56 protein-coding genes, 2 tRNA genes and 1 other annotated feature (1 of these 59 running past the window's edge) are annotated in these 55,904 nt (G+C 56.7%); of the genes, 20 read left to right on the plus strand and 38 right to left on the minus strand.

The genetic code is table 11. From position 1 onward, the window contains the following. Positions 1-191 (plus strand): hypothetical protein (locus CU102_RS30115; RefSeq protein WP_210204790.1); only part of this gene is annotated, 191 nt, incomplete at its 5' end. A 333-nt stretch (positions 192-524) separates the two neighbouring features. Here CU102_RS30115 and CU102_RS17850 read toward each other — a convergent pair. Then, positions 525-1,271: an ABC transporter ATP-binding protein gene (locus CU102_RS17850; protein ID WP_106712582.1), complete on the minus strand. Its 747-nt coding sequence runs from the start codon at positions 1,269-1,271 to the stop codon at positions 525-527. Positions 1,272-1,306: 35 nt separating this feature from the next. Continuing rightward, entirely contained in the window at positions 1,307-2,122 is an 816-nt protein-coding gene (locus CU102_RS17855; protein WP_106712458.1) for an ABC transporter permease, read from the minus strand. Between the two features lie 309 nt (positions 2,123-2,431). Here CU102_RS17855 and CU102_RS17860 point away from each other — a divergent pair, with 309 nt between their 5' ends. After that, complete coding sequence (locus CU102_RS17860) at positions 2,432-2,989, plus strand: NUDIX hydrolase (protein ID WP_166648397.1); 558 nt, start codon at positions 2,432-2,434, stop codon at positions 2,987-2,989. Positions 2,990-3,276: 287 nt separating this feature from the next. On the opposite strand, the gene CU102_RS17865 is transcribed toward CU102_RS17860, so the two are convergent. From CU102_RS17865 to mepA, 8 genes are all read right to left on the minus strand, one after another. Next, positions 3,277-4,470 carry a tyrosine-type recombinase/integrase gene (locus tag CU102_RS17865; RefSeq protein ID WP_106712460.1) on the minus strand — a complete coding sequence of 398 codons (1,194 nt, stop codon included), beginning with the start codon at positions 4,468-4,470 and terminating at the stop codon, positions 3,277-3,279. A 185-nt stretch (positions 4,471-4,655) separates the two neighbouring features. Then, positions 4,656-4,740 (minus strand) — tRNA-Leu (locus CU102_RS17870). A gap of 139 nt (positions 4,741-4,879) precedes the next feature. Further along, positions 4,880-5,500: a 2,3-bisphosphoglycerate-dependent phosphoglycerate mutase gene (locus CU102_RS17875; RefSeq protein WP_106712461.1), complete on the minus strand. Its 621-nt coding sequence runs from the start codon at positions 5,498-5,500 to the stop codon at positions 4,880-4,882. A gap of 22 nt (positions 5,501-5,522) precedes the next feature. Further along, positions 5,523-6,335 carry a 4-hydroxy-tetrahydrodipicolinate reductase gene (gene dapB, locus CU102_RS17880; protein ID WP_106712462.1) on the minus strand — a complete coding sequence of 271 codons (813 nt, stop codon included), beginning with the start codon at positions 6,333-6,335 and terminating at the stop codon, positions 5,523-5,525. A gap of 50 nt (positions 6,336-6,385) precedes the next feature. After that, positions 6,386-8,209: an ABC transporter ATP-binding protein gene (locus CU102_RS17885; protein WP_106712463.1), complete on the minus strand. Its 1,824-nt coding sequence runs from the start codon at positions 8,207-8,209 to the stop codon at positions 6,386-6,388. 155 nt (positions 8,210-8,364) lie between these two features. Continuing rightward, positions 8,365-9,393, minus strand: coding sequence for a glucokinase (locus CU102_RS17890; RefSeq protein WP_106712464.1), 1,029 nt, complete (start codon positions 9,391-9,393; stop codon positions 8,365-8,367). Further along, on the minus strand, positions 9,393-9,812 hold the full coding sequence (locus CU102_RS17895; protein ID WP_106712465.1) for a methylglyoxal synthase: 420 nt from the start codon (positions 9,810-9,812) through the stop codon (positions 9,393-9,395). Before CU102_RS17895 ends, CU102_RS17890 begins: the two co-directional genes overlap by 1 nt. Positions 9,813-9,932: 120 nt before the next feature. Beyond that, entirely contained in the window at positions 9,933-10,952 is a 1,020-nt protein-coding gene (gene mepA / locus CU102_RS17900) for a penicillin-insensitive murein endopeptidase (RefSeq protein ID WP_106712466.1), read from the minus strand. Between the two features lie 127 nt (positions 10,953-11,079). Here mepA and CU102_RS17905 point away from each other — a divergent pair, with 127 nt between their 5' ends. Then, entirely contained in the window at positions 11,080-12,120 is a 1,041-nt protein-coding gene (locus CU102_RS17905) for a zinc-dependent alcohol dehydrogenase family protein (protein WP_106712583.1), read from the plus strand. Between the two features lie 11 nt (positions 12,121-12,131). On the opposite strand, the gene CU102_RS17910 is transcribed toward CU102_RS17905, so the two are convergent. From CU102_RS17910 to CU102_RS17920, 3 genes are read right to left on the minus strand one after another with little or no spacing between them, the layout of a single operon-like run. Beyond that, complete coding sequence (locus tag CU102_RS17910) at positions 12,132-13,001, minus strand: SDR family oxidoreductase (protein WP_106712467.1); 870 nt, start codon at positions 12,999-13,001, stop codon at positions 12,132-12,134. Further along, positions 12,998-14,173, minus strand: coding sequence for a tRNA epoxyqueuosine(34) reductase QueG (gene queG / locus CU102_RS17915; RefSeq protein ID WP_106712468.1), 1,176 nt, complete (start codon positions 14,171-14,173; stop codon positions 12,998-13,000). The genes CU102_RS17910 and queG overlap by 4 nt, the downstream gene beginning before the upstream one ends. Continuing rightward, entirely contained in the window at positions 14,173-14,865 is a 693-nt protein-coding gene (locus CU102_RS17920) for a glutathione S-transferase family protein (RefSeq protein ID WP_106712469.1), read from the minus strand. Before CU102_RS17920 ends, queG begins: the two co-directional genes overlap by 1 nt. A gap of 160 nt (positions 14,866-15,025) precedes the next feature. Here CU102_RS17920 and CU102_RS17925 point away from each other — a divergent pair, with 160 nt between their 5' ends. Beyond that, positions 15,026-15,832 carry an undecaprenyl-diphosphate phosphatase gene (locus CU102_RS17925; protein WP_106712470.1) on the plus strand — a complete coding sequence of 269 codons (807 nt, stop codon included), beginning with the start codon at positions 15,026-15,028 and terminating at the stop codon, positions 15,830-15,832. A 70-nt stretch (positions 15,833-15,902) separates the two neighbouring features. Here CU102_RS17925 and CU102_RS17930 read toward each other — a convergent pair whose 3' ends face one another. Next, positions 15,903-16,871, minus strand: coding sequence for a complex I NDUFA9 subunit family protein (locus tag CU102_RS17930; RefSeq protein ID WP_106712471.1), 969 nt, complete (start codon positions 16,869-16,871; stop codon positions 15,903-15,905). 147 nt (positions 16,872-17,018) lie between these two features. Then, a complete protein-coding gene (locus tag CU102_RS17935; RefSeq protein ID WP_106712584.1) occupies positions 17,019-18,035 on the minus strand; it encodes a LacI family DNA-binding transcriptional regulator in 1,017 nt (338 codons plus the stop codon). A 450-nt stretch (positions 18,036-18,485) separates the two neighbouring features. On the opposite strand from CU102_RS17935, the gene CU102_RS17940 reads away from it, so the two are divergent. Further along, positions 18,486-19,073, plus strand: coding sequence for a hypothetical protein (locus CU102_RS17940; RefSeq protein ID WP_106712472.1), 588 nt, complete (start codon positions 18,486-18,488; stop codon positions 19,071-19,073). A 97-nt stretch (positions 19,074-19,170) separates the two neighbouring features. On the opposite strand, the gene rpsA is transcribed toward CU102_RS17940, so the two are convergent. The 4 genes from rpsA to aroA form a co-directional block, all read right to left on the minus strand. Further along, complete coding sequence (gene rpsA / locus CU102_RS17945; RefSeq protein ID WP_106712473.1) at positions 19,171-20,871, minus strand: 30S ribosomal protein S1; 1,701 nt, start codon at positions 20,869-20,871, stop codon at positions 19,171-19,173. 132 nt (positions 20,872-21,003) lie between these two features. Next, complete coding sequence (gene cmk, locus CU102_RS17950; RefSeq protein WP_425351569.1) at positions 21,004-21,735, minus strand: (d)CMP kinase; 732 nt, start codon at positions 21,733-21,735, stop codon at positions 21,004-21,006. 243 nt (positions 21,736-21,978) lie between these two features. Continuing rightward, positions 21,979-22,323: a hypothetical protein gene (locus CU102_RS17955; RefSeq protein ID WP_106712474.1), complete on the minus strand. Its 345-nt coding sequence runs from the start codon at positions 22,321-22,323 to the stop codon at positions 21,979-21,981. 20 nt (positions 22,324-22,343) lie between these two features. Further along, positions 22,344-23,699 (minus strand): 3-phosphoshikimate 1-carboxyvinyltransferase, encoded by a 1,356-nt coding sequence (aroA, locus tag CU102_RS17960; RefSeq protein ID WP_106712475.1) that lies wholly within the window; start codon positions 23,697-23,699, stop codon positions 22,344-22,346. 229 nt (positions 23,700-23,928) lie between these two features. Between aroA and CU102_RS17965 the strand changes: the two genes are divergently transcribed. The 4 genes from CU102_RS17965 (at position 23,929) to CU102_RS17985 (ending at position 26,573) form a co-directional block, all read left to right on the plus strand. Next, the gene (locus tag CU102_RS17965; protein ID WP_106712476.1) at positions 23,929-24,315 is read left to right on the plus strand and encodes a TIGR02300 family protein; all 387 of its coding nucleotides are present in this window, start codon (positions 23,929-23,931) and stop codon (positions 24,313-24,315) included. Positions 24,316-24,495: 180 nt separating this feature from the next. Beyond that, positions 24,496-24,571, plus strand: a tRNA-Ala gene (locus tag CU102_RS17970). Between the two features lie 337 nt (positions 24,572-24,908). Next, entirely contained in the window at positions 24,909-25,442 is a 534-nt protein-coding gene (locus CU102_RS17975) for a hypothetical protein (RefSeq protein ID WP_146146473.1), read from the plus strand. Between the two features lie 510 nt (positions 25,443-25,952). Beyond that, positions 25,953-26,573 (plus strand): hypothetical protein, encoded by a 621-nt coding sequence (locus CU102_RS17985; RefSeq protein ID WP_133624506.1) that lies wholly within the window; start codon positions 25,953-25,955, stop codon positions 26,571-26,573. Between the two features lie 137 nt (positions 26,574-26,710). On the opposite strand, the gene CU102_RS17990 is transcribed toward CU102_RS17985, so the two are convergent. Beyond that, positions 26,711-27,469 (minus strand): FkbM family methyltransferase, encoded by a 759-nt coding sequence (locus CU102_RS17990; RefSeq protein WP_106712480.1) that lies wholly within the window; start codon positions 27,467-27,469, stop codon positions 26,711-26,713. Positions 27,470-27,563: 94 nt separating this feature from the next. Between CU102_RS17990 and CU102_RS17995 the strand changes: the two genes are divergently transcribed. Further along, positions 27,564-27,872: a DUF982 domain-containing protein gene (locus CU102_RS17995; protein ID WP_106712481.1), complete on the plus strand. Its 309-nt coding sequence runs from the start codon at positions 27,564-27,566 to the stop codon at positions 27,870-27,872. A gap of 56 nt (positions 27,873-27,928) precedes the next feature. Here CU102_RS17995 and CU102_RS18000 read toward each other — a convergent pair whose 3' ends face one another. The 6 genes from CU102_RS18000 to CU102_RS18025 form a co-directional block, all read right to left on the minus strand. Continuing rightward, positions 27,929-29,002, minus strand: a complete 1,074-nt coding sequence (locus tag CU102_RS18000) for a glycosyltransferase family 2 protein (protein ID WP_106712482.1) — start codon at positions 29,000-29,002, stop codon at positions 27,929-27,931. A gap of 321 nt (positions 29,003-29,323) precedes the next feature. Then, positions 29,324-29,379: a sequence feature (sul1 is cis-regulatory element that is thought to sense ions involved in sulfur or methionine metabolism; They are found in Alphaproteobacteria), on the minus strand. A gap of 351 nt (positions 29,380-29,730) precedes the next feature. Further along, entirely contained in the window at positions 29,731-29,907 is a 177-nt protein-coding gene (locus CU102_RS29920) for a hypothetical protein (RefSeq protein ID WP_166648398.1), read from the minus strand. 148 nt (positions 29,908-30,055) lie between these two features. Then, positions 30,056-31,843, minus strand: a complete 1,788-nt coding sequence (locus CU102_RS18005; RefSeq protein ID WP_133624508.1) for a DUF1269 domain-containing protein — start codon at positions 31,841-31,843, stop codon at positions 30,056-30,058. Further along, entirely contained in the window at positions 31,785-32,219 is a 435-nt protein-coding gene (locus CU102_RS18010) for a hypothetical protein (RefSeq protein ID WP_106712484.1), read from the minus strand. The genes CU102_RS18005 and CU102_RS18010 overlap by 59 nt, the downstream gene beginning before the upstream one ends. 2,362 nt (positions 32,220-34,581) lie before the next feature. Further along, complete coding sequence (locus CU102_RS18020; protein WP_106712486.1) at positions 34,582-35,223, minus strand: class I SAM-dependent methyltransferase; 642 nt, start codon at positions 35,221-35,223, stop codon at positions 34,582-34,584. 3 nt (positions 35,224-35,226) lie between these two features. Beyond that, on the minus strand, positions 35,227-35,454 hold the full coding sequence (locus tag CU102_RS18025; RefSeq protein ID WP_133624510.1) for an alpha/beta fold hydrolase: 228 nt from the start codon (positions 35,452-35,454) through the stop codon (positions 35,227-35,229). Positions 35,455-35,560: 106 nt separating this feature from the next. Between CU102_RS18025 and CU102_RS18030 the strand changes: the two genes are divergently transcribed. Both CU102_RS18030 and CU102_RS18035 read left to right on the plus strand, forming a co-directional pair. Continuing rightward, entirely contained in the window at positions 35,561-37,105 is a 1,545-nt protein-coding gene (locus CU102_RS18030; RefSeq protein WP_106712586.1) for a bifunctional AfsR/SARP family transcriptional regulator/alpha/beta hydrolase, read from the plus strand. A 525-nt stretch (positions 37,106-37,630) separates the two neighbouring features. Beyond that, positions 37,631-38,122: a BA14K family protein gene (locus tag CU102_RS18035; RefSeq protein ID WP_106712488.1), complete on the plus strand. Its 492-nt coding sequence runs from the start codon at positions 37,631-37,633 to the stop codon at positions 38,120-38,122. Positions 38,123-38,815: 693 nt separating this feature from the next. On the opposite strand, the gene CU102_RS18040 is transcribed toward CU102_RS18035, so the two are convergent. The 3 genes from CU102_RS18040 to CU102_RS18050 all read right to left on the minus strand — a co-directional run bounded on the left by CU102_RS18040 (position 38,816) and on the right by CU102_RS18050 (position 43,963). Continuing rightward, the gene (locus CU102_RS18040; RefSeq protein ID WP_106712489.1) at positions 38,816-39,550 is read right to left on the minus strand and encodes an NADPH-dependent F420 reductase; all 735 of its coding nucleotides are present in this window, start codon (positions 39,548-39,550) and stop codon (positions 38,816-38,818) included. A 184-nt stretch (positions 39,551-39,734) separates the two neighbouring features. After that, positions 39,735-42,845, minus strand: a complete 3,111-nt coding sequence (locus CU102_RS18045; protein ID WP_106712490.1) for an efflux RND transporter permease subunit — start codon at positions 42,843-42,845, stop codon at positions 39,735-39,737. Beyond that, complete coding sequence (locus tag CU102_RS18050) at positions 42,842-43,963, minus strand: efflux RND transporter periplasmic adaptor subunit (protein ID WP_106712491.1); 1,122 nt, start codon at positions 43,961-43,963, stop codon at positions 42,842-42,844. The genes CU102_RS18045 and CU102_RS18050 overlap by 4 nt, the downstream gene beginning before the upstream one ends. Positions 43,964-44,061: 98 nt before the next feature. On the opposite strand from CU102_RS18050, the gene CU102_RS18055 reads away from it, so the two are divergent. From CU102_RS18055 to CU102_RS18065, 3 genes are all read left to right on the plus strand, one after another. Next, a complete protein-coding gene (locus tag CU102_RS18055; protein ID WP_106712492.1) occupies positions 44,062-44,649 on the plus strand; it encodes a TetR/AcrR family transcriptional regulator in 588 nt (195 codons plus the stop codon). Between the two features lie 597 nt (positions 44,650-45,246). Then, positions 45,247-45,927, plus strand: coding sequence for a hypothetical protein (locus CU102_RS18060; RefSeq protein ID WP_106712493.1), 681 nt, complete (start codon positions 45,247-45,249; stop codon positions 45,925-45,927). A gap of 372 nt (positions 45,928-46,299) precedes the next feature. Beyond that, a complete protein-coding gene (locus tag CU102_RS18065; RefSeq protein WP_106712494.1) occupies positions 46,300-46,485 on the plus strand; it encodes a hypothetical protein in 186 nt (61 codons plus the stop codon). 53 nt (positions 46,486-46,538) lie between these two features. Here CU102_RS18065 and CU102_RS18070 read toward each other — a convergent pair whose 3' ends face one another. After that, on the minus strand, positions 46,539-47,303 hold the full coding sequence (locus tag CU102_RS18070; protein ID WP_106712495.1) for an NIPSNAP family protein: 765 nt from the start codon (positions 47,301-47,303) through the stop codon (positions 46,539-46,541). Between the two features lie 104 nt (positions 47,304-47,407). Here CU102_RS18070 and CU102_RS18075 point away from each other — a divergent pair, with 104 nt between their 5' ends. Then, positions 47,408-48,013, plus strand: coding sequence for a TetR/AcrR family transcriptional regulator (locus CU102_RS18075; RefSeq protein WP_106712496.1), 606 nt, complete (start codon positions 47,408-47,410; stop codon positions 48,011-48,013). Here CU102_RS18075 and CU102_RS18080 read toward each other — a convergent pair. After that, entirely contained in the window at positions 48,010-48,903 is an 894-nt protein-coding gene (locus CU102_RS18080) for a LysR family transcriptional regulator (RefSeq protein WP_106712497.1), read from the minus strand. The two genes, CU102_RS18075 and CU102_RS18080, sit on opposite strands and share 4 nt — an antisense overlap. A 118-nt stretch (positions 48,904-49,021) precedes the next feature. Here CU102_RS18080 and CU102_RS18085 point away from each other — a divergent pair, with 118 nt between their 5' ends. After that, on the plus strand, positions 49,022-49,762 hold the full coding sequence (locus CU102_RS18085) for an SDR family oxidoreductase (RefSeq protein WP_106712587.1): 741 nt from the start codon (positions 49,022-49,024) through the stop codon (positions 49,760-49,762). A gap of 111 nt (positions 49,763-49,873) precedes the next feature. Here CU102_RS18085 and CU102_RS18090 read toward each other — a convergent pair whose 3' ends face one another. After that, on the minus strand, positions 49,874-50,833 hold the full coding sequence (locus CU102_RS18090) for a DUF6454 family protein (protein WP_106712498.1): 960 nt from the start codon (positions 50,831-50,833) through the stop codon (positions 49,874-49,876). Between the two features lie 292 nt (positions 50,834-51,125). Here CU102_RS18090 and CU102_RS18095 point away from each other — a divergent pair, with 292 nt between their 5' ends. Next, positions 51,126-52,076, plus strand: a complete 951-nt coding sequence (locus tag CU102_RS18095) for a DMT family transporter (RefSeq protein ID WP_106712499.1) — start codon at positions 51,126-51,128, stop codon at positions 52,074-52,076. 14 nt (positions 52,077-52,090) lie between these two features. Here CU102_RS18095 and CU102_RS18100 read toward each other — a convergent pair whose 3' ends face one another. The 4 genes from CU102_RS18100 to CU102_RS18115 all read right to left on the minus strand — a co-directional run bounded on the left by CU102_RS18100 (position 52,091) and on the right by CU102_RS18115 (position 53,665). Continuing rightward, positions 52,091-52,567, minus strand: a complete 477-nt coding sequence (locus CU102_RS18100; RefSeq protein WP_106712500.1) for an SRPBCC family protein — start codon at positions 52,565-52,567, stop codon at positions 52,091-52,093. A 4-nt stretch (positions 52,568-52,571) separates the two neighbouring features. Then, entirely contained in the window at positions 52,572-52,904 is a 333-nt protein-coding gene (locus CU102_RS18105; protein ID WP_106712501.1) for an ArsR/SmtB family transcription factor, read from the minus strand. A gap of 86 nt (positions 52,905-52,990) precedes the next feature. Next, positions 52,991-53,185 (minus strand): eL24 family ribosomal protein, encoded by a 195-nt coding sequence (locus tag CU102_RS18110; RefSeq protein ID WP_106712502.1) that lies wholly within the window; start codon positions 53,183-53,185, stop codon positions 52,991-52,993. Between the two features lie 18 nt (positions 53,186-53,203). Continuing rightward, the gene (locus tag CU102_RS18115; RefSeq protein ID WP_106712503.1) at positions 53,204-53,665 is read right to left on the minus strand and encodes an OsmC family protein; all 462 of its coding nucleotides are present in this window, start codon (positions 53,663-53,665) and stop codon (positions 53,204-53,206) included. A 106-nt stretch (positions 53,666-53,771) separates the two neighbouring features. Between CU102_RS18115 and CU102_RS18120 the strand changes: the two genes are divergently transcribed. Both CU102_RS18120 and CU102_RS18125 read left to right on the plus strand, forming a co-directional pair. Continuing rightward, positions 53,772-54,554 (plus strand): SDR family oxidoreductase, encoded by a 783-nt coding sequence (locus tag CU102_RS18120; RefSeq protein WP_106712588.1) that lies wholly within the window; start codon positions 53,772-53,774, stop codon positions 54,552-54,554. A gap of 27 nt (positions 54,555-54,581) precedes the next feature. Beyond that, a complete protein-coding gene (locus CU102_RS18125; protein ID WP_106712504.1) occupies positions 54,582-55,112 on the plus strand; it encodes an anthrone oxygenase family protein in 531 nt (176 codons plus the stop codon). 22 nt (positions 55,113-55,134) lie between these two features. Here CU102_RS18125 and CU102_RS18130 read toward each other — a convergent pair whose 3' ends face one another. Continuing rightward, positions 55,135-55,821, minus strand: coding sequence for a response regulator (locus tag CU102_RS18130; RefSeq protein WP_106712505.1), 687 nt, complete (start codon positions 55,819-55,821; stop codon positions 55,135-55,137). Continuing rightward, a protein-coding gene (locus tag CU102_RS18135) for a sensor histidine kinase (protein ID WP_106712506.1) crosses the window boundary here: on the minus strand, positions 55,818-55,904 show its 3' end. Its footprint extends 2,598 nt past the window's final position; the window shows 87 of its 2,685 coding nt (coding positions 2,599-2,685); the start codon falls outside the window, past its right edge; its stop codon occupies positions 55,818-55,820. The genes CU102_RS18130 and CU102_RS18135 overlap by 4 nt, the downstream gene beginning before the upstream one ends.

Genomic DNA, 55,904 nt, shown 5'->3' on the forward strand with positions numbered 1-55,904 from the left:
CGATCATATGGAAGTTTCTATCACCAGACATAGCAGCAGACATAGAAATTCACACCGAAGCTTATTGCTCCAGCATCAATACCGGCCCCTCAAAGCGCCCGCCAGATGGGGCGACCTTGGCGCTTACCCACCAGACCGAGGTTGAGCGAATCTTTCGGCGAGCTTCGGCTATAAAAGATCGCGATGCATAGCGGCCCTTCGTGGAAAAGGACCTTCCCGGATCAGTGGCTCTTGGTGTTGGCTCAACCGACCATCCAAGGAATATTGTGGACTTGGTTCTCCTCGCCGTTCATAGATGGGAACAATGAGACGAATACTGGGGGTAATCGGGTAATCGCACTACGGAAGAGATCATAATATTTCTCCTGACCTTTTGGCACCGTTCTTATGCCATGTATATGCGATTGCGATATATCGCTAGCGGAAGGCAGGAGATGCTATCTGAGGTTTAGTGCCGGTTGTGCCGTGGCCGGGCCGCAACGGCAATCTCATACGCCTGACCTAAGGCCCACTTCATCCCGGCTTTATTGATGACCAAAATAGGCGTCGGCAACCGTCTGCGCATCAGCATCCATGCGGATTTTTCCGTGCTCAAGCCAAACGATTCGGGTGCAGTTTTTGACAAGCAGGTCTTTGGAGTGGCTGGCTATAATCAAAATTTTGGTCTTGTTGACAAGCTCGTGCAGCCGCTCATTGGCTTTATGTTGAAAACCTTCATCTCCCGTCGCCAGCCATTCATCCATGATAAGAATTTCGGGTTGAATCACGGTCGATATCGAAAAAGCCAGGCGAAGTTGCATACCCGTCGAATAAGTTCGCACCGGCATGTCAAGAAAGCTTCCGAGTTCTGAAAAATCCTCAATTTCGGCCCGGCGCGCAGCCATCTCTTTCTTTGTGAATCCAAGCAGCGCGCCGCGAATGCCGATGTTTTCACGGCCGGTCGCTTCAGGGTCGATTCCTAGTGAGATATTAATCAGGGATGTGCATTTGCCATTGATGGCAATGTTACCGCCCGAAGGATAATAAACGCCACTCATCACCCGCAAAAGCGTGGTTTTTCCCGAGCCGTTGTGGCCTATCAAACCAAGCCGATCGCCATCCTTGAGGCTCAGGCTAATATTTTCCAGACCACGTATGACGACATGACCCTCGGAATTCGAGCCGATCGTACCACCGGTCGCCAGACTAATGACCTGATTCTTCAATGATCTGCTTTTCGTATTGTAGATCGGAAAATCCACGGTAACATTTTCAAGATGCATGGAGGTCATGTCGGCCTGCGCAATAGGGTGTTGAGAAAAGATGTTCATAGCCAATAGGTGATCCGCAGACGATAGCGATTAAGGAACAAGAGAGCGATCAACCATCCAACAATCGCCATCGCGATGCTGACCATCCAGTTGAGCGGCGTTGCCGTACTACCCAGTAGGGGATCGCGCACAATACTGATCAGATGGTAGAAGGGATTGAGATCGAGCATTAACCATAGCCGCGATTGTGTACCGCCGGGTAAGTTGCTGGCCATCCACATGATCGGGGTCACATAGATGCCAACCTGCATGATGTTCTGAATGATCTGCGTAAGATCACGATAACGCGTGCATAACACCGCCAGCACAATCATCACCCAAAGAAGGTTGAGTGTCACTAGCACAAACCCAGGAATGAACAACAGCGCATTGAAGTTGACAAACTTCCCGAAGATCAGGAGAACAATCGGGAAGATGACCATATTGTGTGCGAGAATAATCGTATTACGCCACCAGGTTCTCAAGATGTAGGTGAAGAACGGTATGGGCAGCTGCAGCATCGTGTCGCTATTTGAGATAAAGCTCCCGCAGCCCTCGTTAACGAGGCTGGAAAAATAGCCCCACATGATTAGGCCGACACAAATGAACGGAAGAAACTCGGACATGGGCGAATTGAAGATTGTACCAAAGACCAAACCCAGCGCACCAATGAGCACACCCATGTTGATGGTCAGCCAGAAAGCGCCAACACTTGACCTTCGATAACGTTGTGCAACGTCTTGCCAGCCGAGGAGTGCGGCCAATCGGAAATTTTTGACCGAATTGGAGATGTCTTCCCAGGCAGTAATCTTTTGCGTTGTCACGCTGGCCATATTAACACTTCTCTGTTGGCGATAGTTTCTTGTCGGCCAGCGGGGGTTAGCACATTCGAATTGGACTTAACAGTGACTGGCTGTCGCAATCATACCTAGCAATGGAAGCTGGCATCATCAATGATTCGAATAACGTGTGCCGGGACCTTTACGAGGTCCGCAGGCGGCGAGCTTTGTCCGTAAGACCGGCGCACTTATAGCCATCAGGTGGGCGCGGCCATGCTGCTCATGTTGGTTTACATCTCTCTGGGTTGGGGAAGGTCTGTGCTACGTAGCATGAAACCGCAGGTTACATATAGGCCGAGATTGATGATTGAACCTTGGGAAGTGCTTTCGAGCAGAATTGAGCTTGAAGATCGTTGGATAAAGGTGCGTGCCGATAATTGTCGGCGCAGCGATGGAGTAATTATAGAGCCCTATTACGTTCTGGAATATCCAGATTGGGTCTGTGTTTTGCCGATCACCTCCCAAGGTGATGTAGTCCTGGCGAAGGAGTATCGGCACGGGATTGGTTCGGTGGTCATCGGTCTACCTAGCGGCGTCGTGGATAAAGAAGACGCTGTGCCGGAGGCAACGGCCCGGCGAGAATTACTGGAAGAAACTGGCTACACCAGTCAGCGAATCGTGCCCCTCGGTTCGCTCTATGCCAACTGCACCAATCAGCCAAACATGGTACATTACTTTCTTGCGCTCGACGCCGAACTCACCGGCGCCCCGGCACTCGACGCGACTGAGCAGATTGAAGTCGAACTTGTGCCGTGGGAGCATGTTCGTTCGACATCCCTCCTGCGCCAGAGCCACCATATCGCCTGCGTTCATTTAGCGGAAAAGTATTTTACGTCGTCTATGACGACTTTCGGTGTTTGATGAAAAGGCTATAAAGCTTGCAAATGAGGTTTTGAGTGGCAGGTCATGTGTTCACTGGAAACAGTGATCAACAAGCAATCGTTGAGGTTCGCAGTTAGTTCAGATCTTAGCTGCTCAGTCGGCGCCTGTGACGGAGCTGCAGCCTCCAGTTCTTCAAATGATGCTGAGAATTCTTGGGCGACGGTTCTGCTTCTCGGGCGTGCCAGACTTGGATTGCGCCGCCATATAGTTTCAAAGCATAAATTTATCGCAGTCGTAGGGGCGATTTTGGAAACAAAGGGCCACGATTAATTTGTGGAAGACCGCATGCTCTCGACTTCTTCCGCCCACCAATCCGCCATTTTCACCCGTTCATCCCAATAAAGAGCGCGGTGGTAGGCGCGGCGAACCATATCCGCGCCGACGTGCGCGAGTTCTGCCTCAATCGCGTCGGGCGACCAATTCCCGCTTTCATTGAGCAGGCTGGATGCTGTCGCGCGGAAACCGTGTGAAGTCATCTCCTTTTGGGTGAAGCCGAGTCTACGAAGCGCGCCGTTCAAGGTGTTTTCACTGATTGGCTGCACGCGGGATTTGATCGAAGGGAATACGAGCCTGCCATCACCGGTTAGCTCTTTTTGGATGTGGAGTATTTCGACTGCTTGTGAGGGTAGGGGTTTTTTATGCTCCCGGCGCATCTTTGCCCGAGCCGCTGGGATGGTCCATGCCGACTGTTCAAGATCGAACTCGGCCCATTCTGCCAGCCTGAGTTCGCCCGGGCGCGGATAGAGGTAAGCCATCAGCATCAGCGCATGTTTTGTTTCGGGTGCGCCCTCGTAACCCCAAATGGCGCGGAGCAAGCCGCCCAACGCGTTTCGCTGGGTGATGGCGGGGCGATGGGTGACAGTCGGAGTCGTCAGCGCCCCTTTCAGTCCACCGGTGGGATCGTTTTCGGCCCTCGCGGTGGCGATCGCGAAGCGGAAAACCTGTCCAACGGTGGAACGCATCCGACGTGCGGTTTCGTAATTGCCCTTGGCTTCAACTCGGCGCAGGGGAACGAGGATTTCGGCAGCGCTGATTTCGGATATGGGGCGTGTTCCCAGATCGTCGCGAGCCAAATCTATGAGCCAGCGCTTTTTCGTCATCGTGGCGTCAGCCTTGCCTTCGCGCTCGACCTTTTCCAAGAACTCGTCAGCGACCGCGTTGAACGTGATTGCGTTTGACGCGCGACGGTGGATTTTGTCGAGTTTGGCCTGTTGCGACGGATCAATGCCCGAACCCAACAGCCGCTTTGCGTCGTCACGCTTTTTACGGGCGTCCGCGAGAGACACTATTGGATACGCCCCGAGTGCCAACGTCTTTTGCTTGTTGTCATATCGATATGCGAGCCGCCAAAGCTTGGAGCCTTGGGGTGGTATGAAAAGGAATAACCCCCCGCCATCGCTATACTTTTTCGGCTTGTCTTGCTTCTTTAGATTTTTGATTTGTGTGTCAGTTAACGGCATTTGTTGGTATCCGACATTTTGCGAAGTTGGTATTTTCGGAGAAGCCCATCATCCGTACCAACAAAAAATCAGGATACCAACAAACAGTCAAGGACGCCGGCAAACATCAGAAAAGAAAAAACCCCGGAAAGCCGGGGCTTTTCAAGACGTTCAGGGATGTCAGCAAACATCTACGAACTTGGAAATGGTGCCCAGAAGAGGACTCGAACCTCCACGCCTTGCGGCACACGGACCTGAACCGTGCGCGTCTACCAATTCCGCCATCTGGGCAGCGGGGTCTCATGTAAGGGGCGCACTTGAGTCTGTCAATCCATTTGTCGGGGAATAATCAGGGATTGCCAGGCGAGGCGCGAAGGCGTGGTCCGACAGGCTTCCCGCGAAGAAAAGTCGAACCACGCTGCAACTGGGTTCAGCCCTCCAGCACTTCCTTCGAGGCGATGGTCGAGTCGGCGTTGAATTTGTAAATGATCGGTACGCCTGTCGCGAGTTCCTGTGCGACGATTTCCTCGCCCGTCAGCCCGTCGAGCGCCATGATCAGCGCGCGCAGCGAGTTGCCATGGGCAGCGACGAGCACCGTTTCTCCGCGCAGCACATGCGGCTGCACCTCGTGCAGATAATAGGGCCAGACGCGTGCGCCGGTGTCGCGGAGACTCTCGCCGCCGGGCGGCGACACGTCGTAGGAACGGCGCCAGATATGCACCTGCTCTTCGCCCCATTTGGCGCGTGCATCGTCCTTGTTGAGGCCGGACAGGTCGCCGTAGTCGCGCTCGTTCAATGCCTGGTCGCGAATCGTCTCCAGACCCGTCTGCCCCACTTCTTCGAGAATGTGTTCAAGGGTTGCCTGCGCGCGGGAGAGAACGGATGTATAGGCAATGTCGAAGGAGAGGCCTTTTGCCTTTAGCCGCTTGCCGGCGTCGATGGCTTCCTTGTGGCCGAGCTCGGTCAATCCCGGATCGCGCCAGCCAGTGAAAAGGTTCTTCAAATTCCATTCGCTCTGGCCATGGCGGACAAGGACGAGGGTTCCGGACATTGCAGTACTCCTGTTGAGAGGGTTAGTTCTGGTCGGCGAGACCGAGGACGTCGAGCATGGAATAGAGGCCGGGCTTGGCGCTTCTGCCCCAGAGCGCAGCCTTGACTGCGCCGCGGGCAAAGATCGTGCGATCCTCCGCCTGGTGGGACAGGGTGATGCGCTCGCCCTGACCGGCGAGGATGACTGAGTGGTCGCCGACGACAGACCCGCCGCGCAACGTGGCAAAGCCGATCGTGCCGTCCTCGCGTGGCCCCGTATGGCCATCGCGCACCCGCACACTGTGTTGTCCAAGCGCAATGTCGCGGCCCTCGGCTGCGGCCTGACCGAGCAGCAATGCGGTACCAGACGGAGCATCGACCTTGTGCTTGTGATGCATTTCGAGAATCTCGATGTCGAAATCGTCGGCGCCCAGAGCTTTTGCCGCCTGTTTGACAAGAACGCCGAGTAGGTTGACGCCAAGGCTCATGTTGCCGGACTTGATGACGACCGCATGACGGGCCGCAGCGCGGATCTTCGCGTCATCCTCCGCCGAACAACCGGTCGTGCCGATGACATGGACGATGCGCGCCTGCGCGGCAAGTTCGGCGAACTCGACTGTCGCCGAAGGAGCGGTGAAATCAAGAACGCCTTCGACCTGGACGAAGACCGAAAGAGCGTCCTCGGTGACAGGTACATTGATCGGGCCAATGCCGGCAAGTTCTCCGGCATCCCGGCCGATATGCGGCGAGCCGGGACGTTCGACCGCGCCGGCAAGGTTTGCGCCTGGAGTGGCATGAATGGCGCGGATCAAGGTCTGGCCCATGCGGCCAGCGGCACCGACAACAGCGAGCTTCATCGCCGGTGTTGCGCCGGCCAAACTATTCGGGGATTGTTCGGTTACCGCACTCATTCGGCCAGTCCTGCTGCAGCTGTTATTTCGCTGTCGTCGATGATGGGCGACTCTTCCCGGCCTTGCAACTGGTAGAAGCGGGCATAGACGCCGTTGGGGCGGGTGAGAAGGGTTTCGTGCACCCCCTCTTCAATCACGCGGCCGGCCTCCATCACGACGATATGGTCGGCATTGACGATGGTCGAGAGGCGGTGGGCGATGACGATGGTGGTACGCCCCTGCATCACGTGCTCGAGCGCCTGTTGCACGCGCTTTTCCGATTCATTGTCGAGGGCGGAGGTCGCCTCGTCGAGCAAGAGGATGGAGGCATTGCGAACGATGGCGCGGGCAATGGAGAGGCGCTGGCGCTGGCCGCCGGAAAGGTTTGCGCCGTTTTCGCCGATCTCGGTGCCGTAGCCCTGGGGCTGCTGACGAATGAACTCATCGGCATTGGCAAGCTTCGCCGCCTCGATGACCTCGTCATCGGTGGCGTCCGGGCGGCCGTAGCGGATATTGTCGGCGATCGTGCCTTCAAAGAGATAGGGCTGCTGCGAGACATAGGCTATCGACTGGCGCAGCGAACGCTTGCTGACATAGGCGATATCCTGCCCGTCGATGAGGATGCGCCCCGCATCAATGTCGTAAAAGCGCTGGACGAGACCGATCAGCGTGGATTTGCCGGCGCCGGACGCGCCGACGATGGCGGTCGTCTTGCCGGCCTCGGCAGTAAAGCTGATGCCGTGCAAAACGGGAAAGCCGTTGGAATAGCTGAAGCGGACCTTGTCGAACTCGACTTCGCCGGTCGGCACCGTGATCGGAACAGAACCGATGCTGTCTGCCTGACGTGGTTCGATGTCGAGGATCTCGAAGAACATGCGCGCATTGACCAGTGAGCGCTCCAGGCCCACTTGCACGCGTGCCAGCCGGCGCACCGGATCATAGGCAAGCAATACGGCCGTCATGAAGCCGAACATGGCGCCGGGTGGCTCCAGATTGTAGACGGCGCGATAGCCTGTATAGATGATCATCGATGCGATGGCGACGCCCGCGATCAATTCGGTAATGGGCGTGGTACGCTCCGAAACGCGTGCAATCTTATTGGCACGTTCCTCGGCCCGCCTGATCAGCTCGCTGATCTTCAAGCGCAATTGGTCTTCCATGGTGAAGGCCTTGACGATCGCGATGCCCTGCGTCGCTTCCTGCATGGCGCCGAGCAGATGCGAATTCAGCGTCACCGACTCTCGGTGGATGCTGCGCAGGCGCTTTGCCAGATAGCGCACGGTCAAGATGACCGGCGGCCCGACCAGCAAGGCGAAAAGGGAAAGGACGGGATCGAGAAGCACCATGGTGCCAATCAAGGCAACCAGTGTCGGAATATCTTTGCCGACCGTCGTCACGGTGATGTCCATCAGTTCGCGAACGCCGCTTACGTTCTGGTTGACCCGCGCCGCCAGTTGGGCCGAACGCGTATCGGTATAGAAGTCTAAACCGAGCTTCATCAGGTGATCGAACATGCGATGCTGGTAGCGGGCAACGATATTGTTGCCGATCTTTGCCATCGTGACCGACTGGACATAGGTGGAGACACCGCGGATGACAAAAGCGGCAAGAATGCCGAGGCTGATCGGCACGATCAGATCCTCGCGGCGTTCATAGTAGATCTTGTTGATGACGTCCTTGAAGATATAGGCGACGAAAGCCGTCGTGCACGCAACCCCCAGCATGGCAATCACGGCAACCGCATAGGACGACCGATGCTCGCGAAGGTTTTCGCCCAGCACCCGGCCGATGACGCGCTTCGCCTCCGTCGGATCGATCTTTTTCTTCTTCTGACCACTCATGACAGGCGGCAACTCGCTGGTACCAGGACATTCGGGCAAGAAACCTTGCCGCTCGAATTGTCCCTATAACCTTATTGATCCGCCTTGCCTATCGGTTTTGCCTGTGGGCAGGAATGCAGCGCTCGAGTGTTGCATCGATGCTCTATTGCGCCGCCCTAATCCCGGCGCCAACGCCGCCCTTCGGTGGATACGCCAAACCGGGTGGGCGTGCGCGAGAAGGCCGAGAGGCCGCTCAGTGCCGCAAGCGGATGGGTAATGATATAGACCGGTGTTTCGCGCAGGATTTCCCCATGCGGTGCCTTGTCCTCGAAAGCCTGGCGGAAGGACGGATCTTTCAGCGGCGCGACGATCTTCTGGACGATGCCGCCAGCGAGATAAACGCCGCCGCGCGCCATGAAGGTCAGGGCAAAGTCGCCGGCCAGCCGGCCGAGATAGACGACGAAGAGCGCAAGGGTTTCCTTCGCCTCGGCGGATTCGCCGGAAAGGCCAGCTGCGGTAATCTCGGCCGGTGTCTGCAGGCTGGCCGGCGTGCCATTCACCTTGCAGATGGCGCGATAGATATTCTGCAAGCCGCGGCCGCAAAGCAACTGCTCGCCGGAAATGCGGCCCTCGATATGTTCGATGTGCGGGAAGAGTTCGAGATCGCGGGCCGTACGAGGACCCATGTCGACATGGCCGCCTTCTCCGGGTACGGGTACCCAGCTGTTGCGTGAGCGGACCATACCGGCAACGCCAAGACCAGTGCCAGGTCCGAGCACGGCGCGGCTGCCGTGCGGGTCGCCGGGTCCGCCGCCGAGCTTTTCCAAATGCTTGGGCTCGAGCGAGACGACAGCAAGTGCCTGCGCTTCGAAATCATTGAGCACGGTGATATCGGAAAGGCCGAGCGTTTCCATCATCTGGCGTGGCTTGACCACCCAGGCGCAATTGGTCAGGTCGATCTCGTCGCCTTCCACCGGACCGGCAATAGCCAGCACCGCCGAGCGTGGCTGGATCGAGGTGTGGTCGAGAATGGCGTTCTGGATCGCCTCGTCGATGGTTGGATAATCCGCGGTCTGAATGATCGGGAATTCCTTCGGCTCCGCATAGGCGTCCACCAGAATGGCGAAACGCGCATTGGTGCCGCCGATGTCACCGACCAGGATCGGAAATTTCATGATGTGGTCGGTATCTGCCTGTGTCACCATTATCGCTTCCCCAGTGTATTTTCCGCTGCGTCATCGCGCAGCAAACCTCGCTTTTGCACCAGCACCTCGGCCGTCGCCCGGTTCAGTGCCATCGGAATATCGTAGACGCTGGCCAGCCGCATCAGCGCCTTGACGTCGACATCATGCGGCATCGGCGACAGCGGGTCGACAAAGAAAATCAGGCCGTCGATCCTGCCTTCGGCAATCAGGGCCCCAATCTGCTGGTCGCCGCCAAGCGGGCCGCTCTTGACGCGAGCGATCTTCAGCGAGGGACATGCAGCCTGGATAAGACCGCCCGTCGTCCCGGTCGCCACGATATCGCAGGGCGCCAGCAGGCTTTCGTAATTTCGCGCAAACTCGACCATGTCGTCCTTTTTCTGGTCATGGGCAATCAGCGCGAGGCGAAAAGGCTGTGTCATAAAATCCTGTCGTGGGTCGCGGGACCTAAATCGATTGAAACCCTATACTCAATTCATGACAGCATGAAAAGGCCACGGGCAAAAAAGACCGCGACGGATTGGCGCTGGCAAAGTCTGGCGCTACGGCTTCTTCCCGGGAACCGGCACATCCTCAGGCAGATCGTCATCTTCCGGTGCATAGGCGGCAGCCGGAACGCCGGCCGCTGCAGGCTGTGCCACCTCTGTTCCGACACCATAGGTCACCTGATCGACCGATTTCGGCCCGGGTGCATTGAGTATCTGCGCGCAAATCTTCGGCAGATCCGAGAGCATCATGACCTTCGGCTTGACTGGCTTGGCGGGTTCCGGCGCCTTTTTCCAGGGCTCGTCGGTAAGCCACCAGGCAAGGGACTTGCCGCAACCATCATCGGCCCCGATCGGCTCTTGCGGCTTGCAGTTGGGCGAGCCCGGCTGGCATTTGATGCGTACATGGAAATGGTAATAGTGGCCCCAATAGGGGCGGATCTTTGCCATCCAGCTGCGGTCGCCCTGCACGCTGTCACACAATTTCTTCTTGATGCCGGGATGAACGAAGATGCGCTCAACCTCGGGGTAACGTGCGGCGCGCTTCAACAATGCCGTACGCGCCGGTGTCCATTTGTCTGGATCGACATAAAGCGTGTCGCCCTTGAGCATCGATGCAGCAGCTACGTTCTCGCGCTCTTCGTCGGTAAAACGGTGTTTTGGCATCGGGGTCAGCCAGATATCCGCGTCGAGCCCGACCTGATGCGAGGCATGGCCAGTCAACATCGGACCGCCGCGCGGCTGCGAGATGTCGCCAACCAGGAGACCCGGCCATCCATCCTTGGCCGCGGTGTCACGGGACAGCTTTTCCAGAAGGGCAATCATGCGCGGGTGGCCCCAGCGCCGGTTGCGCGAAAGGCGCATAACCTGCCAGGCCGGTCCATCCACGGGCAGGGCGACACCGCCTGCCAGGCAGCCCTTGGAGTAAAAACCCGCCGATTGGGGTGCACTGACGGTCGGTAAGCTCTGTGCCCCGAACAATTGCTTGGCAGGTCCATTTTCGGCGATGGCGTCAACGGCACCGGTAAGCGCAATGAGTGCGCTGAGCGCGAAACGCAACAGGGTTTTTGGTTTCATGATCGCTGTCCCACAAGTGATCCTAGCGAATTTGCGCTGGGGATCGGGGCTTTATGATGGCCAGATTCGCCGGAAAGTCGCAATATGGAATGAAAGTCACAACCTGATTCGAACGGAACCCCTCGCCATGAAAGCAATCATTTTCGAGCAATTCGGTCAGCCGCCGCGCCTGGCGGTCGTTGCAGATCCTGTGCCGGCCGATACGGGCGTTGTCATCAAGGTCGAGGCAACGGGGCTTTGCCGCAGCGACTGGCACGGCTGGATGGGCCACGATCCCGATATCGTCCTGCCGCATGTTCCGGGCCACGAGCTTGCCGGAACCGTCCAGGCCATCGGCAAGCATGTCACGCAATGGAAAATCGGCCAGCGTGTCACTGTGCCCTTCGTCGGCGGCTGCGGCCATTGTTTCGAGTGCAATTCCGGCAACCATCAGGTGTGCGAGCACCAGTTCCAGCCTGGCTTCACCGCCTGGGGCTCCTTCGCTGAGTATGTCGCGGTGGATTTCGCCGATACCAATCTCGTTGCACTGCCGGACTCGCTGGATTTCGCCACGGCGGCAAGCCTCGGCTGCCGCTTCGTCACATCGTTCCGCGCCATTGTCGATCAGGCCAAGGTCAAGCCCGGTGAGTGGGTGGCGGTGCATGGCTGTGGCGGCGTTGGCCTTTCGGCGATCATGATCGCTACGGCCATGGGTGCCAATGTCGTCGCAGTGGACCTCACCGAGGAGAAACTGTCCTTCGCCCGCGAACTCGGCGCGGTAGCGACGGTCAATGGTGGGCAGACGCAGGATATTATCGGCGCGGTCAGGGAAATCACCAAGGGCGGAGCGCATGTCTCGATCGATGCGCTAGGCCACCCGTCGACCTGTTTCAATTCAGTCGCCAATCTGCGCCGCCGCGGCCGCCATGTGCAGGTTGGGCTGATGCTGGGCGACCATGCGCACGCCCCGATCCCGATGGACAAGGTCATCGCGCATGAACTCGAGATCTATGGCAGTCACGGCATGCAGGCCTTCCGCTACAAGGCGCTGATGGATATGCTGGAAACCGGCAAGCTCCAGCCGCAAAGACTGGTCGGCAAGGAGATTGCGTTGGAGGAGGCACCCGCGGCCCTGATGGCGATGGATCGTTTCGAGGGAACGGGCATCAATGTGATCACGCGGTTTTAGGCTGGCGGCTTTTACCGCCAGCTCCCGTCATACCACATGGCCGCGAAAGCCGTACCGTAATCCGGATAGCGGAAGGAGAAGCCGAGCTTCTTGATGCGCGCATTGGAAACGCGCTTGTTCTCGCCATAGAAGGAGCGCGCCATCGGTGTGAGCTGCGCGGATTCGAAATCGGACTCTGCCGGCGGTTCGATGCCCATCAGCTCAGCCGCATAGGCAACCACATCCTGCGGCGCCGCCGGCTCGTCGTCGGTGATGTTGAATATACCGGCTTCGTTGCGGGTGCTGAGGAAACGCAACGCGCCGGCGATATCATCGACATGAATGCGGTTGAAGACCTGGCCAGCCTTGTTGAGGCGGCGGGCCGTGCCATTGGAAAGGTTGACGAAGGCATTGCGCCCCGGCCCGTAAATGCCTGCTAGCCTCAAGATGGCGAGAGGTACGTTGCGCGTGTTGGCCAGTCTCTGCCAGCCCTGCTCTGCCTCGACGCGTTCCAGCGAGCGAGCGGAAACCGGATGGCATGGCGTCGTCTCGTCGACCCAGCCCCCCGCATGATTGCCATACACGCCGACAGTGGAAAGATAGCCGATCCATTGCAGTTTCGGCATGGAGTGCCGGATCGTGTCGCCGAATTGCGCCACTACAGGGTCGCCGCTTTGCCCGGGTGAAGTCGAGATGACAAGGTGGGTGACGCTGGTAAGCGTATCGACAATTTCCTGCGAAGCATGGGTGCCGTGGAAGAGGAACGGGGTAATACCCTCCTTTTTGAGTTCCGAAAATTTGGCGCTGTCGCGTGTCGTCCCGCCGATGAAATCTGCTTGACCGGCGATGACTTTGGCAAAGGCGCGTGCCGAATAGCCGGCACCAAAGAGAAAAACGTTCATTGTTGATTCTTCACAGCAATACGCCATTCGGTCAAGACATCAGCGTCACTCTCTTGTGCGATGTGACGCAGCTTCAGGGCGGCGAAATCGTCTCTACCCATCAATTCACCCAGCGCCCATACGGCAGCACCGCGCACCAGCGGCGAGGGATCGGCGAGATGCGTCTCGATTGCCGCGACCAAGGCAGGCTCGCCCGAATTGCCACAGGCGATCAGCACATTGCGAATAAATCGGTCGCGGCCGATGCGCTTGACAGGCGAGCCGGTGAAGAGGGTGCGGAATGTCGCATCGTCGAGCGTGAGCAGCGACGCAAGCGACGGCGAGCGGAGATCGTCGCGCGCCTGCAGCTTCGCCTCGCGTGCAGTTCCGGCAAACTTGTTCCACGGGCAGACCGCCAGGCAGTCGTCGCAGCCATAGATGCGGTTGCCCATGGCTTTGCGAAACTCCAGCGCAATCGGTCCTTTGTGCTCGATCGTCAGGTAGGAGATGCAGCGTCGGGCATCGAGCTGGTAGGGTGCGGGGAAGGCGCTGGTCGGGCAGATGTCGAGACAGGCATGACATGAGCCGCAATGATCGGACTCGCGCTCGTCCGCCGGCAGCTCCGCCGTGGTGAAGATCGTGCCGAGAAACAGCCACGAGCCGTGAGAACGGCTGACGAGATTGGTGTGCTTGCCCTGCCAGCCGAGCCCTGCCGCTTCGGCGAGGGGTTTTTCCATGACTGGAGCGGTATCGACGAACACTTTCAGGTTCTCGCCGGCGGCCCGGGAAGCGAAGCGGCTGGCGACGCCCTTGAGCTTGCCCTTGATGATGTCGTGGTAATCGCGGTTCTGCGCATAGACCGAAATCGCCGCCTTGTCTTTCTGCGCCAGAATATCCAGAGGGTCGCTATCAGGCCCGTAATTCATGGCGAGCACGATGATCGAGCGCACCTCCGGCCACAATACCTCCGGGTTGGCCCGGCGCTCTTTCGTCTGCTGCATCCATTCCATACTGGCGTGCCGCCCGAGCGCCAGATACTGGCGCAGCCGCTCTTCGGCAAGGGGAATGGCATCGGGGCGGGTGATGGCAACGAGATCGAATCCAGCCGCGCGGGATTCCTCGAGGATGAACTGCTTCAGCCGTTGTGCGTTTGACGGAGAGCGCGATGCGTTATGTGCACCCGCGCCAAGCATCAGAAATCCAGATCGCCATAATGCGATGATGGTGGAAGGCCGCGTACCCGGTCGGCGAGCAGCGGACGGAAAGACGGGCGGGATTTCATCCTTGTGTACCAGTCGCGCGCCGCTCTGTATTCCGCCCACTTGATCTCGCCAAGATAGTCAAGGATCGAGATGGAAGCGGCAGCAGCCATGTCGGCATAGCTCGGCGTCGGTCCTGCCAGCCAGTTGCGCGTTGCCGTCAGCCAGTCGATATATTTCATGTGCTGGGTAATATTGGCGCGGGCGGCACGAATCGCGGTCGAATCCGGTGCGCCGCCGCCTTGCTCCGGGGTCATGTGCAGTTTGAAGATGCGCTCGCGCGCCATGTGGCGGGTCACTTCATTCTCGAATTTGCTCAGGAACCAGTCGATCAGGCGGCGCACCTCGGCACGGCTCAGCGAATCCTCCGGGAACAGCCTGCGGCTGCGTTTCAGCGCACCGCGTGTCTCATCAATGTATTCGGCGATCACAGTGGAGCCGGAGATCGGCACATCGCCTTCTGCCAGAAGAACCGGCAGCGTGCCCGCTGGATTGAGCGCCAGAAACTCCTTGCGCCGTGCCCAGCTGTTCTCTTCGATCAACTCCACCTCAATGTCATATTCATTGAGGATGAGTCGGGCATAACGCGAACCGGTGGACATGGGATGATGGAAGAGCGTCAACATGGCAGGTGTATCTAAATCTTTCAAACTGGCATTTTCGTGGGCGTCAGCGTATTGCTCGATAAGCCTTTGAGTCTGCGCCAAACCTATAGGCGCAACCGCGGCACGAGACAAGAACTACACGTCATTGCCCGGTCCGGCATCACCATCGCGAGCTATAATCATGGATTCACAGACGATTGTCGAAGCCCTTTTTCTTGGACTGCTGGAAGGGTTAACAGAGTTTATACCGGTCTCATCCACCGGGCATCTGCTACTGGCCGGGCATTTTCTTGGCTTTGAATCCAATGGCAAAACCTTCGAGGTCCTGATCCAGCTTGGCGCGATCCTTGCGATCCTCTCCGTCTATTTCGGCCGTCTCGTGAAAATCGCGCGGAATCTTCCCAGCGACCCGAAGACGCGCCGTTTTGTGACGGGGGTGCTCGTCGCGTTCCTGCCGGCAGTCATTATCGGTGTGCTCGCCCATGACTTCATCAAGACGGTGCTGTTCGAAACGCCCATGCTGATCTGCGTGATGCTGATTATTGGCGGATTGATCCTGCTCTGGGTCGATCGGCTCGAATTGAAGCCGCGTTATACGAATGTCATGGAATATCCGCTGTCGCTTTGCCTGAAGATTGGCCTTATCCAATGCTTCGCCATGATCCCCGGCACGTCGCGCTCCGGTGCAACCATTGTGGGCGCGCTTCTGCTTGGTACGGACAAGCGGTCGGCGGCGGAGTTCTCGTTCTTCCTGGCGATGCCGACGATGGCCGGCGCCTTTGCCTATGATCTCTATAAGAACCGCCACATCCTGACCCTCAACGACGCGTCGTTGATCGTTGTCGGGTTTATCGCCGCGTTCTTCGCCGGTGTTTTCGTCGTGCGCTATCTGCTCGACTATGTCTCACGCCATGGCTTCGGCCTGTTCGCCTGGTGGCGGCTGGTCGTGGGCACAGTCGGACTGATCGCACTGATCCTGATGCGGTGATCTTTGTTCTGACTCTTTGTTTGACGCAATTCCGGACGGAAAACCGGGTTCCACTTTTCCTGGAGTTGCTCTAGACGGGTGTCTGGCTGGAATATTGTCCATGGCTCCGGAAGCGCCAGAGATAGGATGGCAGGATTGCCTCAATGGTCTGCGGATGGATGCCGATACCTTCGAGCGTGCGCTGCTCGGCCTTGGCGGCATGGGACACGACATTGTCATGCTGCAGAAGCACGACCTGGTCCTTGGTCAACATTGGCTTCGGCAGATAGCCGAGGATCTTTCCCTGAATCTTTGCCACCCAGAACGGTATGGACACAAACAGGCGCTTGCGCCCCGTGACGCGTAAGACGGCCTCGAGGCACTGCTTGAAGGTCAGGACCTCGCTGCCGCCGAGCTCATAGGTTTGGCCGGGCGTCAGGGTGCCATCGACAGACCGGGCGATGACTTCGGCAACATCGCCGACATAGACCGGCTGGAATTTGGTGTTGCCGCCGCCAATCAACGGCAGGAATGGCGACATGCGTGCCATGCTGCCAAATTTGTTGAAGAAATTGTCCTCGGGTCCAAAGACAATGGATGGGCGGATAATGACCGCCTCAGGTAGGATATCGCGAACCGCCGCTTCGGCCCGACCCTTGGTGCTGGCATAGGCAGAATGAGAACGCGGGTCGGCGCCAAGGGCGGACATGTGCGTTAGCGGTACCCCAGCGGCGCGGGCAGCCTCGGCGACGGCGCGCGCGCCAAAATCATGCACGGTGCTGAACTTCTGGCTGCCGCTTTCGAACAACAGGCCAACAAGATTGATGACATGGTCGGAACCCGCGACAGCGCGATCCACTGACCAGCGGTAGCGCAGATTCGCCTGGACGGCCTGGATCTGACCGACACCGCCAAGGGGCTGCAGATGGAAGGCGAGATCTGGACGGCGTACGGCAACGCGTATGCGATAGCCGCGTTTTGCCAGCGCGCGCACCACGTGACGACCGATAAAGCCGGAGCCTCCGAAAACCGTGACGAGTTTTGGCTTTATGATTGTCATCGAGCTCTCCTGTAGACTCTGGCCGACATGCTTGGCGTATCATGAAATGCATGGCGCAACAGATGCTGTTTAATGCCTTTTCAAGGCAACGCAAAGGGCTGTTGGAAGGCAAATCTCGCGGCGCGTTGCCGCGCTGTCCCGATTCGGTCACGCGGACATGCGCAACATGATTTCGGCATTGAGGAGAATGCGCGAATCCTTTGGTAACTCCATGTTGGAGTCCTGATCCTCGCCGAGTTTGTCGAACAGGAGCCCTATCGCAAGGCGGCCGATCTCGTTGTAATTTTGCGCGACCGTCGTCAGGGGCGGGCACATGTAGCGCGACAGCGGCTGGTCGTCATGCCCGGCAACACGCAGGTCGCAGTCTTCGCCACGGCCTACTTTGAGCCCGGCCTGATAGGCAGCGGCGAGAACACCGTAAGCGATCCGGTCATTGGCACATAGCACTGTTTTCGTAGGAAACCCGCCCTCCCGCAGAATTCTGGCAGTCGTATCGAAGCCGTATTTTTCGAATTCCCAGTTCGCATGGGCTTCAGGCTCGATAAATCGGGGCTCGAGATTGAGGTTCCCCATGGCCTCGCCATAGGCCTCGCGGCGTTCAATGGCGTTGCTGTTGACCGAAGTCATGCCGAAGTAACATGGCTGGTCGCCGGAGCGGGTCAAATAGTCGACGATCAGCTTGAAACTCTGGCGGTTGTTGGTGCCGACGAATGGCGACGTGTCGTCGAGAGGGGAATCGATGTAGATGAGCGGAATGGATTCGCCAAGTTTGGCGAGTTTATCGTGATGCGATTGTACGCCGAGCGGGCCGATAATGGCGCCGGCAACATTCATGGACTTGAATGTTTCGATGGCACGTTCTTCCAGTTCCGGCTTGCCATCCGAGCTCAGCACAAAGGCGAGATAGCCCGCCTGCTCGGCAATACCTTCGATACGCCGCGTGAGCGACATGTAAAATGGATCGGTCGAATTGGGGACAATAAGCCCGAGAATGTTGGTGCGGCGCCGATTGAGATTGACGGCGAAAATATTCGGACGGAAGCCGGATTGCTTAACGGCGGCATCTATGATCTCTCGCGTCTTCTTGCGCACCGAGTTCGGGTCGTTGAAATATTTTGACACGGTCGGACGCGACAGCCCGACAAACAGGGAGAAATCCTCCATCGTCTTGATCGGCTTTTTCACCGCATGCTTTCCTTTTCACGATCGCTTCGCTCATTCCAACACCTGGCGGCACACCAGTCGCGGTACAGTGAAAGTCGCTCCGTAATCATCGCTGAATATTGTGCCGGCGCAATACATCTTCTGATTGACAGCACTCCTCCTGGCAGTTGAAAATTTACAGGCTCGCTCGCGCGCGTCAATAATCCATTTTGCTTGTATTAATTTTCCGGCGCAGCAGACTGCGCGTTCCGATCTCGGTGAGCAGTCCGGATGGCCATCCAGTTGGCTACTCGCTTCGTGATTTAAGTTTACGCGTGCAAACTTGCTCGAATCTGACCTGATCGGCCCAACGGCAGGATTCCAAGTTCGCGACGGGAATTTGCATCGCCATGATACATCAGTAGCATGGTCGCTCTGATCGTCAGTTGAAACAATGACAAGGAATGTGCAATGGAAGGCGGTATTCCGAATCCCGAGGTATTTACCCATGTCCGGGTCATCATCGGTATCGTCCTGGGCTTGAGTATTTCTCGTCTATTGACCGGTGTTGCCCGCATCATCCAGCATCCGCAGCGCAAGAATATCTATGCCGTTCATCTTGGCTGGGTATTTTTCATGCTTCTCACGGTGGCGCATTTCTGGTGGTACGAATTTTACCTGCACCAACTGGTGACCTGGAAATTCGAGGCCTATCTCTTCGTTATTTTCTTCGCGAGTTTGCATTTCCTCGCCTGCGCAATGCTTTTTCCGGACAGCATGGAAGGCTATTCCGGCTATGAAGATTATTTCATGTCACGAAGGACTTGGCTCTTCGGCATTTTGATATCGATTTTCCTTGCGGACATCATCGACACGGCCATGAAAGGCATGGAACATTTCCGTTCGCTCGGCTCTGAATACCCCTTCCGCAACCTGTTTCTGATCCTGCTCTTCGGGCTGGGGATCTTTGTTCGCCGGCAAAGAGTGCAGCTTGCCCTGGTCATTGTGGCGCTTGTCACACAGATCGCATTCATCCTGATCCAGTTCGATACGATCTGAACGAAGCGAACGCGCTTTCGTCGTAGGAGCTGCCGGCCAAAGAAAAACCCGCCGGCTTGCACCGGCGGGTTTCGATTTTTCGAAGGCGGAAAGAAACTTAGTTCTTTTCCTGCTTCTTCAGAGCGGCACCGAGGATGTCGCCGAGCGAAGCGCCGGAGTCGGTAGAACCGTACTGCGCAACAGCTTCCTTCTCTTCGGCGATTTCCAGCGCCTTGATCGAGACCTGCAGCTTGCGGGTCTTCTTGTCGAAGGCGATGACGCGAGCGTCAATCTTCTGACCGACCGTGAAGCGTTCCGGACGCTGTTCGTCGCGGTCGCGGGACAGATCAGCGCGGCGGATGAAGGTGTCGAGGTCGTGATCGACCAGACGCACTTCGAGGCCGCCATCGGTGATGGCCGTGACTTCAACGGTAACAACGGCGTTCTTGCGCAGTTCACCCGAAGTAGCGGCTTCACCGACCTTGTCGCCGGTCAGCTGCTTGATGCCGAGCGAAATGCGTTCCTTCTCGACGTCAACATCGAGAACCTGCGCCTTCACAACGTCACCCTTGTTGTACTCTTCGATGACCTGCTCGCCCGGACGGTTCCAGTCGAGGTCGGAGAGGTGAACCATGCCGTCTACATCGCCGTCGAGGCCAATGAACAGGCCGAACTCGGTCTTGTTCTTGACTTCGCCTTCGACGATCGTGCCGACAGGGAACTTGTCTGCGAAGGTCGTCCATGGGTTGTCGAGGGTCTGCTTGAGACCGAGGGAGATGCGGCGCTTGACCGGATCCACTTCGAGAACAACGACTTCAACTTCCTGCGTGGTCGAGAGCAGCTTACCGGGATGCACGTTCTTCTTTGTCCAGGACATTTCGGAAACGTGGATGAGGCCTTCGATGCCTGGCTCGATCTCGACGAATGCACCGTAGTCGGTGATGTTCGTGACCGTACCGGTGATCTTTTTGCCGATCGGGTACTTTGCACCGATACCATCCCAGGGATCGCTTTCGAGCTGCTTCATGCCGAGCGAAATACGATGGGTTTCCTGGTTGATACGGATGATCTGAACCTTGACCGTCTGACCAATGGACAGGATTTCCGACGGATGGTTGACGCGGCGCCATGCCATGTCGGTCACATGCAGAAGACCGTCGATGCCGCCGAGGTCAACGAACGCACCGTAATCGGTGATGTTCTTGACGACACCTTCAACGACCTGACCCTCTTCGAGGTTCTGAACGATTTCGGAGCGCTGCTCAGCACGGCTCTCTTCAAGAACGGTGCGGCGCGAGACAACGATGTTGCCGCGGCGCTTGTCCATCTTGAGGATTTCGAAAGGCTGCGGGTTGTGCATCAGCGGGGTAACGTCGCGGATCGGGCGGATGTCGACCTGCGAGCGCGGCAGGAAGGCTACGGCGCCGTCGAGATCGACGGTGAAACCACCCTTGACCTGATTGAAGATGACACCGTCGACGCGTTCGCCGCGGTTGAACTTCTCTTCCAGACGGACCCAGCTTTCTTCGCGGCGAGCTTTTTCACGCGACAGAACTGCTTCGCCGAGAGCGTTTTCGATGCGCTCGACATAAACTTCAACGATATCGCCTGGCTTGAGCGAACCGTCCTTGGCTTTCGCGCCGAATTCCTTCAGCGGAACGCGGCCTTCAACCTTGAGGCCGGCGTCGATGATCGCCATGTCTTTTTCGATGGCGACGATACGGCCCTTGACCACATAACCTTCAGCAAGGTCATTGGTGGCAAAGGACTCTGCGAGAAGAGCTTCGAAATCTTCGCGCGTTGGATTGGCTTGAGACATAAATACTCCTGGAGTGTCCGGAAAACTCGTCGGACACAGCACCGGTGGTTGGTGTTTCGGTTCATCTGCATGCCAACCCGCCCTTTGAGGGCAATCCGGTGCCTGGGTTGACGGCAAATGTTTGCGGCTAGTCTAATGCGTGTTCTTCGCCAATGCCTGGTCAATCAGGGTTTTGGCATTAAGGAACGCGGTCTCTATATCCATTTCCGTCGTATCTAGCAAGTGCGCGTCGGCAGCTGGCTTGAGGGGCGAGTCCGTGCGGCCCATGTCGCGGGCGTCGCGGCGGGTGAGATCCTCGAGAATTTCCTCATAGTCAGCGCCGCCACCATTGGATTTGATTTCTTCAAAGCGCCGCTTGGCCCGTGCTTCTGGCGATGCCGTTATATAGAGTTTCACCGGCGCGTCGGGGCAGACGACAGTACCGATATCGCGGCCGTCAAGCACGGCGCCCGGCGAGCGAGTAGCAAAGCCCTGTTGCGCGGCAACGAGCGCGCGGCGCACGGCGGGCATGACGGCGACCTTGGATGCCGCCTCGCCGATATCATGCGCGGAGAGCACCTCGCGGTCGAGTTTCGACAGATCGACGGTGCGTGCGGCCTTTTCAGCAAGAAACTCATCATCGAGTGGCATGTTCTGGTCCATCAGTACCTTGGCCACCGCGCGGTAGGTCAGGCCCGTATCAAGATGATGATAGCCGTAGGCGTCGGCGATGCGACGGGCGAGCGTACCCTTGCCGGAGGCGGCGGGACCATCAATGGCAATGGTGAAATGGGTCTGCGGAACCGGACGATCCCTGTCCTCGCGGTCGAAGAACCACTGTCCGAGCGCGAAGAGCAGATAGGCGGCGGCAAGCACCAGCGTAATGATCGGTGTAATGCCGATAGTGACAAAGGCGAAGCCGCCGAGCGTTGTCAGCATCGATTCCAGCCAGCCTGGTAAGACCGTTGCCAGATTCTGCAGAAGGGCGTCGATGGCCAGAATCAGGATGAACTGGAACACGAAGAGCCAGAACAGGAGAGCAAACAAGCCAAAGGGAACGCGCAGACCGATGCGCTCGATCGCATAGGGAATGGCAACGATGGCGAATGACATCAGCAGGAAAAACATCTAGCTCCGTGCCCTCTTGCCCATGAAAAAGCCTATCCCGTATCCGGCAATCGATCCGAACGCCGGTGGCAGCAGCAGAAACTGATAGGGCATCCATTCGCTGCCTACGGTCCCCGCACTCAGTGCACCGGATTTTGCGCTGTCTGAGGCATTCCACGCATAGAGGAAGATCAGCAGCAAAGGAAGAAGGACCCGCGATATTGTGCTCAACACGCCCGGCCAGGGCCGAGGCTCCTTGCTCGCAACAGTTCCATTATAGGCGCTCCGCCCGGCCCAGACGATGAACGGCACGCTTGACATCGCATAAAGAAAATACACGGTGAGAACGGAAAGCAGTGCGTTCATGCCTGATATCTGGTTTCGCTTCAGTCTGCCGCGTTGTGTTCGGTAATTTTCGCACCCATTCCCGTCATCATATCCATGAATTCAGGAAAGCTTGTGGCGATCATGGTTGAATCGTCGACACTCACCGGCTTTTCTGCAGCAAGGCCCATGACGAGGAAACTCATTGCGATGCGGTGGTCGAGATGCGTTTCGACGGTACCACCACCAATACCCTTGCCATCCGGGCGACCGCGAACGCTTAAGCTTTCCGGCCCCTCGGTACAATCGACACCATTGGCCTTGAGGCCATTGGCAACAGCGGATAGCCGGTCAGATTCCTTGACACGCAGTTCCTCGAGCCCGTTCATGACTGTCTCACCGCTGGCAAGACAGGCGGCGACGGCGAGGACAGGATACTCATCGATCATCGACGGCGCGCGCTCGGCCGGCACGTTCACACCCTTGAGTTCCGAGGCGCGAACGCGCAGATCTGCGACGTCTTCGCCGCCGGCCAGCCGGGCATTCAGGATCTCGATATTGGCACCCATCTCCTGCAGTGTCAGGATGAGCCCGGTGCGTGTCGGGTTCATCAATACATTGCGGATAGTGATGTCAGAACCTGGCACCAGTAGTGCAGCAACCAGCGGAAATGCTGTGGACGAAGGATCGCCCGGCACATCGATGGTCTGGCCGGTGAGCTTGCCCTGACCTTCGATCCGGATGTGGCGCACATTGTCCCTGTCGGTCTCGACGGAAAGGTTTGCGCCGAAGCCCTGCAGCATCTTTTCCGTATGATCGCGCGTCATCACAGGCTCGATCACAGTCGTGATGCCTGGGGTGTTGAGGCCTGCGAGTAGCACAGCGGATTTCACCTGCGCCGAAGCCATGGGCACGCGGTAGGTGATCGGGGCGGCCACTTTGGGTCCGCGCAGCGTCAAAGGCATGCGGTCACCCTCGCTGGCCGTGACCTGCACGCCCATTTCGCGCAAGGGGTTGAGCACGCGGCCCATTGGTCGCTTCGACAGCGAAGCGTCGCCGATGAAAGTCGTCTCCATATCATAGGTGCCGACGAGACCCATGGTCAGGCGCGCCCCGGTTCCGGCATTGCCGAAGTCGAGTGGCGCTTCCGGCTGCAGGAGACAGCCATTGCCAGTGCCCTGTATGACCCACACATCGCCTTCCTTGGTGATTTTCGCGCCCATGGCCTGCATGGCACGCCCGGTGTTGATAACGTCCTCGCCCTCGAGCAGGCCCGTGATGCGCGTCTCGCCGGCGGCAAGCCCGCCAAACATGAAGGAGCGGTGCGAGATCGATTTATCGCCGGGAATGCGGATGTCGCCGGAGAGCGCCTTTGAACGGCGGGCGATGGCGGGTCTTGGCAGCGCGGAGTGGGACATGGACAGAGTCAATCGCGTTAGATAGCTGTGGCGGGGATGCGGCGCTTCTCCTAACACAGCTTGCCTGTGCGGTCATCTTGCAAATGCAAGCTTTTTCGCTTTGACAAATGCGCTGAATTGCGTTTATGGGACCTCAAATCCATTTTGATGAGCACTTGCATAAACGGCTGGTCGATGAGAGACCTGAGTGTGAGCCGAATGCAGGCGCAGCCAGAAGACGAGGCAAAACGTGGCAAATCCAAAACTTGGCACCAAGCGAGTTGACCCGGAAACCGGGCAGAAATTCTACGATCTGAACCGCGATCCGATCGTATCGCCCTATACGGGCAAGAGCTATCCGCTCAGCTACTTCGATTCGACCGTTGCATCGGCTCGCGAGGAAGAAGAAGAGGTCGAGACGGAAGAGCTCGACGTTGCTCTCGAAAAGCCTGAATTCGTTTCGATCGAAGATGCGGACGCCGACAGCGACAGTGATGTGCCGGATATCGGCGACGATGATGTCGAGGTCGATGATGCGGATGATGACGATACCTTCCTCGCCACCGACGAAGAAGATGAAGATGATGACGTTACCGACATTCTCGGTGGCGGCATCGGCGAAGACGACGAGAATTGAACCTTGAACGCGCATGACTGCGCGGTCATGCCCTGAATAATCCTGTTCGCTGAAAATAACCGGCGAACAGGACTTGATCTTCGCGCAAGCGGGAGATAAGAACCCGCCCGGGCAAGGTTCCAGACCTTGCCGGACAGTTTGCCGGTTTATCCGGTCCAGGCCTTGGCGGCCTGTTGGAATGGGGCCATAGCTCAGCTGGGAGAGCGCTTGCATGGCATGCAAGAGGTCAGCGGTTCGATCCCGCTTGGCTCCACCAAATTTCTCAGTACATTTCAATAGGTTGCAGCAGTGATGCTTCTACTGCCGCCGTCCATATTGGTTCTGGGCACCCGGGGGCATCACCGTCCGGAATCTGATGGACTTTGCGGCGATCCTATTTGTTGCCTTCAGTGTTCGAGTCATGTGAACAAAATGAGAACGTATTCCCATTTCGTCAAGGACGAAGATGCGGCCGTAGCCCGCTTGCGATGAATGGAAGATCAATTATCATCAGCTTCCATGTAATCCTGCGAGCGCTCCCGCCTCACACAATGTTGAATCCATCACACAGAAGGCCTGAACAGTTGCATACGTCCACAATCCACGAGTTCGGCTTGTCGCGGTTAAAGATAGCTTTGATTATTGTAGGGCTAGCAGCAGTGACATTCTCTAGCGGCAGAATTGTCTTTGGCTATAGCGAGCTCGTCTACCGACCCGAATGGGGATATTTCATTTCATCGGTCTGTATGCCGATTGGGGTATGCGGCATCGGTTTGATGCTGTGCACGTTAATAGCAGCACCCCAAACCCTTGTGACGATCAATGCTCAAGGCATTAAGGATGTGCGGGTATCGCCGGATCTTATTCCGTGGACAAGAATCCAGAGCATCGAAACGCGAAAGATGGACCGTGTGTGGCAAATACTGCTTCGTGTCAACAATGCCAGCCAGCTAGCATTCTCTCCAACTTACAAGGGTTTTCGCGGCGACTTTGATCCAGCATCCGACACTAGGACGATTAACATTTCACCCGCGATGTTGAACGTAGATCGCCTAGTTCTGGAAGACATTCTGAGGGTGTATCAGCGCGCGCTTGGTCTAGGCCAATCCAAAATGGTTGTGCGAGAACGGAATGAATACGGAGCATAGGGCACGCTACGTGTCGATCCTGACTAAGTCGTACGTGACAGGCGTTGTCGCGGCGAATGTGGCATTCAGTCCGATATACGGCTGGTACGCCGTCTTCGCAATTTTGGGGTCGTTCGTCTTTTCGCTCCCTGTTTTTGCCGTTCTCCTTCTACTGTACGCACTGAATTTCGAACTGGTGAACAGAAGGTGCGTCCTCTTTTCGTTCATTGCGTCGGCTGTGGCGCTCACCATTCATTGCGTTGTGTTTATAGGAGTCGACGGAATGCGGGGAGCCCTTAGGTTCGAAGAACCTCACGTCTACCATTTGGGGTTGCCGTTGTTAATTGTCTTCCTTTCGTCCGTCCTTTTCGTCACGCTCGCTAGCGCTGAGCAAACGCAAGCGGCATCCGACTGATGAGTGAAGCGCGGGCGTCAGATGGCAATATGGAGAAGGCGCTAGACGGAGTGCCTTCGGCTTCGAGCGGCGCATGGGCCATGGAGACCAGCGACAAATGTTAGAAGGAACAGATAGTGTCCGGCGAACCTCGATCCAGCCCGCCACCTGAACGAATATCGGTAGGCCAGCGACTAAGACATCGCATCAACGTTACCATGATTCTTGGCCCGCTGCTGTTGTGGGTATTGAACATACCCGTAATGTGCTGGCTGTCTAATAAAGTCGACCTCACTCCGGCTCTGAACTGGGGCTACATCAGTTTTTGGCCGATCAATGCACGGTACATAATTACGTTGCGCGCTTTCAACGTGCCGGAGAATGAAATTGCATATGTTGCCCTCACCATGGCTAATACCGCGACAATCGGCTATTTCATGATGCTTTGGTTGGTCGGAATAACCGGGTTCTCCGCTGTAAGGGATAGGTTTGGTCGACCTTTATCTGACACGTTGCCAGAAAACCGTTGGAAGCTCGCGCTAGGTGCAGCGTTCTTCCTCATTGCACCCCTCTGCTTGAATTTTAGCGATGGTACAGGGTGGCATGCCTTTTCCGTGCGTAATCCGATTACCGTAGGGCTTGCAAAACTGGACTTGGGTGTGTGTTTTGCATTCGGGATAGCGAGTTTCGCGCTTTGCCTCCTAGTCGACGAAACGATCTACAGGATCAAGGGGCGCGTTAAGGAAACTTTGCATTAAAACAGCCTCAAGAATGGTATTGCAGCGAGCATAAAATGGACGGAGAGAGCTAGAGAAAGCTAACTTGTCAGAGCCTTCTGTCCTCGGGCCGGGTAACTCAAACGTAGGGGTGAGAGGATCTGAGCGATGTCCTGAGCCTAATTTTGGGAAAGGCAGACAGTTAGTTCCTCGCATTGCATAATAGCAAAATTCCGGTCCCCGACAGCTTTCATGAAGCTGTTGGTGCATTTTTCTCCATGAAGCTCAATTACAATATTCTTTACCCTCTTGATCCATCCAATATCTTGGGCTGCGAATACTTTTTCTTCTGCTCCTTCGATGTCCACTTTAAGGATATCTACAAAATCTAATCCGTGCATCGCCATGATCTGATCAATCGTCATCGCTTTCACCGAGCCTACGCCATTGGTGACTTCGACCTTCCGTGCCCACTCGTTTCCTAGTCCGGTAGTGTTTGCGCTAAAATCAAGCGTTCCCTGTTCTGACCAAAGCGCTGCCTGATGCAACGCTACCCGCGATCCGTAAGGAGCCAGATTTCGCGCCAGCGCTTTGCAATTGTCCGGATCCGGCTCGATCGCCACGACCGAAGCTTCAGGAAAGCGCGTCAGTAGATAGGCGGACGAGTAGCCGACATTTGCGCCCGCGTCTATAATCGTACGAACATCACGCAATTGATCGAGGCATCGGTATTCCAAATCTACGAAGATTTGATCGAATACACGGATATCGCTTGTCCCTCCACGTACATAAAGAGGAGTGGCGCAACGTTTGCTCACCAAGCGGGAGGTTCTACCTGCAGCCGCCCGTCGGGCTAAGCTACGACCGACGAAGCCCCTTACACCAAGGTTTTTTATAATCTTTCGATAGGCAGCCAACCTTTTTGCAATAATCTCCACTTAATATCTCCACTAAATACTGTCGTGTACGCGTAGCTTTCCTTGTTTTTGTATAATGCCGAAACCCGCGCCCTTCTGATACCGTTTTGTGGCTATGGAAAACTACAAACCGTTCAAAATCGTCTCAGTGCTGCGCAACGGCAAGGCCATAGGCATTACCTCGGCCTATGATGCTGCGAGGTTCATACTGGAACAATGGCCCGACGACGCAGCGGGACCGAAACTCTACATCTGCAAGGCAATCCTATTTAAGTGTCTGGCGGGGGAATGCTCGGCTGCCGTAGCGCGGGTGGCATTCGTCGAGGCGGCACGAGAAGCTGGGATCTTCATCGAGACGACACCACGACCGGTACCGACCGGCCAGCTGGAGCGCTGGCACAAGACAAAGCAGAGACGGCAATAGCTATCGTAGCCAATGCGGTTTGATACTTGACGGAACAGGAACACGTTTCAGCTTGCCTATTGCTTCTTTGGCTCCGTGCGAACGGAAGAGGTACGACCTGCCCCAGTAGCTGCATTTGGTTTTAATCTGAAATCCAGGTTTCCCTTGACGGCCAGGAGAACAGCATTTGCGAGCAAGTACGGGCTTAGCGCGAAGCCACGAAAATCCATCTTGAGAAAGTTGATCATCGCTTTGGCGTTTTCAACGGGATGGCGATAGGCATTTCGTACGATCAGATACGAAATGCCCATGCGTTTGAGACGAATATGCTGCGAAACAATCCCGCGCTCCCTTTGGGCTAAATGAAAACAGCTTCGCACCTTCTTCCAGAAAAAGAGATCACCAAGCAAGCGGTGCACTGCCTTTGGAGATTTCCAGGAATAAGCGTCCCGGTAGATCGAGATACCTCTGCCCCGTCGCCCGTTAACATTCAATGAGAAGGTCACCGAGTTCGAATTGCGCGCAATTGAAAGCCACGCAAAATAGTCTTCGCCTGAAACTCGCAGATCCGTATTGAATCTCAGATTGTTGAATTGAGATCGCCTACAGACCACTGTCGAGGTGTGCGAAATATATTCGCCTATGAAGGTTTCAAACGCCTTCCCAGGCTTAAACTTGAACGCTCTCCCACCAGCGTCAATCCCTTCCCAGTCCTCTCTGGATGTTTCTTGATTGAAATACACGCTTCGCTCGAAAGTCGTCTCCGCAGCGTCCTCATAGTTGTCGCAGAAATAAAACTGGCCGTCTTCGCCCAAGGTCGCTAACGCATCGTCCAAATGTGAAGGAAACCACACGTCGTCGGAATCAAGAAATGCAACGAACTTCGTCTGAAGGGGTATCGTATCAAGTGCTGTATTTCGGGCCGCGCTTTGTCCCGCGTTTGTCTGACTAAATATCTTGATAGTTATATGGTTGGGCAACTCAAGGTCAGCGAGTTCATCTGCAGGTTTTACCGGGGAACCATCGTCCACTATATAAATGGCAATAGTGGCGCGTGCGGTTAGTTTTTGTTCCATGATCGATTGCACGGACGCTCGCAGTAACCCGCCCTCAGTCTGGAAAAACGGGATAATCACGGCAATATTTTTCATAGGTGTCCTGAATTGAATTGTTTAGACGGACCTTCAATAGTACCTACGGCTATATCCGGTTCATCGGGTGCGATGGCCGGAGAACCTTGCGAACAGCCGACTTTCTCGCGAGCACGCCAGCAAGCGAAGCTGACAAGTAGACTGTTACAGGTCTTTCGACGAACCTGTAGGCGGCTACGCCAAAACCGATAGCTACGATTGTAGTGGGCAGGTAAAGTGGAAGCGTCATTTGCATACCTGACCTTGCCACGACAAGCGCCACCAGGTTGGCGGGTATATAGTGCGCAAGCCGAAGTCGTCGACTTGAATGGAACTTATCTGGGTTGTCTGGCGGATCGGCGGCCAGAATAGCCACTCGGAATTGCACCGAGTCCTTGTGACTGATTGGAAACAATCGTCGTTTCGAGCCAATTATGAACAGATCATAAACCTTTATTCAATTAGCAACGTTGGGTTTTTCAGTAAGTAATTTTGCTTAATGGGGCCACGACAAGAACATCGCCAAACTATACGGTACCTTAGACGAACAGTGAGCATTCGCCTGCTACGTCTCGCCGACGATCCCTCGACTACCAAAGGCGTCTACAGCGCGCGAAGCCTCTAGGCCCCCACCGTTCACGGCACGCGGAATCCGCCACTGACTATAGTTCGTAACCGGGGCCCCGACAGATGAGCCTAGGTAGCACGCAAAATTACGCCTCTCTCCCCGTATATTCGACCGTCGCCTGTTACTGACAATCGACATACAGGATCAAACCCGGACCAATTGGCTCCACGATCGTTAGGCGCGTCAGATCCAGATAAGTCACTGGCAGCGGCAGGCGCTCGTCATAATAGTCATCGTCAGATGCCAGCGCGGGTGTGGTCACCATGCCGACGATAAGCATCAGAACCAACGCTTTCATTTCGGGATACCTCTCCAGTTTCGCTCAATTGGTTTCTTCGGTTGCGGCGGCCAGGTGAATAACCACGTGATGATCGAGATGGACCAACTGAAAAGAAAGCCCATCCCGATGTATCCGATGAAGGTTGCGAATGTCATTCTGGCTGCTCCTATTGTTTGGCCATGTTTGCGATAACGGCCTGGATCACGGCTGAAATCCCCTGACGGTTAAGACCGCTTCCTGCCTTAACTTGGTTGGCGAGGTATTTGCGGCCTACATCGGTGAGTGCAGCTCGACCTGCAATCCTTCCGATATGAGGAGAAGCAGCGCCAACTGCCGCGCCAAGGCCCGGCATTCCCAATACAGACCCAACAGCGCCACCGATTGCAGCACCAGTGCCCGTCGTGCTTCCGGGCAGCAGGGCAGCGATCCGTCCAATGGCTCCGCTATCAGGTAATGCTGCCATAGTACCTTCGCCGGCACGTGCCAAATCGGCAAAGTCTCCCTGACCCCTGGCAAACGCACGCCGCCCTTGAGCGACGACGGCCGAACGAAGCTGAGCCGGAGAAATTATCCCGTGCCGAGCATTCTCGCCCGCTGCTGTGACAGCCTTCTCCACTACCAGCAGGTTTTTGTATGCATTGCGGGTTTCTTTCCACATACCCAGATCGGCAGGATTGTTGACTGCTATAGTGCGTTCCATCGCATCATCGAGAGCCTCACGGATACCCCTGTATGCTTCAAGCTCTTCGCCTGTCGCGGTTTTGAGCTTTTCACCGATTGTCGATGCAAGCTGTTTGTATTTCGCGCCTGAGATCGAGCCCTTGGCGATATCTGCCGTGATATCCGCAACCGTGTTTGATACTGCTGGAATACGGGCAGTCGGATTCGTATTCTCAACGTAAGTGCGCAGCGTATCGCCAACCTCCTTCGAAAACTGCTCATCTATCGTTATGTTATTACGGCTAGCCAGATCGTCGAACATTCCGCCAATACGTGTACCTGCCTCATTGACGGCCTCGGGCGTCGCGCGCGTGGCATTAGATCCAATGCGCTTCATGATGGCCCCGGTGAATTGCTCGCCCTGACGCTCTGCAAAGTTCTGAGCAGCCCCGCCGCCCAACTGGCCCTCAGTCGTGCGCAGTGCCTTGTTACCAGTCTGCTGGCCTGCCGTAAGGTCAATGCCTTCACGCTTCATCACTTTGTTTAAAGCAGCGCGCTCCTCCGATATGGCACCACCAAAGGGCGAGATAACCTTGTTAGCTCCAGCAACACCAACGGGCGCCGCCATTGCTGCCAACAGACGTGCATAGGTTTCAGCGCCGGGGTAGATTTCCTGCGCCACCTGACCAGCGCCTTCCGATGCAATGCCCGGGAGTACGCCGTATTTTATGATGTTCGACGGTGATGCACCTCCGAAAGCAGCGGCTGCAGGAACGAACGAAGATGCAGTCCGCGCGTACTCACCCGCCGTCGTCGTTGGTTTGTATGGCGCAACACCTGTTGTGTTAGTCACTGTATTGCTGACATCTGCAGAGGTAGGCGACGCCAGCGGTGTCGGCTCATCATTGCCGGTGAGCCAGTCATATGCCTTGCGGAGCGTATATGTCGGCAAACCGCTCACTACGTCAGCGCCGGTCTTCGCCGCGTCCCCTGCCTGCTTTGCTTCCTCAGGCGAGGCGACATAACCAACGACCTTGTTGACGATGCCGCCCAAGGCATTGGGAATGTCACCAAACTGTCCGGCAATCCCTTCCACGCCTTCTCGTAATCCTTGCCCGGTCGATTTGACCAAGTCCCCGGCAACGGATGGTTGAGTCGGCAGCCCAATTTTGCTGTTAAACTCCGCGACAGGTATATCGGAGTAAAATTTCCGGTGAACGGCATTGGCAAGCTGCTCATCGCTCAGATCGTTGTACTGAGGGTATTTCGCGCGGATATCTGCAATGCTGGCCATTAGCGACCTCCACGGATACCAAGAGGATCGTCAGAGCCGCCTTGCGCTCGTCCTCCGAAAACACAGGATTTGCCTCGGCCCATTCCGACAGTTGATCGTAAAAACCAAGATCCAGGCGACCCTCATGCGCCTTGGCATATTCCCTTGCCAATTGAGCGACCCTTATCTTGCGCTCGTTCATCCGACGCTTGATATCGATGATCTTCTTATTGCCAGCCTTGGACGTGTCGATCGTCGGCAGCTGCCCTTCAATGTATTCGCGGTCGGCATTGGAAACACCTGTCCCAAGCGAACCGCCCATATCATCAAGAACTGCTTTTTTGGACAGGGCGCTAAATGCTTCGGCGCTCGATACCGCGTCAGGATCAAGACCCATGGGCCTGACCCACTTTGCTATCTAGTAAGACCTTTTCCTTTACTACATGTCGATATGGGTCCCGGCCCCCGGCAAGCGGCGCAGGAATAAGAATACCCCCTCAGCCTTTGCAAAAGTTGGGAGGAAAGAGAGGCGTTTGCGTGCACACCTCCGTCTCCTCTCAAATTAGGCCGACCGCTTAAATCGGGGGATGATTTGGTCAAGGTTGGGTCACCTCGCGGTCAGTACTGCGAGTATATACCTACTCCGGGTTGCGGTATGTGTGGCAAAATGGTCAGCCGAAAAAGGGGGAGGAGCACAAAACGCTGCTCTATGTGTATCCGCTTCTATCGCGTCGCGTTAGGCTACGCTGGCGGCTAAAGGACGATTGCATCCCGTCCGCCGTATGACCCTGCAAGAACCCAATACATCAATAGCACGAAGATCAATACAAGGACTAAACCTACTGCAAGAAAAACGGTTTTACTGAGCATGATGCATCCCTCCTTGGGAGGGCGAGGAAGCCGGTGGGGGCCACAAGGATCATAATACACCTGTTGAAAGCCCCCGTCTTTCCCCCTGAAAGGCGTAATCGGATCATCTTTTTTGAGGGGTGAAGTGGTGCGTAGCGGATCGCTCCAAAAAGGGGGAGGAACTTCGACGTTGGGTTTTGGGGCCCGTTTCCCCGCTCCTCCCAGAAGAGCCGCGAAGGTTGGAACGGACTTCCGGCCTTCGCAGTCAGCCCGGGCACAGTACACAGGGAAAGTCCCCGGGTCCCTCAGTAGAATTGCTTACCGCTGTGGGGTTAAATCGCAGCCCATAACCCGCCTAAGTATTTGTTTCTATTTTATTTTTTACCTAACGCCTCATGCAAATACCTTCGTCCGTCAGTGCCTTGGGACCCACCTCGTACCACCCGGGCGCGCGCTACCCCTTGGGAGAAACCCCGGACCCTAGGGGCCTCCTTGAGCTCCGAGCGCCACCGGGCCCGGGCTACGGATCGGGCTGCAAGTTTACCCTTATCGTTTACCCGGAACCGAAAGCCAACTAAGCTATTGAAATCATTAGATGAGCGCTTGCAGGGTAGGCAAAGGCGCAGCGTGACCGCTGGCATTCATGGCCGACGTTGGCCGCGACTGGGTGGCTGGGCTCGGGATTTGCAGCGCCAAGCTGCTGAGTTTGTGACCCACTTTCTCTACAATTGTGGGTTGAGTAAAGCATTCGGTACAACCCAAATACAAACGTAAGCAAAGAATTACATTAAAACCGGCCCCGCACATGGTCGGGTGTCTCACGGCGCTCAGACCAGTTTCAGCACGAGCGCTGTCCACTTCTCCAGTGCCTTCCGCTTCTCGTCCACATAGCTGTAGCGGTCGTAGACGGCTCGCATTTTGCCCGTACTGGATTGATGGTTCACGATCTTCCGCAACCTCTTGAGGCACACGAAGGCGCGATAGGCCCGAGTACATGGTGGCCCGCAAGTCGTGCGCCGTGAAAGGCTCCAGAACCGCCTCTGGGTCCGTCTTCCGCATCAACTCTAGCATCTTCGCATCCAGTCGGCTCTTGGCTCTGCTGAAGCCGCTGACAGGCGTTTTTCCCTCGTTGGTGGTGAAATAGAGCCCTTTGTGACAATGCTTCTCCAGACCCTTTAGGATAGCCACAACGGCGGGGTCAGCGGTTCGATCCCGCTTGGCACTACTACTCTATTACATGTGATACATGTAAAAAATCCTGTCGACACTTTGCGAGCGGTAAAAAGAGTGACTGCAAACCGGCTCACTTTCGGGCGGGCTCAAGAGCTCTATCTCAAGTGCCCTTTAGCCAGCTCGGACAGCCTCTCAGAAAATTTTGCGACACAACAGTACGTAACAGTAAACCAGCTGCGAAATGCATTGGGACGGTTCAACTGGTCGCTTAGGGTCATTCGCAGACGCCCCGCGACATCCGGGGTTCGTTGGCTTTGGCCCCGAAAGCAGTCATTGACTTTCGCCATCACAGTTTTCCTTCGTCGGCTTATGGGTGCACGCCCCAAACTGGCTTGAAAGCCCCGCCTCGCGGGCTTGCCTTCAGACGGTCTTCCCGGGTGCCTCCCGGGGCCCTTTCGCACTGAGCGCGCCCGGCAGGCGGCAAAGCGCGCCCAATATTGTCCAAACGCACCCCGGCTATGGTTTCCACTAACGCTCTGAGAAGATTGGTACGCCCAGGGGGAGTGAGATAATATATAACCAATGACTTATACTGTCTAACAGGTCATATCGGCGGTTTTGATTTGCTTAGGCTTTTATGGGGAATGTTCTAACGGGTTGCCGCATGGTGAAGCTGCCATTTGCATGGCCGAGAGTTTCGTCGAGCGTTGTTGGCACCCCCGAGAGACGAGCGTCATCTAGTGTGGTGGCCTTAGGGCAACGCCTGTGTAGTGGCTGCCTAGCAGCCAGAAAGTCGTCGGAAACCGCTCCCGCCTTGCTTCTCGAAGGTCGAAGCGAGCGTTCGCCACGAGTTGAAAGGGATTGCGGCTAAGATTGCATCCGGCGGCGAGGACGCCCCACAACGGGTTGAACCGATCCTGTAGCCTTGTTCGCCATGCGGAGTCCGCCTGTCCATGCTCAAGAAAGATCAACTGCCCGCCCGGCTTCAGGATGCGCCGGATCTCCGCCAGCGCCAACTCGGGCCGCGGTATAGTGCAGAAGGCATAGGCGACGACGACCGTATCGGCGAAGCCGTCCGCCAGCGGTATGCTTTCTCCGCTGGCTTGCAGGCATTCGACATCCAACCGCCGGGCGCGGTCCTGCCTTTTGGCCATCGCGAGCATCCTGTCGTCGGGATCGATTCCGACAAGTCGTTTCACCTTGACTGCATCGTAATAAGGCAGGTTCAGGCCTGAGCCGAAACCGACTTCGACCACGGCGCCTGCCGCCAACGGTACCATGCGCTGCCGCATGCGCGAGAATGCGTTCGCCGAGCAGCCGAAGTGGACGACATGGGGTGCAATACGGTGACCGTACCAGGAAAGACACGAGCGGCACATGGCTCAACAACCTTTTCTTATGGCAAGGGAATCAATGAGGATCAGCCGCCGTCCGCGCCGGCGGAACAGCTCGACATGGCCGGCCTCGTGCCAGGATTCACGGTTGTCGGTCAGGCCGTGGAGCAGCACAAGCGGGTCGCCGGAACCGAGCTCTTCGTAAGATATCGATACACCATCCGCGGCCACTGCATCGGAAAAGCGGTGAGGGGTAGAAGTTTTGACCAGTAACATTTATCACTCCATGGAGTCTTCGGATCGGGCCCATCAGCCCGAGATTGAGGGTATACGCGGCCGGCGTCCCCTCAACGTCCCCTGCCGGATGCGCTGTGACGGATCGATGGAGCGATTGGAATTTCGGCTTCTTGGCTTTCCAGAGTTCCGCATCAACGGGCGGCGGGTGGACCTTGGTCTGCGAAAAGCGGTGGCGCTCCTCATCCTCCTCGCCGAGTCCAGTAGACCTGTCGCGCGCGAGAGCGTTGCCGCGCTGCTGTGGCCGGACGCGGAGACGTCGGAGGCGCGGGCACGCCTTCGGCGGACGCTGCACAAGGTTGGGATCGCCTTCGGCGGCCAGATTATCACAGCGAATGGGGCGTCCCTCGGCCTGGATCCGGTGCTTTCCACCGACGTGGATTCCAGGAGCTTCGAGCGCGACTGTGATTGCCGCGCCTTTGAGAAAGGAGTTGATCTTTACAACGGTGATTTTCTCTCCGGCTTCGCGCTTCCGGATTGCCCCGAGTTCGAGGAGTGGGCTTTTTTCAGGCGTGAGGCTTTGCGCAGCCGCCTGGTGCAGGCGCTGGAGCGGTTGACTGAAGCGAAAATCTCTACAGGAGAGCCTCGCACCGGAGCAGTCCATGCAATACGTCTGGTGGGATTGGACCCACTAAGCGAGAGCGCGCATCGGCATTTGATCCGAGCGTACCTGGCTGCTGGGGACAGGCCGGCAGCCGAACATCAGCTCGAAGCCTGCACCCGATCCTTGCGCGACGAACTCGGCGTGCTGCCAGACCCTGCCACTGTCGCTTTGTTGCAGCAACGGGATCGGGTTGCTCACCCGGACATGCCCAGAACCCGTTATGTGAAAGCAGGCCGCATCCATTTGGCCTTTCAGATTGTTGGCAGCGGTCCGCTCGACATCGTGCTTGTTCCAGGCTTCGTTTCGCATGTTGAGCGCATCTGGGAGGACAGCCGTTGCCGTGAATGGATCGCTGCGGTTTCACGGATCGGTCGCTTGATCTTCTTTGATCGGCGCGGCGTAGGGCTTTCCGATCGCGTCGGTACCCCGCCCACCGTCGAAGCAACTGCGCAGGACATATTGGCGGTGATGGACGCGGCCGAAAGCCGCCGCGCCCTGCTCATCGGCTCATCGGAGGGTGGTCCCGGCTGCATTCGTTTCGCCGTTGACCATCCCGATCGTCTCGTCGGCTTGATCCTGTGGGGCTCCCTCGCGAAGGGCAGCTTTACGCCCGACCATCCCTTTGCCCTGACTGTCGAGCAATACGATCTGTGGAAGAAACGCCTGATCGGCAGTTGGGGCGGACCGTCCGAAATCGAGACCTTCGCGCCGAGCCTCGCTGGAGATTGCCAGGCAGAAGCCTGGTGGGCCGCATTGCTCAGGGCGGCGTCGAGCCCTGGCGCGGTTTCGGGCGTGCTGGACGCGCTGCGTGATACCGATGTCCGCCAGCTTCTCGGAAAGGTTTCGGTGCCGACGACAGTCCTCCATCGCTCCGGTGACCGCGCTGTGCGACTGGAGGCTGGTCGATACCTTGCCGGGAATATTCGCGGTTCGCGGTTCGTCGAGGTCGCCGGCGACGACCACTGGTTCTGGGTTGGCGACCAGAGCCCGCTGCTGTACGCCATCGGCGAGTTTGTGCAGCCCCGATGAGGATGCCGCTCGCAGCAAATCGTGCTGATCCTGTTACTTCCTCGCTTGACGTTTCTTCGGGAAACGTCGGCCTAGGGTCGGGATCGGCTATTCGGCGAACTGCAACTAACGTCCGCTTCGCGCGCCATCAGGAGAGCGACTTGCTTGAGCCACTTGCTGCAGCGGTGCAAGGGGTTGCGGTCTGAACCTGGTCGACGCGCAGTCGACGGGACGTGCGTCAAGATCACTGACGTGATGTGCGCTTTGGGCCCCTAAGCGGACACTCCTCTAGATGAATCGGGAAGGACCGCACCGGATGGAAAGAGGGCCAACGATACGAGCGTTCGCGATCAACAAAATGCGTTTTTCGCGCGCGGCGATGCGACACCGCGAATGGACCATTTTTGAAAGAAAGCTTTCCTGCTAACGCATAATTTCTCGAGTCAAAATCGATTTTGGAGTAAAATTGCGCAGAGCATTTAAAGGGCTGCAGCGTCCTTGCGCGCCGTCTTCGACGCGGAGCACTGTAGAGGAAAGGTGAAGCCAATGAAAAGGTTAGCAATCTTTGCCCTGTCGCTGGTGACGGCGCTGACGAGCGCCCCGCCGGCCATGGCGTTTCCCACCGTTGCCGTGCCGAAGATCGAAGTCCAAGAGGCGCAGCCGGTCCAGTACAGGCGTTACCGCGGCGGTTACAACCGTGGATACCGGGGCGGCTATCGAGGCTACCGCGGGCATGGACACCACAATGGTAACGACGATTGGGTTTGGGCACTGGGCGGGCTCGCGACTGGCGTAATCATCGGCGGATTGCTGGCGCAGCCGAGGTATTATGGCCCCAGCTATTACGATCAGAGCTATTACGGGCCGACCTATTACCGTCCGCGCTACTACGCGCCACGCAATTACCGCCAGGTCTATTATGGCGGCAACACACACGCGCGCTGGTGCTATGCCCGCTACCGGTCCTACAGGGCTTACGACAACACGTTCCAGCCCTACTACGGTCCGCGACGGGCGTGCGTCTCCCCCAACTATTGATTTCAGGCGTAGTTGGCGATCCACCTGGCACTTTTCCCGGACGCGCAGGCTACCGGATTCTTCGGCTTCTCCTCAAACGGCTGCGTCGATCGCCGCTTCTGGCGCGAACGAGCCATGACGCCTTCCGGCCAATACTGTTGAAAAAGTCGGTTTTCTAGAACGTTTGATTTTTTGGAGCGGCAAGCCCCGGTTTTAGAGTTTTTCAACAGTATCCGCCATAAGTGGTCATCGCCTAATTTGAAACGGGTTGCAAATTTAGGCAGAGCTGGCGATATGCGTCGTAGCGGATCGGCCACTTCAATTCTACATCTGGTACATATCTCTGGTACACAAACGCAACTAAGAGTCTTCGAAATGATTGTTTTTATTATATAAAATTTACTCGAGTTAGTCCCCGCTTGGCTCCACCATTACCCATCTATGAGGTTGATTTCCTTAAAAACTGTTTGATTTCAACGCCCTCCGCAATGGTCTCACATGTTTGACGAGCTTCTGCATGCGACGCCTGACCGGGCCGAGGAAATGTGAGTTTTGCAACTGGTTTCAATTTTGTGAGGTTCCAAGCAGGGAAACATATGATCGCCGTTTGCAGGTCGCATCTTTTCGTTTGGTCTCCGACCGGAGCCGGTTACTGACGTTCGGCACTTGCGTAGAAGATGCTCCAGCGTAAAGCAGGCAACAGTATTCCGACGCTCAGGTAGTTCCGGCGCGATTTCGAGCTACGACATCATCATGGGTGAGATTGTCGCCGGCCTCCATGAACTGCTGGATTAGAGCCTCACGATTTTCAGGAGCGCGAGCCTTGTCTGCGGATTGGAGAGCCGCTTTCAACTCGCTAATTGTTAGTTCCGTGCAGTAGGCTGGAGTGCCAGGCTGTTGGCGCCAAGAACTCGACAGACCACCTGAATCCACCGGATCGAAACCCGTAGCATCGACCAGCTTCGCGGCGACAGCCTTCGCTTCCGGATCATCGCCGGCAACCGGAACAGCAATACGTCCAGATGCTCCGCTCGATTGCCCTTTTTCTGCCAGCGTCACAGCCAGTACAGCGTTCCATGCTTTGACGACGGGACGGCCAATCTGCTCGCTAATCCAAACGCTTTCGGGCTTTCCACCATCGAAGTCAGCGATCGCGCCGTCGCGGAACGGGTAATAATTGGAGGTATCGATTACGACTGTGGCTTCAGGCACATTATTGAAGAGCGTGGCAACATCGGGATATTTGACGAACGGGATCGAAAGAACGATTACCTCGACGTCCTGAACCGCCTCTTTCTTGGAAACAGCTTTGGCTCCTGCATCACTTGCGAGATCGCGGATTGTATCCGGCCCCTTTGAATTGGAAATTTTGACGTCATGGCCGCTGACCACGAGTTTTCTCGCCAGAGTCGCGCCGATATTTCCAGCACCAATGATTCCGATTTTCATTACATATCCTTTCGTAAAGGTCCGAGGGTGCTCCCTTCACTCACCAGCGGGCGGGCGAATGCATGAAGAGTGTTTCGAAGTTCAGCCAATCCTGCCCGGTTTGTTGGCAGGCTGTTTCGTTCTCGCGCAAGCATTCGCCGCTCTTCGTTAACCTCCCAGATCTACATCTGTTCACCGCAAGGCATCACTCGGCAGCTATCGCTGTTGGCCCATGCACCTCCTCCAGCGTTTCTTTATCGGCGTCATTCTTCCCTGGGTTGATGCGGAACCAGGTAGCATAAAGAGCGGGAAGAAAGAGGAGGATCATTACGGTACCGACGGCCGTACCGCCGATCAGCGTGTACGCCATCGATCCCCAGAACACCGAGTGGGTGAGTGGGATGAAAGCAAGAACGGCCGCCAGTGCAGTCAAGATCACAGGTCGCGTCCGCTGCACTGTAGCCTCGATGACGGCGTGGTAGTCATCGAGACCAGCCGCCTGATTCTCCTTGATTTGTTCGGTAAGGATTAAGGTATTGCGCATCAGGATTCCAGCCAGTCCGATCAACCCCAGGATGGCGTTGAAGCCAAAGGGCTGATTGAAGAGGAGAAGCACCGGCACCGCGCCGGCCAGACCGAGCGGCGCCGTCATCATCACCATGGTCATTGTCGATAGGCTGCGGACCTGGAGGATAATGACGATCAACATGGCAGCAATCATCACAGGGAATATCTGAACGAGCGCGGCATTGGCTTTAAGCGATTCCTCGATATTTCCGCCCATCTCGATGCGATAGCCGACAGGCAGCGAGGCGATCAGCGGCTGAAGCGCCTTTTGAACCTGCTGTGAGACCTCCGGGGGCTGCGTCGCTTCACTGATGTCCGAACGGATTGTAATGACCGGAGTACGGTCGCGGCGCTTCATGATCGGCTCTTCGAACCTGATTTCGGAATGGCCGATCTGATCGAGCGGAATCTGCCGACCATCCCTGCTCATGAGAGAGAAATCAGCCAGTCTGGACGGATCAAGCCGGTTCTCACCGGCACTGCGCGCGACGACAGGCACGTTGCGGATGTTTTCGCGCACCTGCGTAACCGGGATACCCGTCAACAACAACCGCATCTGCTGGGCTGCCTCCGCCGGCGACAGGCCGATCAGGTTGAGTCGGTCCTGGTCAGGAACGAAGCGAAGGACGGGCGTTCGATTGCCCCAGTCGCGGTTTGCCTGGCGGACGTCGGGCACGCCTTTCATAATATCGAGCGCCTGTTCCGAGATTTTGTACAGTTGGTCGGGATCGGGGCCCATGATCCGAAACTCGACCGGAAACGGCGTGTAAGGGCCGAACACGAGCTGGGTGACGCGAACAGAGGCCTCGGGGACCAGGCCGTCCGAAACGGCGGCCCGAAGGCGATGCTTCAGGGCCTCCCGCGCAGAAGAGTCAGGCGTCAGCGCAACGATCTTGGCAAAGGCGGGGTCCGGCAATTCCGGCGCCATGGCAAAAAAGAAGCGAGGAGCGCCCTGACCGACGTAGCTGGTGACGATATTTGCCTCGGGCTGACTTTGCAGCCAGCTTTCGACTTTCGCGACCGCGGCGGTCGTCGCCTCGATGCTCGTGCCTTCAGGCATGCGGACCTCGACGAGAACTTCGGGGCGATCCGACGTCGGGAAGAATTGCTGTTTCACGCTCCCCATCCCGACGACGGAAACGGCCATGATCATACCCACCACACCGCACGTCACGAACTTATGGCGAACGGCAAATTCAATGAGTCCACGCAGGCGACGGTAATTCGGCGTGTCATAGATGGCGTGATGACCACCCTCGACTGCCTTGATCTCCGGCAGCATCTTGACACCCAGATACGGTGTAAAGATCACCGCAACGAACCAGGAAACAATCAGGGCGAAACCCACGACCCAGAAGATATTCCCCGCATATTCGCCGGCGGTCGATCTGGCAAAGCCGACCGGCATTAACCCGATGATGGTCACAAACGTTCCCGACAGCATGGGTGCCGCGGTATGGCTCCAGGCATAGGCGGCCGCCTTGATGCGATCCATCCCCTCTTCCATTTTCACGACCATCACCTCAATGGCGATGATGGCATCATCAACGAGAAGTCCGAGCGCCAAGATCAGCGCGCCGAGCGTGATACGATCGAAAAACCTGCCGGTTTCCAGCATGATGAGGAAGACGACAGCCAGCGTAAGCGGAACGGCGAGGGCAACCACAATCCCCACACGCCAACCAAGACTGATGAGGCTCACAAGCAAGACTACCCCGAGGGCCATGGCGAATTTCATCATGAACTCGCCGACCGCAGCGTCGATGTTCACCGCCTGATCGCTTACCTTTGCGAGCGTCATACCGAGCGGAAGGGTTTGAGCGATCGCGGCAGATTTTTCCTCGAGCGCCTTGCCGAGTTCGAGACCGTTCCAGCCCTGCTGCATGACTGCGCCAAGCATGATGGCCGGCTCACCCTCATGACGGATAATGTAGGTGGCCGGATCTTCATAGCCGCGCCGCACTTCTGCGAAATCCGAGAGCTTCAAAGTCCGTCCAGCGGCAACGATCGGCGTATCGGCGATTGCCTGTATACTATCGTATGCACCGTCGAAACGCATAAAGACCTGCGGCCCTCTTGTATCGATTGAGCCAGCGGGCGTGACCGTGTTTTGCCTCTGTAAAGCGGCAGCGATGTCTTGTGCCGAGATTCCAAGTGTGGCGAGCTTCGAATAGGAGAATTCGACAAAGATCTGTTCAGGCCGCTCTCCGAGAATGTTGATCTTCTTGACGCCTGGCACATGCAGAAGATCCTGCCGTATCAATTCGGCTTGCCGCACGAGCTCGCGCATCGGCATCCCCTTAGCCTTCAGCGCATAAAGAGCGAAGCTCACATCGGAGTACTCGTCGTTGACAAAAGGCCCGAAGACACCTTGAGGCAGGTTTCGTGCTTCGTCTCCGAGCTTTTTACGTGCCTGGTAAAACTCTTCCTCGACCGCATCAGGTGGCATACTATCCTTTAAAGTGACGGTCAAAAAGGCATAGCCTGGCCGTGTTGTCGTCTCGACACGGTCGTAATACGTCAGTTCCTGGATACGCTTTTCAAGTGGCTCTGCGACGAGATCCTGCATTTCGCGCGCTGTTGCACCTGGCCATGCAGCTGTCACGGTCAGGGTTTTGATGGTGAAGGAGGGATCCTCTGCTCGCCCGAGCTTGACAAAGGCATAGACGCCCGCGGCGGCCAGAAGGATGATGAAAAACAAAGTTACGGCCCGCTCACGAACCGCCAGCGCTGAAAGGTTGAGATTCATTGGACCGCCGCTCCGGTCTGTTCCGAACTGGTCCGGACGCTGGCGCCATCCGTCAGCAGGTGGGCGCCAAGTGCGATGACTGGCTCTCCGGCCTTCAGGTTTGAAACGACTACGTTCTCTTCGCCAATGTGCTCGATCTTCACCTGCCTCAAGTAAACGCTCGAAGACTGCTCGTTGAAGACCCAGACGCCGGTTCGACTGCCGTCGTCGAAGACAGCACCGACGGGCACCACTGCATGCGATTGGCTGCTTTTGTTGGAAACTCTTATTGTCACCGTTGCACCCAGCGGAGCCGATGCCGCCGCGCCTTCTAGAACCCACCGAGCTTCATAGGTGCGGGTCTGAGGATCCGCAGCGTCCGACATCTGGCGAAGCCGTGCCTTATCTTCCTCTGCTTCGTTTCCGTAAACACTGGCATGCGCCACTTCGCCGGGTTCCAGCCGAAGAGATTCAGGAAGCCATACGAGCGCTTCCCGAGGCCCAGCCTGGGCAAGCCTGATTACAGTCTGGCCTGCTGTTACGACTTGTCCGGGCTCCCCAAGCGCCTCCACAACGGTTCCATCGGTGTCAGCGACTAGAAGCGAATAGGTCGCCTCATTGTCCGCGACACTGGCATCGGCTTCCGCCGCAGCAAGCTGTGCGGCAGCGGTGTCGAGAGCTGTCTTTGCTTGCTCATAACGTTGCGGGGAGGCCGCCAATCCGTTTTTTACGAGGGCGGCGTATCGTCGCTCGTCTGCTTGCGCTTGTGTGAATACCGCCCGAGCAGCGACGACTGCATTACTTTTTGCTGCAAGCGCAAGACGCAGATCAGTCTCATCGATGCGCATTAGGGGCTGGCCGCCTTTGACCTTTTCGCCGACGTCCACGTAACGCTGAACGATCTTACCAGGCATACGAAACCCCAGATTGCTCTGCACCCGGGCGGCGATGGTCCCTGTGAACGTTCGCTCAGCCGCTTCGGGCGTCTTCGCTTTCACCACCCTGACGAGTGGGGCCGCTATGCGTGGATCCGCGGCTTCCGCCGCCTTTCCAAATGGCTCGAGGACGAACACAATTACCGCAGCGCCGGCCGCCGCCAGAAACGCTATCGATGAGAGAAGAATTTTGCGGCGGTCCATTTCAATTACCCTTCTTGACAGGTGCAGCGTTCGAATTAGATTGCGATATAACTCTAAATTTGTTATAGATGTCAAATGAAATCTAATTGGAGGTCAAAATGCGAGTCAGCCGTGCGCAGGCCGAAGCAAATCGCCAAGCGGTGATAGACGCCGCAAGCCAGCTCTTCCGGGAGCACGGCTTTGACGGTATTGGGCTGAAGGATTTGATGAAAGGTGCCGGCCTTACTCAGGGCGCGTTCTATAAGCAGTTCGAATCGAAAGCCGATCTTGCCGCACAGGCATCAAGGCGCGCGATGGAGAACGCAACCCGCAGATGGTCGACAGCAGCTGCGGGCAATCCTAATCCACTTGAAGCAATTGTGTCGTTCTATCTGTCCACGGGCCATCGCGAGGAGCGGAGTGACGGGTGCCCTCTGGCGGCACTTGGTTCTGACGCCGCGCGGCACAGCGAAGAGGTACGGGTTCCGTTTCAAGAGGGCATCGAAGCTCATCTGCAGATCCTCGATGAGTTGATGCCCAAGTCGGAGAGCTCCAAACCGTATCATAAAGCAATGGCCATCCTGTCTCTCATGGTCGGCGCCGTAACGATCTCTCGTGTCATGACAGATGAAGCAATGTCGCAGAATGTTCTCGAAGCAGCTGCTGACGAGGTCAGGCGCATTGCGCTTTCGTCCGAAGGGCAATGATTCGGATAGCATCCCCGCCGAAGGATCAGCACAAATTAGATCGGCACTCTTCGCATTAGCTGCGGTGGAAGAGGCTCCCACTTAAGCCAAGAACATCAGAGACCGGCTGCTGCTGCGGCAGCCTCCGTTCACAGGTCCGCTCGCGCCATGGGGGCCGTCCCCCGCGTTTGAATCCGGTTGCAAATTTATGTGTCGATTATAGCAAAGCCGAACCCGCTATCAGTTTCCATTTGGTACATTTTACTGGTACACAAACCCCGTGACACGGTCTCTTTAGCATTGTTTTTATTGCATAAATTTTCATAAAGTTAGTTCCCGCTTGGCTCCACCAAATTCTACTGTACTTCAACCAATTACGCTCCTGGCCGTTCTTGCGCTGGGAAGGGGTTGGCACTCCGCACATCAATTGAACGTTAGGATCGATGCGCGTGTTCGCGCACTGGCGCGCCTGGTTTGGTCCAGACAATCGCTGTGTCATTCCCCGATCAGCCTTGCCGAGTACGGCCATGAGATCTGGGCTAACCGCACACGCTGATTGCGATTTGAGCCATTATTCATTACAGTCATTTAGTTAGTTGGCTTGTATTGGATTGCGCTATGACTAAGATTGTATTCACGCCGAAATTTGCTTTGTTTCTGTTCATTTTTCTCGCAACAAATGCGCTATATTTCTGGCTGAAAATTGATCCTGTCGACGTCTCTGTCTCGCTGGATGAGTCAGGGCCAATCGAGACTGTGCAGCTTGCCTACCTTGCGGGCGGAGCACTGTTGTTCTTTGCAGCAGCAGCAGCGACACTGTCGGGCACAGAACGAATGTTCTGCATTGCAATGGCCATGCTTGGCCTCGTCTTTTTTCTTCGTGAGATGGAGGTCGACAATGCTGGCCCGATCAGCGCTTACCTTGAAAGCAGATTGCTACGGACACATGAGGCAATTGTGGTTGCGGCGGTAATCAGCTTCTACCTGGTTTTTCGCTGGAGTCTGATAGGTGGCGTAATGAGTTTTGTATTCAGCAAATCGGCATGGCCATTTTATGTGGCAGCCATTCTGCTTTTGGCTGGCGCAACATTCGACATATTTCACGGATCGGTCCCAAATCAGATAAAGGAAGAGATCTTCGAATGCAGCAGTTACCTGACACTCCTGCTCATCGCGGGAGCTATCTGTTATCAGCAACCCGGCGCCAGAATCCGGAGCACGTCGGCAGACTTTCTGATGGTGGTCGTGACAGTCTCTCTCTTCGCCGGGGCTTGCTGGCTGACCGAGCAGATTCCATGATTATCATGGGAGTGGCCACCAGGCGGAAATCCCTACTCGATTTTACCTTGGTTGGGATCGCCCACGAAAAATTGCTTGATATTTCTGATGTTTCGCTTGTCAGTTAACGGCATAGGCTCGGCGTCGAGATCCCAGACCACAATCACCAACCTCCGCCGAGCCTCTCTTCGCCGTTCTTATTCTGCGGGCAAGCTCCCTGGCATCTTCTGGATAGGCCCGCACATGTGGGCAGTAAGTGCCGCGTCGTCCTCCAAACATGGTTGCTCAGCGTCTTTCGTGTGCGGTGGCATTAGGAAAACTAGTCCCTGTGAGCAACTTTCCATGCCCTGACAGCGTTCTATAATGACGGGAGTGCATAGAGGAGGAGCTACGATGGGAGGAACGTCACAGCATTATGTGCGCCGGATGCCAACCGCGCCGGACCACCTGATGGAATCGATCAAAAATCACATGCCGAAGATCAAGCCCAAGCCCAATCACGGTCCGGAGAGGTTGTCCGACGTGCTCAAGCGTTCAAAGGGCGCGTATTCAATAGGCAAATACAAACCCTCGAAATAACGCGGCAAGATCTGCCAACACAGCGGTCGCTTTGGAAAGCTGTAAGTCAGGCGTTATCGCAACAACGATCTCGCCGTCGGCGCCAGCCGGGCTATTGTGGGCGGGGCGATAAGATAGCGTGAGAGCTGTTCCTGTGCGGCTAGCCATACTGGGTTGCCAATGAGGTCCTTGGTAAAGGACGCCTGTGCTGCGGCGTTGTCGAAGCGCGAGAACGCGACGGTGACGTTTTCGCCAAGGCGAACGGAGAGCCGCGTGAAGGTGTTTTCGCTGTGCTCGGAAGCAAACAGGGCAACGCGTTTCTCACCGGCTGCCCGAAGTATCGGACAAAGCGTTTCCTGGTAGAATGCCAGGAATTCCAATTCGGCGGACGATTTGAGCTTGTAGGTTACCGCCTGGACGATCGCGGGTGACAGATCCGTCGCATCACGTCCGGGCCTTCCGCCGGGAAGCGCGAACGCATCCGCTTCGCTTTGCGGGTGCAGCAGCAGGACATCATCCGAATCGATCATGGTGGCATTGGCCGTATTACGATGCTCGCCCCACACCGGTCCGCCATAGAAGGCTGCAAGTGCCGCGTGGCGGGCCTGCATGTCAGGAAAACCCCGCAGCCAGACAAAGGCGTCCGGATCGTCCAGATCGCGGAATTGGCCGATGATCTTCATGCCGCATGCTTCCTGACTTTCCAGAAAATACCTGTCGAACAGGGCGATCAGCTCGTCGCGACGCCCGGGATGCAGCGTATATCGCCGCAATTCAGCAATGGGGCAGTAACGCGAATATGCTTGCGGCCGAGACATACCTTCCAGTGAAGCGTTCATGATGGTTCCTCCTATAAAACAAACAGGTTGACCTGTTTTTAATAAGACCGGTTGTCCTGTTTTGTCAATTTGTTATTCTAGGTGGAGGCGATGCAAGGCGAGTGATGACAAACGATAACAATCAAAAGCCCAAACGCACCAACAATCCGCAGGCGATGCGTGCGCGGATACTCGACGTGGCGGCCGATCTCTTCCAGCGGCATGGGTATAACGGAACCAGTATGCAGGATGTGGTACGAGCAGCGGCAACGACAGGAGGCGCACTGCATCATCATTTTGCAACCAAGAAGGCGCTGGGTCTCGCCGTCATTGCCGAACGCGTAGCGCCAGAAGTCGATGAAACAGCGGTACAACCCATTGCCACGGCTTCGTCGGCAGCAGCGGGTATTCGCAAGGTGTTCAACGGAGTAGCCGATACCCTCGAGCGCAGACGTGCCGTGTCAGGCTGCCCGCTCAACAATCTGGCGCTGGAACTGTCGCTGGCGGACTCGGATTTCCGCGAGGCGGTCAACGGTGTCTTCGAGCGATGGCGGTTAGCATTGTCGCTCAGATTGCATGCCGACAGGCCGGAGATGGATCTGGCACGAGCGCACGATCTCGCCACGTTGATTGTGGCGAGTTACTCGGGTGCGATGGCGATGGCGAAGGCCAGCCAGAGCGCCGAACCGCTGCGCGCCTGCGCTGTGCAGCTGGAAGCTCTCCTGAATTAGCCGGGCACCTGCGAGAAAATCTTAGTGAGCCAGTCGGCGAAGGCACGCACCCTGGACGAAAGCTGGCGATTCTGCGGGTAAAGCACGGACACGCTCATTGGCGACGGCGCGTATTCGGAAAGCACAACGCACAGCTTGCCCTCGGCAAGTTCGTCGGCAACACGATAGCGCGGCACCTGGATAAAACCGAGGCCGGCGATCGCCGATGCCGTATAGATGTCGGCTCCTGTCACTGACACGAGCCCCGGCAAGGTCACCAATTTCAGACCCTCGCCGGTGCTGAACTCAAGCGGATATGGTCGACCGGTGGCGCTTGAAACATAGTTGACGGCCATATGCCCAGCAAAATCCGTCCAGTGCCTGGGCTCGCCATGGCGGGCGAGATAGTCTGGACTGGCGCAGGTAACCTGCTGCATTCGGGCGATGCGGCGCCCGACCATGGAGGAATCCTCGAGATCGCCGGCTCGCAACACGCAATCGATGCCTTCGCGAACCAGGTCCACCAGACGGTCGCCATCGCCGATGCTGAGCTCGATGTCCGGATAGCGCCCAAGAAAGGCGGGTAGTGCGGGAATGACAAAATGCCGGGCCAGGGTGCCTTGCAGGTTGACACGCAGCAGGCCTTTAGGGGCAGAATTGCGAAACGAGCCCTCTGCTTCCTCCATATCGGCGAGAAGCCGCAGGCAGCGGCTGTAATAGGCTTGGCCGTCAAGAGTCGGGTTCACCAGCCGCGTGGTCCGGTCAAGCAGCCGCGCGCCGAGCCGTTCCTCCATGCGCTTCATCGCATTGGTGACGGTTGCGCGGGGCATGTTAAGATCATCCGCCGCCCTGGAAAAGCTGCGGCGTTCGACTATCCGCGCGAAGATCTGCATCTCCTGAAACCTGTCCATGTGACGACCTCGATTGTTATCATTTTTCGAATAGTGATGTCAGATTCTGACTAATTATCCGGTTATTCATCCGTAGCATAGTGTGATCATCGTCAACACGAACATGGAGTTGAGAGCAATGACACGGGTTCAAAAGCAAATTGCCATCGTCACTGGAGCGGCACGCGGCATTGGTGCCGCGGTTGCGCGGCGCCTCGCCGCTGACGGTTTTGCCGTGGTGATCAACTATGCCAGCAGCTCGGCCGAGGCCGATGCGCTGGTCGAAACCCTTGAAAGGGCGGGCCACACGGCTATTGCCGTCAAGGCCGATGTGTCAAAGGCGGAAGATGTCCGCCAGATGTTCGACGCCACCGAACAGAAACTCGGCAAGGTCGATGTGCTCGTCAACAATGCCGGCATTATGAAGGTGATGCCTTTGGCGGAGACAAGTGACGGGGTCTTCGAGCAGACATTCTCGATCAACGTACAGGGGACGTTCAACACGTTGCGCGAGGCAGCTACGCGCATGAACATTGGCGGGCGCATCGTCAATTTCTCCACCTCGGTCGTTGGAACCAATCTGCCCGGCTATGCGATCTATGCTGGTACCAAAGCTGCGGTTGAGACGTTCACCCGCATCTTCGCCAAGGAAATGCGCGGCCGCAACATCACCGTCAATGCTGTTGCTCCTGGTCCGATCGCCACGGATCTTTTTCTCACGGGCAAGAGTGACGAGCTTATACAACAGTTCACCAAGGCCGCACCGCTCGAACGGCTCGGCCAGCCCGAAGACATCGCCAATGCCGTCTCGTTCCTCGCAGGCCCTGATGGCGGCTGGGTCAATGGTCAGATCCTGCGCGCCAATGGCGGGCTCGTTTGATGTTCGCGTGATAAGCAGTCACGGCACAAAGAAAGGGTCCGCATCATGCGGCCCTTGTGGCATACGTGGCGCTACTCCCCCGCATTGCGACTGTTCGGATGTCAGTTCGCGTTATTTTCCCTGTACTTCGTAGACATAGATGGTCGATTTATCGTCTTCAGGCGCGAAATAAGCCATGAGACCAGTGTCTGTCGGTTCGATCCAGAAGGGATTTTGTGTCATGGGAAGCCCTGTGTCTGTCCAGAGCTGCACCGGAATCTGATAGACGGGCTGATTGCTGACGAGATTAACAACTTCAAGACCACCCAACGCCAATTTGGGACCATCCTTCTTGGGCTGGTAATTGGTCAGGCCTCCGCACAGCATTTCGCTTTGGCCAAGATACTTACAGTCCTGATAATCGATATAGTGGGACGAGTTGAGCTTGGCTAACTGTCCCCGGTCAGCATCGGCGTTGGCCACATGGCCGTTTTCGTCAAGTGCAAAGGTGTACAAGCGCCGCGATCCCCAGCTGACGGCATTCAAAGTCTTTTTTTCCTTATCGTGGACCAGGCCGCCAAGATGATCCTTGTAGCGAAAGACTTCCTTTGACTTCATCGTCGCAGGATCAACCCGGTAGACAATGGCCGCGCTGTTCGGCCTGTATTCGGCAACCGGGACAAAAATCGCTTCTCCGTCGAAATCGATACCGCCCGGATGATAGATCGAGCCCTCGCCGAGCAGAACGTCCGCGATAAGATTGCCCTTTGCGTCGATCTTGAACAGGTGGCCTTTTCCCTCTCCCGTATCGCGATCGTAACCGCCCTCCGGCTTGTCGAATTTCCTGGTGGGCGTGGTGATCTCCACTGAAGAGACGTAGAAGAAGTCGCCGATCTTCACCATTCCCTGCGGATGGAACGTCGGAAAGGACAATGGGATTTGCGCGACGGGTTTCCAGACAGCGCCGCGGTCCAAAGTCTTCACAGTCTCACTAATCGTGCGGCCGGTATCAGCGGTTTGCGCGTAGGCCGGAGAGTTAACAGCCACGATGAAGGCTGCAATCATGGTCGCCAAATTGCGGCTTGAGGACATTTCACACTCCATCCCTGTCACGTCGTTACCGTGAAGTACTATGGATCTGTAACAGCCACGTGAAATAGAACCCGATCCGCACCGCAAATGTTGCAGCCAGGGAGCAAATGCCACCGGTTCTGCAAAGTAGAAATGCCATCCTGGCGGGCAAAATGACTTGTGTGGCAGCAAGCGACAGCATTGCGACTGCAGCAAAACGCCGCCTGTTGCGGAGTCTGATGGTTTTCGGCTGGATTGGCGGTCGAAAATAGCACAAAGCAATCAGAAAACATCCCGTCTCAGGAAACGCACCATGTCCACCGCTCCAGTATCCACCTTCAGTGCATCCGTACCCTCTGCCGCCCGTCGTGGTGTGCTGCTGATGCTGCTCGGAATGCTGATGTTCTCGTTGAATGACGTCATGGGCAAGTGGCTCGTTTCGACCTATTCCGTCGGGCAGGTGGTTTTCATCCGCAGTGTCGCGGCCCTGATCGTTCTTGCGCCGTTTCTGTGGTTTGGCGGAGCAAGGAAGCTGGTTCGGGTGGAGCGTCCTGCTATGCAAGCCGCACGTGTCTTCATGTCCACCGCGGAAGTCTTCGCCTTCTATTTTGCCGTTTCCTATTTGCCGCTTGCCGATGTCATGACCTACTGGCTGGCAGTGCCGATCTATGTGGCGGCGATTTCGCCTTTGGTGCTGAAGGAACCGGTTGGCTGGAGGCGCTGGAGCGCGATCATCGTCGGCTTCATCGGAGTGGTCATTGCGCTCGAACCGTCGTCACAGGCCCTGACATCGCAAGCACTCATATCTATTCTCGGCAGCATGACATTCGCGGCCATGCTGCTGCTTGGCCGAACCCTGCGCAGCACACCGGATACGACTTTGGTGTTCTGGCAAATTGTCGGGGCCGGGATTGCTGGGCTGGCCTGGGTGTGCTTCGAATGGACCCCGGTGAGCCTGCGTGATTTTCTGTTGCTGGGGTTGCTTGGCGTCGTCGCCATGCTCGCTCATGTGCTGGTCAACAGGGCACTGAAACTTGCCGATGCCGCAACCGTGGCACCGCTGCAATATACGTTGCTGTTGTGGGCGATCCTGTTCGGCTGGCTGGTCTTTGGCGACGTACCGCGTGTGACAATGCTGGTCGGCGCGGGCTTTATCATCGCCTCGGGCCTTTTCATTCTCTTCCGCGAACAACAGCTGAAGCGTCAGGGCCGCCTCAAAGACCCGGCGGAAACAGTGGTCACGGGCTCAGGCGAGGGCGTCTGAACCCGTGGCGCTCCTCATGCGTCAACTCGGGCGTCCAACGTCAGGGACGCATCCAAAGCGTCGAGCAGATCTTCGGTACCCTGTCTGCGCATCGATGGCTCGTCGAAATCGTCCAGATACGCCCCCTGCTCGGTGAGAATGAGCTTTGTGCCAGTGCCCTCCGGTTTCAGTTCGATCGTGGCCAATGAGACAGAAATGCGCTTGTGATCGAGGTGCATGTCGTAGCTGTAGACGATGCGCTGATCCGGTACGATATCCTGATAAAACGCCTGAAAGGTATGTACCGGACCGCCTTTCGGGCCGCCGCTGTTGATCTCGCGGCCACCGACGCGGAAATCCATCTCGTATCTCTCCTGCCCCCACTCATCGGGGCCGACAAACCACTTGGATTTTGCCTCCTTGTTGCTCAACGCAAAGAAGACACGCGCAGGGGCTGCCGAATAGCTGCGTTCGATGACGAATGTGTCGTGCTTCACGGATCGTTTGGTCATTGATCTATCCCTTTTCCTGTTCGGCGAGAAAGTCGCCCAGCCTGTCAAGGCGACGCTCCCAATTCTTGCGCCGGTCCAATATCCAATCTTCGGCCGTCTGTAGCGCTGCCCAGTCAATATGGCAGGTGCGAACGCGTCCAACCTTCTCCGAACGAACCAAGCCGCTCGCCTCGAGAACCTGCAGGTGCTGCACAACCGCCGGAAGCGACATGGTCAGCGGCTTCGCGAGCTCGCTGACCGATGCAGGTCCGCGGCTCAGCCGCTCCACCATGATGCGTCGCGATGGATCCGCGAGAGCCTGAAACATGAGATCGAGTGGAGTCACTTGGTTAAGCATATGCTTAAGTATCGTGATCCCGACAAAATGTCAATCGAATTGCGTGTGACGCTCGGATTGCGCGAAAAATGCCTAAGGTCCTGACGCTAAATGCCCACCGGCGCAACGCGAGCGAGTGCGGCCTCGAAGTGATTGGTTGCTTTCTCGAATTTGTCGCGGCAACCGGGGTTGCAGAAGCCGACGACGGCACCCTTGTAGAGCGTCAGGCTATCCTCTTTGATGGGGTCGCCCGACCAGGGGCATGTCGTGTTGATCGCATCGCTGAGCTTTAGTTCCGACATGGTGTTTCCTCCGTATTTTCAAACCGGCTCCACCTCGATAAGGGTGAGAACCGAATTGGCGATGAAGCACTGCTCATGCGCCTCATGGTGCAAATGCGCTTCGGCCGCGCGGTCCGGCGCCGCCCCTGCATAGGTTACATGTGGCCGCAGCGTGACGCGACTGACATAGAGCTTTCCCTTGTCATTCTTGGCAAGTTCCCCTTCCGCTGCGTCGCGATATTGGTTGATCACGAAACCTGCTTTCGCCGCATTTGCCAGAAAGAACAGCATGTGGCAGCTTGAAATCGAGGCGACATAGGCCTCCTCCGGGTCGACATTCTCAGGCGCGGAAAAGGGCAGCCGAACTATATGCGGCGACGAGGAGGCAGGCACTTCCGCGCCGCCGTCGAACTGCCAGATGTGAGCCCTGCTGTATTTGTTGTCAGTGAAGATCGCTCCTTCTGGTCGAGTCCACAGAACTGTCGCGCCAAATGTCGTCATTGTCTTACATGTCCCGTATTTGTTCCGTTGCTTGATTTTCGGAGCTTGTCAAAGTGGGACAGAATTGTCGATAAGAGAGCCCGGCAAATCATTCGGCGAGGACATCATGGACCTAGGCATCAAGGGAAAACGAGCGATCGTTTGCGCAAGTTCGAAAGGTCTTGGTCGCGGCGTTGCGGAAAAGCTAGCGGAAGCCGGTGTGGACCTGACGTTGAATGCGCGTACCGAAGCGACCTTGCGCGCGACCGCGAACGAAATTGCCGGCAAGTACGGCGTGAAGGTGCAGATCGTCGCTGAGGATGTGACGACGGAGGCTGGCCGCAAGGCGCTTCTCAAGGCCGAGCCGCAGCCCGACATCCTGATTAATAATGCCGGTGGGCCGCCTGCCGGCCTATGGTCTGATTGGGGCGAGGAAGAATGGCTGAAGGCGATCAACAATAACATGCTGACGCCCATCCTTCTGATGAACTCCATCCTGCCCGGCATGATCGAGCGCAAATGGGGACGGGTGGTTAACATCACCTCGGGTTCGGTCAAGGCTCCGATCGCGCAACTCGGACTTTCCAACGCGGCTCGCAGCGGGCTCACGGGTTTTGTCGCCGGAACGGCGCGTCAAGTGGCCAAGCACGGTGTTATCATCAACAGCCTCCTGCCAGGGTCGCACGATACGGACCGCACCAAGGGCTTCATTGAACGAACCGCCAAGGAGAAAGGCATCTCTATCGAAGCGGCCCGCGCTGAAGCCCATGCGAAAAATCCCACCGGCCGCTATGGTACTGCGGAAGAATTCGGTGCGGCGGCGGCTTTCCTGTGCAGTCAGTATTCCGGCTTCATTGTCGGCCAGAACCTTCTGCTCGACGGCGGCGCCTTCAATTCGACGATGGGGTAACGCACTAACAGCCGGGGAGGCTTCGCAATGTACAGGAATAGTATCGTTTACATCTGTGCAGCAATCTCGTTGATTCTATGCGGTGCAATTTTCGGGTTTTTCTACGCCTACTCGGCATCTGTCATGCGCGGTCTTGATTATGTCGAACCAACGGTTGCAATTCCGGCCATGCAGGGAATCAACGCGACAGTGCGAAACGCTGTCTTCGCGCCCGCTTTTTTTGGTACACCGATTGCGCTTTTCCTGTCGGGCCTCTTGGCTTTTGCAGTCCGGCGTCGCGCATCTGCGGGCCTATTCCTGATGGCCGCCATTGTCTATGTCGGCGGGGCATTCCTGCCGACACTCTTCGTGAACGTTCCAATGAACGAGGCACTTGCTGCCATAACCCCTCCCTCCGACCCGCTTGAGGCCGAGCGAATATGGCGCGACTATTCCGGTCCATGGCAAGTTTGGAATCACGTAAGATCGGTGTTCAGCGGGTTCGCCCTTCTGATCGCCGGCGCGGGAATTTGGTATCTGCGTGCGGGATCAAAGATCGCTTGGCGCCCGGCATCATGACAGCCAGTTGCGACTTTGGCCATCACTCCGCGATGAAGCGATATCCGACACCGGGCTCCGTGCGGATGAATTGAGGATTGTTCGCGTCGTCCTCAATTTTCGCGCGCAATTGACCGACGAAGACACGCAGATATTGCAAATCTTCGACGTGCGCTCCACCCCAGACCGACGCGAGGAGCTGGCGATGCGTTACCACCATGCCCGCATGCAGCACCAGGTGCACGAGCAACTGATATTCCTTGCGCGTCAGGTGCACCTCTTCACCATTTCGGGTGACAATACGCTTGGCCATGTCGACGACCAGCCCATTTGCCTCGAAACGTGATGGCACGCTGGTGCCGGCCGCCTTCTGGCGCAACGCTGTGCGAACGCGCGCCAGCAATTCGCCAATGCCAAAAGGCTTTTCGACGTAGTCATTGGCGCCAAGATCCAGAGAGGCGATCTTTTCTGTTTCGCGATCCCGGGCCGACAGAACGATGATTGGCACATCGGAAAATGCCCGGACGGTCTCGATGACTTCCTTGCCATCCTTGTCGGGAAGGCCAAGATCGAGGATCACGAGATCCGGCGCACTTGTGGCAATCAGTTTCTCAGCCTCAGCGGCGGTGGAAGCGAGGAGGACTTCATAGTCAGAGGCGGTCAGCGCCGGCTTGAGGAAGCGCTGTATCTGCGGTTCATCGTCAACGATGAGAATACGATGCTGGTTCATGCTGCGGTTGCCTCGTTCTCAGGATTGGCGACAGGAAGCCGGACGATGAACCGCGTTCCGCGCTTGCGAATGGCAGGGCTTTC

Origin of the sequence: Phyllobacterium brassicacearum, assembly GCF_003010955.1 — a bacterium.
GTDB classification, from domain to species: Bacteria; Pseudomonadota; Alphaproteobacteria; order Rhizobiales; family Rhizobiaceae; genus Phyllobacterium; species Phyllobacterium brassicacearum.

What these genes read in the sequence shown, in the direction of transcription:
- CU102_RS18005 (WP_133624508.1), bottom strand. Translation starts at nt 31,843, where the DNA reads ATGGCCAGCATTGCAGATATCCGCGCGAAATACCCTCAGTACAACGAT.
- CU102_RS18050 (WP_106712491.1), bottom strand. Translation starts at nt 43,963, where the DNA reads ATGGACCGCCGCAAAATTCTTCTCTCATCGATAGCGTTTCTGGCGGCG.
- CU102_RS17890 (WP_106712464.1), bottom strand. Translation starts at nt 9,393, where the DNA reads ATGGTGACACAGGCAGATACCGACCACATCATGAAATTTCCGATCCTG.
- CU102_RS17885 (WP_106712463.1), bottom strand. Translation starts at nt 8,209, where the DNA reads ATGAGTGGTCAGAAGAAGAAAAAGATCGATCCGACGGAGGCGAAGCGC.
- CU102_RS17925 (WP_106712470.1), top strand. Translation starts at nt 15,026, where the DNA reads ATGGATTCACAGACGATTGTCGAAGCCCTTTTTCTTGGACTGCTGGAA.
- CU102_RS17940 (WP_106712472.1), top strand. Translation starts at nt 18,486, where the DNA reads ATGGAAGGCGGTATTCCGAATCCCGAGGTATTTACCCATGTCCGGGTC.
- CU102_RS18065 (WP_106712494.1), top strand. Translation starts at nt 46,300, where the DNA reads ATGGGAGGAACGTCACAGCATTATGTGCGCCGGATGCCAACCGCGCCG.
- CU102_RS17905 (WP_106712583.1), top strand. Translation starts at nt 11,080, where the DNA reads ATGAAAGCAATCATTTTCGAGCAATTCGGTCAGCCGCCGCGCCTGGCG.
- CU102_RS18040 (WP_106712489.1), bottom strand. Translation starts at nt 39,550, where the DNA reads ATGAAAATCGGAATCATTGGTGCTGGAAATATCGGCGCGACTCTGGCG.
- mepA (WP_106712466.1), bottom strand. Translation starts at nt 10,952, where the DNA reads ATGAAACCAAAAACCCTGTTGCGTTTCGCGCTCAGCGCACTCATTGCG.
- CU102_RS18105 (WP_106712501.1), bottom strand. Translation starts at nt 52,904, where the DNA reads ATGCTTAACCAAGTGACTCCACTCGATCTCATGTTTCAGGCTCTCGCG.
- CU102_RS17955 (WP_106712474.1), bottom strand. Translation starts at nt 22,323, where the DNA reads ATGAACGCACTGCTTTCCGTTCTCACCGTGTATTTTCTTTATGCGATG.
- CU102_RS18110 (WP_106712502.1), bottom strand. Translation starts at nt 53,185, where the DNA reads ATGTCGGAACTAAAGCTCAGCGATGCGATCAACACGACATGCCCCTGG.
- CU102_RS18125 (WP_106712504.1), top strand. Translation starts at nt 54,582, where the DNA reads ATGTACAGGAATAGTATCGTTTACATCTGTGCAGCAATCTCGTTGATT.
- CU102_RS17910 (WP_106712467.1), bottom strand. Translation starts at nt 13,001, where the DNA reads ATGAACGTTTTTCTCTTTGGTGCCGGCTATTCGGCACGCGCCTTTGCC.
- CU102_RS29920 (WP_166648398.1), bottom strand. Translation starts at nt 29,907, where the DNA reads ATGAAAGCGTTGGTTCTGATGCTTATCGTCGGCATGGTGACCACACCC.
- CU102_RS18020 (WP_106712486.1), bottom strand. Translation starts at nt 35,223, where the DNA reads ATGTGCCGCTCGTGTCTTTCCTGGTACGGTCACCGTATTGCACCCCAT.
- CU102_RS18030 (WP_106712586.1), top strand. Translation starts at nt 35,561, where the DNA reads ATGGAGCGATTGGAATTTCGGCTTCTTGGCTTTCCAGAGTTCCGCATC.
- CU102_RS18025 (WP_133624510.1), bottom strand. Translation starts at nt 35,454, where the DNA reads ATGTTACTGGTCAAAACTTCTACCCCTCACCGCTTTTCCGATGCAGTG.
- CU102_RS18035 (WP_106712488.1), top strand. Translation starts at nt 37,631, where the DNA reads ATGAAAAGGTTAGCAATCTTTGCCCTGTCGCTGGTGACGGCGCTGACG.
- CU102_RS17935 (WP_106712584.1), bottom strand. Translation starts at nt 18,035, where the DNA reads ATGGAGGATTTCTCCCTGTTTGTCGGGCTGTCGCGTCCGACCGTGTCA.
- CU102_RS18070 (WP_106712495.1), bottom strand. Translation starts at nt 47,303, where the DNA reads ATGAACGCTTCACTGGAAGGTATGTCTCGGCCGCAAGCATATTCGCGT.
- CU102_RS18060 (WP_106712493.1), top strand. Translation starts at nt 45,247, where the DNA reads ATGACTAAGATTGTATTCACGCCGAAATTTGCTTTGTTTCTGTTCATT.
- CU102_RS18090 (WP_106712498.1), bottom strand. Translation starts at nt 50,833, where the DNA reads ATGTCCTCAAGCCGCAATTTGGCGACCATGATTGCAGCCTTCATCGTG.
- rpsA (WP_106712473.1), bottom strand. Translation starts at nt 20,871, where the DNA reads ATGTCTCAAGCCAATCCAACGCGCGAAGATTTCGAAGCTCTTCTCGCA.
- CU102_RS17850 (WP_106712582.1), bottom strand. Translation starts at nt 1,271, where the DNA reads ATGACCTCCATGCATCTTGAAAATGTTACCGTGGATTTTCCGATCTAC.
- CU102_RS18010 (WP_106712484.1), bottom strand. Translation starts at nt 32,219, where the DNA reads ATGGGTCTTGATCCTGACGCGGTATCGAGCGCCGAAGCATTTAGCGCC.
- CU102_RS18095 (WP_106712499.1), top strand. Translation starts at nt 51,126, where the DNA reads ATGTCCACCGCTCCAGTATCCACCTTCAGTGCATCCGTACCCTCTGCC.
- CU102_RS17930 (WP_106712471.1), bottom strand. Translation starts at nt 16,871, where the DNA reads ATGACAATCATAAAGCCAAAACTCGTCACGGTTTTCGGAGGCTCCGGC.
- CU102_RS18080 (WP_106712497.1), bottom strand. Translation starts at nt 48,903, where the DNA reads ATGGACAGGTTTCAGGAGATGCAGATCTTCGCGCGGATAGTCGAACGC.
- CU102_RS17875 (WP_106712461.1), bottom strand. Translation starts at nt 5,500, where the DNA reads ATGTCCGGAACCCTCGTCCTTGTCCGCCATGGCCAGAGCGAATGGAAT.
- CU102_RS18055 (WP_106712492.1), top strand. Translation starts at nt 44,062, where the DNA reads ATGCGAGTCAGCCGTGCGCAGGCCGAAGCAAATCGCCAAGCGGTGATA.
- CU102_RS18045 (WP_106712490.1), bottom strand. Translation starts at nt 42,845, where the DNA reads ATGAATCTCAACCTTTCAGCGCTGGCGGTTCGTGAGCGGGCCGTAACT.
- CU102_RS17995 (WP_106712481.1), top strand. Translation starts at nt 27,564, where the DNA reads ATGGAAAACTACAAACCGTTCAAAATCGTCTCAGTGCTGCGCAACGGC.
- queG (WP_106712468.1), bottom strand. Translation starts at nt 14,173, where the DNA reads ATGCTTGGCGCGGGTGCACATAACGCATCGCGCTCTCCGTCAAACGCA.
- CU102_RS18115 (WP_106712503.1), bottom strand. Translation starts at nt 53,665, where the DNA reads ATGACGACATTTGGCGCGACAGTTCTGTGGACTCGACCAGAAGGAGCG.
- CU102_RS18100 (WP_106712500.1), bottom strand. Translation starts at nt 52,567, where the DNA reads ATGACCAAACGATCCGTGAAGCACGACACATTCGTCATCGAACGCAGC.
- CU102_RS18000 (WP_106712482.1), bottom strand. Translation starts at nt 29,002, where the DNA reads ATGAAAAATATTGCCGTGATTATCCCGTTTTTCCAGACTGAGGGCGGG.
- CU102_RS17860 (WP_166648397.1), top strand. Translation starts at nt 2,432, where the DNA reads ATGATTGAACCTTGGGAAGTGCTTTCGAGCAGAATTGAGCTTGAAGAT.
- CU102_RS17855 (WP_106712458.1), bottom strand. Translation starts at nt 2,122, where the DNA reads ATGGCCAGCGTGACAACGCAAAAGATTACTGCCTGGGAAGACATCTCC.
- CU102_RS18085 (WP_106712587.1), top strand. Translation starts at nt 49,022, where the DNA reads ATGACACGGGTTCAAAAGCAAATTGCCATCGTCACTGGAGCGGCACGC.
- CU102_RS17865 (WP_106712460.1), bottom strand. Translation starts at nt 4,470, where the DNA reads ATGCCGTTAACTGACACACAAATCAAAAATCTAAAGAAGCAAGACAAG.
- CU102_RS17895 (WP_106712465.1), bottom strand. Translation starts at nt 9,812, where the DNA reads ATGACACAGCCTTTTCGCCTCGCGCTGATTGCCCATGACCAGAAAAAG.
- dapB (WP_106712462.1), bottom strand. Translation starts at nt 6,335, where the DNA reads ATGAAGCTCGCTGTTGTCGGTGCCGCTGGCCGCATGGGCCAGACCTTG.
- CU102_RS18075 (WP_106712496.1), top strand. Translation starts at nt 47,408, where the DNA reads ATGACAAACGATAACAATCAAAAGCCCAAACGCACCAACAATCCGCAG.
- CU102_RS18120 (WP_106712588.1), top strand. Translation starts at nt 53,772, where the DNA reads ATGGACCTAGGCATCAAGGGAAAACGAGCGATCGTTTGCGCAAGTTCG.
- CU102_RS17920 (WP_106712469.1), bottom strand. Translation starts at nt 14,865, where the DNA reads ATGTTGACGCTCTTCCATCATCCCATGTCCACCGGTTCGCGTTATGCC.
- CU102_RS18130 (WP_106712505.1), bottom strand. Translation starts at nt 55,821, where the DNA reads ATGAACCAGCATCGTATTCTCATCGTTGACGATGAACCGCAGATACAG.
- aroA (WP_106712475.1), bottom strand. Translation starts at nt 23,699, where the DNA reads ATGTCCCACTCCGCGCTGCCAAGACCCGCCATCGCCCGCCGTTCAAAG.